Raw genomic sequence first — 57,671 nt, forward strand, 5'->3', positions numbered from 1 at the left:
GGAAAAGAAAGAAAACTCGATTTCCAAAGTAGCGGCGAGCGAAATGGAAACAGCCTAAACCGAAGAATTTATTCTTCGGGGTTATGGACCGCAATGAGTGAGTTTTAGGATAGCAGAATGGTTTTGGGAAAGCCAGCCAAAGAGAGTGAAAGCCTCGTACGCAAAATCCGAAGACAGCGAGCGGGATCCGAAGTACCACGAGACACGAGAAACCTTGTGGGAAGTCGGGGGGACCACCCCCCAAGGCTAAATACTACTTAGTGACCGATAGAGCATAGTACTGTGAAGGAAAGGTGAAAAGAACCCCGGGAGGGGAGTGAAAGAGAACCTGAAACCCTGTGTTTACAAGCTGTGGAACCTCTATTTACAGAGGAACCGCGTACTTTTTGTAGAACGGTCCGGCGAGTTACATTTACTGGCAAGGTTAAGGTCGTAAAGACTGAAGCCGAAGGGAAACCAAGTCTGAATAGGGCGTAATTATTCTTACGAATAATGCAAGTCAGTGAATGTAGACCCGAAACCGGGTGATCTACCCATGTCCAGGTTGAAGCTGCCGTAAAAGGTGGTGGAGGACCGAACACACATCCGTTGAAAAGGGTGGTGATGAGGTGTGGGTAGGGGAGAAATTCCAATCGAACCCGGAGATAGCTGGTTCTCCTCGAAATAGCTTTAGGGCTAGCCTTGATTTAGTCTGATGGAGGTAGAGCACTGAATATCCTAGGGGGCGTCAAAGCTTACCGAAGATTATCAAACTCCGAATGCCATACAGATGATGATCAGGAGTCAGACTACACGAGATAAGTTGGGTAGTCAAAAGGGAAAAAGCCCAGACCACCAGCTAAGGTCCCAAAGTGCGTGTTAAGTGGAAAAGGATGTGGGATTTCGAAAACAACTAGGATGTTGGCTTAGAAGCAGCCATACATTAAAAGAGTGCGTAATAGCTCACTAGTCGAGAGGTCCTGCGCCGAAAATGTCCGGGGCTAAAACACGACACCGAAGCTGTGGAATTGCATTCATGCAATTGGTAGAGGAGCATTCTTAACTGCGACGAAGCGTTACCGTAAGGAGACGTGGAGTGTTAAGAAGAGAGAATGCCGGAATGAGTAGCGAGATAGAAGTGAGAATCTTCTAGGCCGAATATCCAAGGTTTCCAGAGTAAAGCTGATCTGCTCTGGGTAAGTCGGGACCTAAGGCGAGGTCGAAAGACGTAGTCGATGGACAACAGGTTGAAATTCCTGTACCTTATATAAACAGAACTGTGGGGACGCAGAGAGAAAGCCAGAGCCGGGAATGGAAAAACCGGTGCAAGCGTGGTAGTAGTGTGGCAGGCAAATCCGTCACACAATACGAAGACGTGATGCGGACCGAAATTTAAAGTAGGGAAGCTGGTGAGCTAACTGCCAAGAAAAGCCGCTATTGTTTTATATAAGCCCGTACCGTAAACCGACACAGGTGGATGAGGAGAGAATCCTAAGGCCGACGGGAGAAGCATTGTTAAGGAACTCGGCAAAATAACCTCGTAACTTCGGGAGAAGAGGTGCCTGTAGAAATACAGGCCGCAGAGAATTGGCCCAAGCAACTGTTTAGCAAAAACACAGGTCTATGCAAAACCGAAAGGTGAAGTATATGGGCTGACGCCTGCCCGGTGCTGGAAGGTTAAGGGGAGATGTTAGGAGCAATCCGAAGCGTTGAACTTAAGCCCCAGTAAACGGCGGCCGTAACTATAACGGTCCTAAGGTAGCGAAATTCCTTGTCGGGTAAGTTCCGACCCGCACGAAAGGCGTAATGATTTGGGCACTGTCTCGACAATGCACCCGGTGAAATTGAAATACCAGTGAAGATGCTGGTTACCTGCGCCAGGACGGAAAGACCCCATGGAGCTTTACTCTAGCTTGATACTGGGATTCGGTATTGCATGCACAGGATAGGTGGGAGGCTTGGAAGCTACGACTCCGGTCGTGGTGGAGCCACTGTTGGGATACCACCCTTGCAGTATTGGATTTCTAACATGTGCCCGTGATCCGGGCAGTGGACAATGTCAGGTGGGGAGTTTGACTGGGGCGGTCGCCTCCGAAAGGGTATCGGAGGCGCTCAAAGGTCTTCTCAGAATGGTTGGAAACCATTCGCAGAGTGCAAAGGCATAAGAAGGCTTGACTGCGACACCGACGGGTGGAGCAGGTAGGAAACTAGGACTTAGTGATCCGGTGGTATAAAGTGGGATTGCCATCGCTCAACGGATAAAAGCTACCCTGGGGATAACAGGCTTATCACTCCCAAGAGTTCACATCGACGGAGTGGTTTGGCACCTCGATGTCGGCTCATCGCATCCTGGGGCTGTAGTAGGTCCCAAGGGTTGGGCTGTTCGCCCATTAAAGCGGTACGCGAGCTGGGTTCAGAACGTCGTGAGACAGTTCGGTCCCTATCCGGCGCGGGCGTAGGATATTTGAGAGGAGCTGACCTTAGTACGAGAGGACCGGGTTGGACTGACCTCTGGTGGATCGGTTGTACTACCAAGTGCATGGCCGAGTAGCCAAGTCGGGAAGGGATAAACGCTGAAGGCATCTAAGCGTGAAGCCCCCCTCAAGATAAGATATCCCATAGCGTAAGCTAGTAAGACCCCTTGAAGACGACAAGGTGGATAGGTTAGAGGTGGAAGTGCAGTAATGTATGGAGCTGACTAATACTAATAGGTCGAGGGCTTGACCATAAAGTGTTTGTTCATAAATACTAATTTCTATGAAATCAAGAGATTTCAGTTTGTTGGATAAGATATTATCAAATGTAGTTATTCCTCGATAGCTCAATGGTAGAGCACACGGCTGTTAACCGTGGGGTTGTTGGTTCGAGCCCAACTCGGGGAGTTTTCGTTATAAGACATGAAGCCACTAATATAAGTGAATAAATATTAATGCTAGTAGATGGGTTTTGATGCCTTGACGAATAAAAAATGAATTGTTATAATACAATAGTGATATAGATATGGCGACATAGCCAAGCGGTAAGGCATGGGTCTGCAACACCCTGATCACCAGTTCAAATCTGGTTGTCGCCTTAAATTAGAAGAGTCTCTAAACCTCGAAGATACTAAGGTTTAGAGATTTTTTGTTTCAAAGGCAGGAGTTTTTGAGTTCCTGCTCATTTTTTATACTGCTTTACTCTCGGTGTAATATTGCGCCTGTGCATTCCAAAGCTCGTAGTATTTACCGTTTTCATCTGCAATCAATGTGTTGTGGTTCCCTCGCTGAATCAATTCACCCTCGTGGAAAACTGCAATATCATCACAAAAGCGACAGGATGACAGGCGATGGCTGATGTAGATGGCTGTTTTCTCACCAACAATTTCATTAAATTTTGAATAAATATCAAACTCTGAAATTGGGTCAAGCGCTGCGGTTGGTTCGTCAAGTAAAATAAAAGGTGCATTCTTATATAAGGCTCGTGCCAATGCTATTTTTTGGGCTTCTCCGCCAGAAATTTCTACGCCTTTGTCATAATTATTATAGAGGTAGGTATCAAGTTTTTTCTCCATTTTTTTGTATCTTTCACTTATTCCCACTTCATGAAGTATATATTCTGCGCGTTTTTTATCTATAGCTGTTGAACAAGCAATATTTTCAGATAACTTGAAGGAATATAACTTAAAATCCTGAAAAACTACGCTGAAAAGATGCATGTATTCTTCATAGTTGTATTTCCTGATATCAATGCCGTTAAGTGTAATTTTTCCCTCTGTCGGGTCATACAAACGGCAAAGTAACTTTATCATTGTTGTTTTGCCACTGCCATTCATACCCACAATTGCAAGCCTTTGCCCGATATTCAGCTTCATTGAAAAGTTTTTCAGTGAATATTTATCACTGCCGGGGTATTTAAAGCTGACATTGTGAAACTCTATCAAATAATCGTTGTCATTCCGCTTTTCAACAGGAATGGTGCCTCTGTAAAGTACATTGGGGATCTCCATAAACTCTAATGTGCTTTGTAGTCTGTCTGTTTGGTCAATAAGGATTGATAAGGAGGAAGATAAACCGAAAAAGTTGTTAGCAGTGTTATAGATTGTACCGGCATAACGAACAATATCACCAACCGGAAACGCTCCTGCAGCAGCCCTGACAATCACAAATAAATATGCCGAAACAGTTAACACGCCGTTGGATATTGCACTTATAAATCCTGACTTGATTTGGTGTTTTGTAAAGGTCTTATAAAAATGAATTAATACATTATTATCTTTATCGATATAGTCTTTTAGAATCTCACTGGTTTTATAAATTCGTGCAGTTTTTAGGATATGATTGATTGGCATTGTCCAAAAGAAATATGCATAGTATGGGATATTAAAATTAGGGGAATTTAATAGCTCTGTAATCTTTTTCTGGATTACCTTTGAGTTTATTAAAGCCATAACCAAAGCGAAAATTAACAGCAGTAATAAAAAGATTGATGTAATATAGCCATTTCCAATCATAAGCAGAGGGATAAACATTATTACACCTATAATAAATCCAAATAAATTATCGAGTAATAATCTTAAATAATAGGACAAATTGTAAAAGCCACTGCCCCAATTATTATCTTTCCATATTTTGGAGTTAATATCATTTACTTTCGGGCTTTCGAGCAATTGATAGTCCATTTTTAGATATTTTTCAGCTTTGTCCATATATATTTTAGGTACAAAAACATCATTGTGAACAGATTGAATTTTACTTAAGTAATTTTCAATAAAGCTTGCTATGAAATTAAGAACAATTGCAGCAAGCGCATACACAATAAGTGGTTTAAACGAGACTTTGGTAATTAATCCGTTTAAAATATACGCTGTAGCAAACAAGGAAATATATGGTTTAAATGCATTAATGATTGCAATCGGAGGTAATAATATCAAAGTGAACTTATCCGTATTATACATAATTTTATAAACTTTCAATGCGCCTTTAATCCCACTGCTTTTTTCTTCACACTTCATATTGCCTCAACCTCCTCTTTGTAATAATGGCTTTGGACTTCAAACATATACGCATAATCGCCATTTTTACTAATCAATTGGTCATGCTCGCCGCTTTCGGTTATTTTACCATCCTTTAGCATTAGAATTCTATCACAAAACCTGGTACTTGCAAGTCTGTGAGAGATATAAATAGCAGTTTTGTTCTCTGTTAATTCATTAAATTTCTCATAAACTTCAGATTCGGCTATGGGGTCCAGGGCTGCTGTGGGTTCATCAAGAATGAGTATAGGCGCATTTTTATATAAAGCACGCGCGAGAAGCAATTTCTGCTGTTGACCACCAGATAAAATAATACCATCATCGTTAATCACTTTAAGCATACTTGTATTTAATTTTTTGCTATATTTTTCTATTTCATCCTTAAGTCCGGCAACTTCAAGGCATTGTAATATTTTTTCTTCAGTTTCTTTATCAGTTTTCTTAAAAGAAATGTTTTCTCCTACTGTTATAGGTAAAATACATATGTCTTGGAAAACAGCAGAAAACAATGAATACAGGTCAGTGCGTTTAAAGGCGTTAATGTTATAACCGTTTATCAATATTTCACCGTCACTTGCCTGGTAAAAGCCGCATAACAACTTAACAATCGTAGTTTTTCCTGCTCCGTTTATTCCCACAAGAGCAACTTTTTCATTTGCTTTTATATGAAAAGACAAAGCTTCAAGAATATTCGGGGTATCGTCTGTGTATCTGAAGCTTACATTTTTAAATTCGATATCTATAGAGCTTGAAATATTCGATATCGACAGGGGTTCTTTTGGATCAAGTTTATTTGTACATTCATGAAATGTACGTAAATCATTTAGCCGAACATTTTCTCTGTTTATTACATTTATATTATCTACTATAGTGCTAAGCCATCCGGAGAAACTGGCTATTGCAGCCATAAACAGTACGAAATCGGACACAGCGATCTCCCCGCTGATTACTTGCCAGATACAATAAACATAAGCGACGCCATCTCGTATAGCAGCAATTATGAGGTTTAATGTGTTGGCGGCAAAATACCGGTTTTGTATTTCTGTTTTTACACAAATCATTTTTTCTAAAAGCTCATCTCTGATATTTAAAAACATTTGTGAAAGGTTATATATCCGAATGTCTTTAGCTCCGGAAATATCTGACATGGCTGACTCAACATAATTAGATTTTTTATGTAAATCAGCGTCCGTCTCTCTCTTTTTCTCTGCAAAATGCTGAGCCGTTCGATTGATAAGATAACTTAGTGCAGTTAAAAAAATCAGTAAAGCCACAATTAGTATATTTAGTTTTGCAATAATTCCAAAAATAAACACAAAGGTTATAAAACCGGAAATTAATGAAACAACAGAATTAAGTATAACTGAGGTAGCAGAATCATCACCATTTCTAACGGCAGACTGAGCTTTTTGGTACAATGTCTGCCCCTCTTTTGTTTCCATAACGGAATAGTCACAATCAAGTGCCTTAAAAAAGAGCAGACGGTTATAGACATTTCTCATGCCATTCTGAAACGGGTATTTACCATATGCGGCTATACTATTAACACACTGCACGATAATATAACATATTGAAAAAGCTCCCAGAACCCAAAGAGTATGGTTTAGTGTTTGTTTTTCCAGAACCAGTTGTACCGCCAGCTTAGGCAGATATATGCCAAATAGCGGCAATATTCCATTGCATGCCATTTCAAGAAGAATGAAAACAAATACTATTTTGTAATGTTTGTACACCATTTTTAAAAGATAAATAATATTGTTAATTATGCTGTGTTTCTCAATATTCAATTCAATCGCCTCCTTGCTAATAAAATAACATTATTTAATCATGGATGATAAAATTTAGCACGAAAGGTCAAGTTTCAAGCACGAAAGGTAAATTCTACAAAACATTACAACGGCAGCATTACCTCGGTTGCAAATACACCATCTTCGTTTTGGCGATTTATATAACCGGAATACTTATCAGCGATTTTGTCTGTACGCATTAGTCCAAAGCCATGAGAGGCCGAATCCTTTGTGGAAATATAAGTTTTACCTGATTTTTTTATTTCTCCGCCAACAGAGTTTGTAACCGAAATGTAAAGCTGTTCTTTCAGTATACCTATATAAACACGAATAAACCTTTCAGTTTCATTGGGTTGTTTAAGGCAAGCCTCCATGGCATTGTCGAGCAGATTGCCAATAATCACACACAGGTCTACTTCAGATATATTAATATCACCTGGCACAGTTGCTTTTGTATTTACATTAATTTTTCTGGATACAGCAAGAGAAATTTTACTGTTAAGTATCGCATCGATCATTACATTACCTGTTTTAATCATAGTATCCACCGATGTCAGGTCACGATCTAACTTACCAAGATAATCCGAAAGCTCTCCGGTCTGCCCCAGTGCAAGATGTGCTTTCATCGTCTGGAGATGATTGTGGTAATCGTGCCGCCAGCCGCGCATTTGACCATAGATATTTTGTACTTCATCACAGTGTTTGGTAATTAAATCATTTTGAAAAGCAGCAATTCTGTTGTCAATCATACGACCAAAAAGAAAATTTAGAAGTCCCATTATTGCACCCCTTTGAAATATCTAATAAATGCCTGATTAACCTCATTGTATAACCTTCTTGACAGTGGTATGATTCTGCCGTTATCAAGAAATACATCTGTTTTGGATATGTGGCTTATATGGCTGATTCCGACAATATAGGAACGATGACATTGGATAAAGGTTTCATCCAATAGATTTTTAAACTCCGAGATAGAAAGTTTAACATCGTAGCTATTACTTTTTGTTGTCATTACCGTTGTATGTGCAAAACTTTCGCATATCATTATTTCGTTCATTGGTATACGGTAAGTTTGGCCATCAGAAATAAACACAATTGACTTCTGCTTATGATTTAAGTTTTTTTGTGCTTTCGCTAAAACATCAAATAGTTTTTTCTCATTTACAGGTTTTAAAAGATAGTGCAGTGCAGAAACCTCATAACCCTCAGCAATAAAATCAGGAAATCCCGTAATAAATATAATCTGCATTGATTCATTTTCACGACGTATCTGTTTTGCCAGTTCCACACCGTTCATTTTTTCCATTTCAATATCTAAAAGTAGAATGTCTACCGACTTGTCTTCCTCGTAAGAAAATAAAAAACTCTCGGCACTTACAAAGGTGCTTATATGTATTGCAGTCTCATTTTCTTTCGCCCAGCGGCAGACAAGCATATGTAAATATGCTAGTTCAGTTTGCTCATCGTCACAGATTGCAATAGTCAGCTTCATAGTTGTTATCCTCAATTGATCCCCAACGGTCAGAGGTGATTTCAGTCCATCTATTAAACCTCTCTTTAATGTTGGTTTTAACATATAATACCATTTATTAATTTATATTTCAATGAATCTGTTAGAAGTGATATGTATCAGGAAAGTTTTATAATAGAGAGTAATTAGATATTTCTTCGGCTGAACTTACTTGTTAGTTATATAATACATAAGTACAAGTACAAAAGTTATTCAGTAAATCAATACTGTAACAGTTCTAATTAGTTTAACATAATATGGTTTGAAATAACTTATTAGTGTATTACTTGAAAGGATGGTATAATGGTTCCTCCTTTTTTAAGCTATATTACATTCAATCGACTTGGCTTAACTGCAAGAAGTCTTAAATCGATTCTGGATACGCCTGAAGACTTTGAAATGCATATTATCGACAGTAATTCAAAGGATGATACATGGGAATATATTAAGTCAATAAATGACAGCAGAATCAAGTCAATAACCCGGCTGGTGATGAATTATGGACCTGTATTTGCCCTAAATCTGAATCTTTCAAAGAGAAAAGAGAATCAGTATTTTTTTTCTGTAGACAGTGACGTAGTTATAAAAACAAAAAATTGGATTACTCTTTTTATGGATGTTTTTAATACTTTTCCCGAAGTAGGATTATTGGGAGTTCAGAGAACCGCACCATATTTTCCGATATACCCACAGGTTATTCCGAAATCCAAAGACAATGTTACCTATCTGGAACTTAAAAATGGGTATGTAGATGTTCTCCTGGACTTTATACACGGATGTTGTATGGGTATGAGGCCCGAATTAATAAAGGAAATAGGATATTGGAGTGAGGAAACATGCTATGGTGATGCAGAACTTTCACCAAGAGTTGTAAATTACACCAATTTCAAAGCAGGTTTTATGAGTGATCAGAATATGATTTCACAGATTGTTATAGATATGGCCCAGGATATTACATGTGCTGAATGTTCAATAAAGGAACAATGCAAACTGGACAAAAAGAATACGACCTGTTTTAATATTCATAGGGATTCCTATAAAAATGCTCCTTTTGTTAAAGAATTCAAGTGGAAGTACCTGGAGTTCTTTAAAGAGCTTGAAGAAGGAAAAAGGACGGCTTATTGTGCATCCACAAGTGATAAAAAATCAATGGCTACGCATATATATAACAAAGAATGGGCAATTGAGAACTTAAATTATTATAAGAATAACAGTAATTGAATTGAGTATCTGCAGAATATTTAATAACTATATTTTAAATCATAATAATATCAGTTGAGTTTATTAATCGGTACTCAGAATAGTGTTTATGCCTAATGAAATGAATTTAAGAGAAATATAAAGTAAGAGAAGCCTATTTTTAATTCATATAATATTACTGTGGATATAATTTCTTCCTGAGAAAGATAGAAAAAATTAATCGCAAAATAATTAATAATTTGCATCGGTAATGTGAAGTAACATCCTTTATATTGAAGAAATTGGGAGAATATCATCAAATGATACTCTCCCCTAATTATTTGCAAAAGGATAGCGAATTTACATCTTAGCTAAGTTTTGTCCAACCACATAACCGTAGGTGAGGCATCTGCCGTGTGAATTTCCCGGAACATTAATCGGATAATCCACTGCATTGGCACTTCCGGCTGTATTACCTACTGCATAAAGGCCGGGGATTGGTTTGCCGTCTGAATCCAGACACTGCATATCTGCATTGGTTATAAGGCCGCCGACAATAGCAAGTAAAGCCGGTCCTACTTTGGTAGCATAGAAGGGCCCTTTCTTTATCGGTGTTAAGAAGATCTTTTCTTTGAAGAAATCGGTGTCCTCTCCTGCTTCACACATAGAGTTATATCTCTTAACTTCAGCAAGGAAGTTTTCTTTGTTAACGCCAATTTTATCCGCAAGTCCTTCGAGAGTATCTGCTTTGAAAGCCAGACCCTGATCAATGTATCCGTCAATGGTAGCCTGTTGAGCTTTCGTATCAAATTCTGCACCTACCGGCCGAAAGCTATCCCAGAACATTCCGCCGCCCTCAGGAAGCCCCCTTACCAAGTCATCAAGCCAATTTCCATCAAATACGGAATAGGCTACGTTGCCGCATTTTTGTGCCATAATATTAAGAGATTTTGCCTGAACCCAGGTAGCTTCGTTAAAGAAGCGTTTTCCATCGTTATTTACGAACATAAAGGGTCCATGGAACCATGCATAAGCCTGAGGGTGAATCATAGTAGGAAGTGGTCCATCCTGCATAACCGCACCAGCCCAGATACCCATTTTATGGCCGTCACCGGTATTAACGCCGGCAGGAGTATATTGTGATTCCACCGCTTTAAGAGCGATAGGAGCATAATAACTTAACATTTCAGAGTCAGCGGCAATATCACCGGTTGCAAGAACAACACCTTTAGAGGCATTATATCGCACATATCCATCCGCTGTTTTTACTACAGCACCTACAACCTTATCACCGTCTTTGATAAGCTGTTCGGCAGGTGCATTGAAAGCATATTCAACACCGGCTTTTACGGAGGCATTATATAAAAGTGCGACAGGTGCAAATTCACCCTCCTTAATACTGTCTCCCCCCATGATCATATGATAACCAGGTTCATCCGGCAGGGATTTACTTCTGGAATAACCGCCCCAAATCATTACTGCACTGTGATCTGCTTCTGCCTTATCTAATAACCAGTCCATTGCTTCGCCAGAGCGGTTAAAGAAAGTTGAAATAACAGATTCGTCTACACGGCTGCCGCAGGTACGAACCCATTCGGCCTTTGCTTTTGCTTTATCAATTTTCAGACCCTGTTTACGCATAAATTTAGAATCCAGTACACCGGCACCGCCACCGCGTCCATTCCATTTCGCAGTTTTTTCGACTACGATAACTTTGGCTCCCTGCTCTGCTGCAGAGCAGGCGGTTGCAACGCCGCCAAATCCGGCACCGATAACTAATACCTCTGTATCCACTGTTTTGATAATTTTGCTTTCCGGAATAGGTTCGGGTGCTGTTAAGAAGGAGGGCTGACCGGATGTTCCCTGATAAGCAGGAATTTCTGACTTGCCGGTATCTGCTTCTGTGGCACTGGAAGTAGCATCTGCTTTAGGTTCTTTGGTTTCGCTTTTAGGTGTACAAGCCTCCAATAAACCCATGGTAGCAATACCGACGGCTCCGACGGCTGCACCCTTTAGAAAATCTCTTCTAGTCATACCTTTTTTTACAGGTATTTCATTCATGTCATGTGTTTCTTCTCTTTTGTTTTTCATTTTAGGCCTCCATGATATGTTTTATAGATATATTTGATCTCCATTCAGTTAATGATCAAAATATATTTAATGTAAATGATAAAAAAATAATATTATGTAAATAATTAAAAGTGTAATATTAAACAAGCGATAATAGATAAGATATTTGCAAGAGATATGAAATAGGATATACGCAAGCGACATAGATAAATATTATTCAAACGATAAACAATAAAATATTATATACGCGCTAAAATATAATATTACGTAAATGATCAATATATTTGAGATCTATCCAATTATTCCTGATCTAACTTCTGCCGTTTCTTTTTTCTTCTTAAATATAAAAATTTGCACACGATGACACTTAGTTCGTATAGAAGCAGCATGGGAATTGCTACCATAATCTGTGATATGATATCCGGTGGTGTTAAAATAGCTGCTATTACAAATATAGCTACAATTACAGCTTTTCTGCTTTTTACTAACCATTGCGGCTTTAAAAATCCGAGATTTGATAATACCATGGATATGATTGGCATTTCGAATATCAATCCAAAAGTTAATAAGCTTGAGGTAATAAAACTCACATAATTAGCAAATGAAATCATAGGTTTTATGGTCTGCGTAGTATCTACCTTGAGAAAATATTGCAATAAAAATGGAACCATAATGAAATATGCGAATGCCGCACCGATTAAGAAAAAGGCAAATCCACTTAAAAAAGCGAAACACATAATAGCTTTTTCTTTTAAAAGGAGCCCCGGACATAAGAATTTCCATAATTCAAATAAAATGACCGGAGAGGTAATAACTATACCGGCAATCACAGATAGATTAATATACTGCATAAATAGTTCCGAGGGAGAGATGTAGATAAATGTATAACCTTTACCTAAGAGAACGAGCCTATCGACAAATTCCTGAGAGAAATAGAAACTTGCAATGGTAGAAATGAAAAAACAAACAGCTACCACAATCAGGCGTTTCCGGAATTCACTTAGATGTTCAACTAATGACATTTTAACTAATTCATCATCTGCGGAGTTTTTTTTATTAATCTGTATGATTTTGGATATTTTCACGACAACCCCTCCGCCTTTTTAACTTTATGTTTTATAAAAATTAAATAGTTATTGTATTTACTCTTCGTGTACATCTTCTTTGGTATCCTTAACTCCCTTTTTAAAGTTGCTGATTGTTTTACCAACTGATTTGCCAAGTTCGGGCAGCTTGGATGGCCCAAAAACTAAGAGAGCAATGCCTAAAATAAGTAAGATTTCTGTGGTCCCTAATTTTCCCATATAAAATTCTCCTTTCTATTCGTTATCATCTTGAGTTTGTGCTGCAGTTACAGTGGAAGTTTTCTGGGGGCTTTCCTTTGGATTATTGCTGCCATCTGCATCCATTTCTTCAAACTCACTGGTCATCTTGTCAACATATCCTTTTAGCTGCCCCAGAGTTTTTCCGGCAAACTTCCCTAGAACAGGAAGTCTGGAGGGGCCGAATACTATGAGAGCTACGGCAAATATAAGCAATAATTCATTTGTTCCGATTCTTGACATGATTATTCCTCCTTGTTATTGTGTTATAGATTACATATCCCAAATTTATATAAGGAAATGGGATTCAGTATTTAATATTGAATGACTGAGGTCAATGACCGCGGTCAATAAGAATTATAGATGTTTGTTAAGAATTTGTCAATAAAGATACAAAAAAATTTTCTTATAGTTTGGCAAGCTGTTATTGTGCACTCCTCTGCAAAAAGCGGCAGTTCCGTGAACAATAACAGACTTCGCGAAACACACAAAATGCAAAGGCATTATTATGGCGCTGCGATTCTCCGCTTTTCTGTGACAATACGATCACAAAAAACTCATCGGGTTTGTCACCTGTGGAGCAGTAACAACAGGTGACATAATAAATATCAGATATAGAAAGTACTGCGAATTATGGAACATAAGGGAAATTATATAAAAAGTGTATGGGATTATATAAAAGCTGTATAAAAAATAAGATTACAAAAGCAGAAGACATAATCAGTATCGAGAATAAAGCTACAAAAATAGAAGGTATAAACAGAATCGAGAAAAAATTGTAAAGGCAGAAGACAACACAAGAAGAAAGAACCTGTAATAGGGAGAATTGTGATACTTATAGAGAGATATATAAAATTAATAAGGATATTTTGCAAAACAATATAGTTACCGGCACTCTTCTGTAACCCGTCAACAATTTCTGCATTTGTTCTAAAGTACACACATATGTGAGGAAGATAAGATTGTATTATTCTCAGCAACTCCTGAAAGAATAAACGGATTGATTTTAATTTAAATTTTGTATAGAACGCAAATAGAAACGAACCGCTTTTAGTCCTTCGTCCATGATGCTATAGGAGCCATTAGCCATACACCAGTTCATCATCAGTCCGAAGATGTACATATTTAAATATTCAGACTGCATTGGAATGTCCAACTCGTTATGAAATTCGCCATTCTTAATTCCAAGTTCTAAAATTTCACGGATTCTGATTTGATGAAGATGTGCTTTCACCGTTTGCCCATTAAACTTTTCCTGAATAATTATGCTTAAAAACACTCTGGTGAAGTCTACACCCTGATTTTCGATTTCTTTTAGGTAGATACCGGAATATTCTAATAACTGTTCGCTGGCAGAAAGAGCATAATTCCAGGTTCGGTTTAAAAATAAGTTATCGTTAATATCGGATAATATTTTAACAGCAATTTCTTTTTTGGAAGTGAAATAGGTGTAAAAGGTACCTTTTGCGACGTTGCAGGCAGCACATATTTCATTGATGGACACATTGTCATAACCTTTATTAACAATCAGCTTAATAGATGTCTCTAAAAGTTTATTTTTGGTTTCTATGGATTGTAATTCTCTTTTATTTAGTGCTTTTTTCATGTAACTCAACCTCATCTTTGTCAACGTTTATGGTGTAACATTGTATACTAAGTGTATAACAATTTTGTTTTATATAGATATATATTATGGGAAGTATTATTTAAGCAGTTTGTGGGGTAAGCCTTTGTTTGAACCAGTGAGTACAGGATTTATTGTACCATGAGATGGAAATAGTTTTCAACTTCGAAATAAAAAATAATGCATTTTTGCGGTAATATTAAATATCTAATAAGAAAGGCTTTCTATGATATTGAATCAATCATAGAAAGCCTTTAAGGTTTTAATTTCTGTTATAATGGGTCTTAATTTGCTTTTTTAAATACATAGTAATATGGTTTCATACCTCTTATGGTATAATCCCCTGATTTCCATTCCCAGAACATATACTGGGAACCATCGATTTCTTTTATAACATATTTACCGGCCGTCTTATCACCATGATGAATAATATAGCCTTTGGTCCAGGTCAGCCAGTTAACCGGAGTCGTTTCATCCGATGTCTCTCCGACTGCAACCGGTTGTGTCATCTGACCGTCAGGAAGCAGATTAATACTCAGAAGATACGGGTCACCCTGCCAGGATGTTTGGTTAACATTGAAATCATCGATGTCTGCTATGAAATCAACGGTTTCCCATTTACCAACCGCTTCTTTATCATCCACAAAGGGATAATCAATTTTGTCTTCAATACGCTGTGAGGTTATATTTTCTTTGAAGTTTACTATTTCTTCTGTTGATCCGGCAGGTACTTTTTTAAATACATAGTACTTTGGTTTCATACCTCTTATGGTATAATCCCCTGATTTCCATTCCCAGAACATATACTGGGAACCATCAATATCTTTTATCACATATTTACCGGCTGTCTTATCACCATGATGAATAATATAGCCTTTGGTCCAGGTCAGCCAGTTAACCGGAGTTGTTTCATCCGATGTCTCTCCGACAACAACGGGTTGTGTCATCTGTCCGTCAGGAAGCAGATTAATGCTTAGAAGATACGGGCCACCCTGCCAGGATGTTTTGTTAACATTAAAATCATCGATATCTGCTACGAAATCAACGGTTTCCCATTTACCAACCGCATCTTTATCATCCACGAAGGGATAATCAATTTTGTCTTCAATACGCTGTGTTGAATTCTCTTCTGTTAAACTTGGCACTTCTTCCGTTGAGCTTGCCTTAGATTCGGTAGCTTCTGTGAGAAAAGCGAATCCGGCCAAAAGCAATACTGCAAGAGCAAATGCAGATAATCGGTAAGAATTTTTTTTGAATACCTTGATCATTTCGATCCTCCTTTTCATTTTTGAATTTTTATTTATAATGCCTGCCACTGCTGGCAGACATGGCGCCCATAATGACATTTCTGCAATCTTAATTATGGAAAAACCATAATCTTTAACTTCATCCTCCCTTAAAACAGAAAGAGCAAGGGAGTCACAACATAGTTCCCTGTCTTCTCTCATCCTGTGAAACCCGTACCAGATTAATGGATTAAACCAGTAAATGATACATAATAAACTTATGATATAATTAATAAAAATATCGTTTCGCTTCACATGAGCTAACTCATGTAAAAGTATATATTTTAGATCTGGTATATTATCTTTTTCTATAGAATAGTCAGGCAGCAGTATGATGGGTTTTATAAAATTTAATACACAGGGAGTTTTAATGATATTTGTTTTAACTAAACAAATATTTTGTGAAAGTTTCATAAGACCCTTACAATCATCTAATATAGCTATAACATCTGGGTCTTTTATGTGGTCATATTTCATGATGTGTTTATAAAATAAAGTGTTATTGATAAATATAACTGATCCAATAATTAGAAAACCGGATATCCATATAAAGGGAAGTATTTTTTTTACCGGTACCATGGATTTAACTGGTTTTAACTCGGTTTTCTTTAACGATACAGGACTTACATTAACATTTGGAATGACTTTATTACTCCCTTGAATCGTATTATGTTTACCATAAGCAATGTTATCTTCATTAGATTGATATGCGACTGGAATATTCATCATTGTATTTTCATAAGGCGGTACATAATTATATAAGCTTAGAATACTTGATGGTGAAACAGGCAGAATCAAGCGTAAAATTAATATAAACCAGATTGCATACTGAAATTTAACTCCAATTTTTTCTCTGATTATTTTCTTGCACAAAAGAATACAGGCTACAATAAAGCTTCCCATAAACGACAATTGAACTATTTTATAAAATAATGTATAAATAAGATCCATTATTACATCTTCCTTTCATTAAGGATAGACTTTAAATCTTCAAGGTCTTCTTTCGATAAATTTTCTTTCTCAATCAGGTTAAGAAGCATAGATTTTAAAGAACCACTGTAAACTCTTTGTAAAAATGAGTCGCTTTCTGCTTTTCTGCATTCGTCTTCATTTACCAAAGAGTAATATTTGTATTCCCTGCCATATTGTTCGAACCCGATAATGTTTTTATCGATTAATCTTCTTATTAACGTTTTAACCGTTTTAGGTTTCCACTTCTGACTATCTTTTAATTGTTCAATGATATCCAGGGCGGTGCAATTAGGATTTTTCCATATAATTTTCATTACTTCCCATTCAGAATCTGATATTTTTGCCGCAGTTTCCATAATAGTTATCCTCCTTATCGATTACAAATGTAATCCATGGAAATATATTACTGCTTGTGGATATATTTGTCAAGTAAAATTTCTTATAAAAATTATGTGGTAATAAACCAACAATAATTTGTAAACAATATCTCTATTGTAAAAATTACTTTTAGGTAAATTGTCAAACACACATAGTGTATCTATATGTCATGCAACTCATACAATATAAAGCTGAATCTTGCCAGAGGGCAACTGAAGTTTTGAAAATTGTATCAAATTGTATGGTATATTCAAAAAACTATTTCGTTTCGCACTTGCCTATAAAAAATTGCTTTAAAAAGGAGAAGTATATGGAGAAAAAAACAATGACAGAAAATAGTAACGATAGCAACGAAGTAAATAAGATTGAAAATAAGCTGGTGAAAGAAAACAAAAGTGAAAATGACATAGCAAATGAAATAGAAAAATTGGTGGAAAAGGGAAAATTAGCTCTGAAAGAAATGATTCTATTAAACCAGGAACAGGTAGATAACATTGTGAAAGAAATGGCCCTTGCAGGACTGTCTAATCATATGAGATTAGCCAAGATGGCAGTTGATGAAACAAAACGGGGTGTTTATGAAGATAAGATCGTCAAAAATCTTTTTGCCACAGAGTATATATACCATAGCATTAAGTATCAGAAAACAGTGGGAATTATTGATGAAAATGAAGAGGAGGATTATTTTGAGATTGCAGAACCGGTAGGAGTAATAGCCGGAATAACACCGGTAACCAATCCTACCGCCACAACCTTGTTTAAATGTATCATTGCTTTAAAAACAAGAAACCCCATTATTTTCGCTTTTCATCCCAGCTCCCAGCGGTGCAGTGTGGAATCGGCAAAGATTGTACGGGATGCTGCCGTTAAAGCCGGTGCACCAGTGGACTGTATCCAATGGATTGATAAGCCGTCAATTGATGGGACACAAGCTCTCATGAATAATGACGGAATATCCTTAATTTTAGCTACCGGCGGTTCCTCCATGGTTAAAGCAGCCTATAGTGCCGGAAAACCTGCATTAGGAGTAGGCCCGGGAAATGTGCCATGTTATATTGAAAAATCAGCGGATATAAAAAGAGCGGTTACTGATTTAATATTGTCAAAAACTTTTGATAACGGTATGATTTGCGCTTCCGAACAGGCAGTTATTATTGATAAAGATGTTTATGATGAAGTAGTTGAGTATATGACAAAGCTCGGTTGTTATTTTGTAAATAATGAGGATCAGCTTAAACTTGAAAAGCTTGCAATTGATGAGAAAAAATGTGCCATGAATCCGCAGATTGTGGGACAATCTGCCGTAACCATAGCGCAAATGGCCGGAATTAAAGTTCCTGGGGACACCAAAATCCTGGTAGCAAAAGTGGAGGGAGTAGGGAATGAATATCCGTTATCCAGGGAAAAACTCTGTCCGATTCTGGCATGTTATAAAGTGAATGATTCCAAAGAAGGGATAAAAAGAGCGGTTGAAATGATTAATTTTGGCGGTTCCGGTCATTCCGCTGTTATCCACTCGAAGGATGAAGAGGTTATAACTGAATTTGCAAAACAGGTAAATACAGGCCGTATCATCGTAAATCAACCCTCCAGTCATGGCGCCATAGGGGACTTATACAATACGAATATGCCCTCACTTACCCTGGGCTGCGGGTCCTTTGGCAGAAATAGTACAACTGCTAATGTTTCCGCAGTTAATCTGATCAATAAAAAACGTGTGGCAAGAAGAAGGTACAATATGCAATGGTTTAAAATCCCGGAAAAAATATATTTTCAACCAGGTTCCGTACAATATCTGTCTAAGATGCCGAATATCTCAAAAGCATTGATTGTCACGGACGAAGTCATGATGAAATTGGGGTATGTGGAGAAAGTACTATATCATTTAAGAAAACGGAACAGTGACCAATATGTGCATTCAGAAGTCTTTGACAGAGTACAGCCGGATCCTACTGTTGATACGGTCCTAGAGGGGTTTAAAATAGCCGAAACCTTTGGACCCGATGTTATTATAGCATTAGGCGGCGGTTCGGTAATAGATGCTGCAAAAGCCATCTGGTTATTTTATGAGCATCCGGATATTGAATTTGAAGACCTTCATATGAAGTTTATGGATATCCGAAAAAGGGTATTTAAATATCCTGCTCTTGGTAAGAAAGCCAAGCTGGTTGCAATACCGACAACCTCCGGAACCGGTTCTGAAGTCACCTCCTTTACGGTAATAACGGATCCGTCAAAGGATATGAAATATCCCCTTGCCGATTATGAGCTTACACCGGATGTTGCTATTATTGATCCTGAATTTGTTCAGTCAGTTCCGCCTCATGTAACAGCAGATACAGGTATCGATGTTTTAACCCATGCGATCGAAGCTTATGTATCTGTAATGGCATCGGATTATACGGATGCGCTTGCCATGAAAGCCATACAGCTTGTATTTGAATATTTACCTAAGGTATATAAAAACGGCGAGGATCAAACAGCCAGGGAGAAAATGCACAATGCGTCCTGTATTGCAGGAATGGCATTTACGAATGCATTTTTAGGAATCAACCATAGCCTTGCCCACAAATTAGGAGGTGAATTTCATATTCCGCACGGCAGAGCCAATGCTATTTTACTTCCTCATGTCATTCGGTACAATGCCTCAAAACCTACGAAATTTACTGCATTTCCAAAATACGAACATTATATAGCAGATGAGAAATATGCGGAAATAGCAAAGTATCTTAGATTGCCCTGTAATACCACAGAAGAGGGTATTTCCAGTCTGATATCAAATATAACGGAACTTTTAAAGAAGCTGGATATACCGTTAACCATAAAGGATTGTGGAATTTCAGAAGAAAAATACATGCAGGCTGTGGATAAACTTGCTGATAAAGCTTTCGAGGATCAATGTACGACAGCAAACCCCAGAATGCCGTTGGTATCAGAGTTAAAAGATCTGTACATTAAGGCATATAAAGGTGAGTAAGTATAAATGCTTATGAAATTGCATTTGATAATTATTAGAATAATAAGGATGTTGAAAAGGTTTCTAGAGTTCTTTGGTAGAATTGTAGTTTAATATGAGTTGGTGTATAACAAGCCATTTGGTTTATTTTACGAAGCAGGTATCAAATGAGTTATTATACACCAATCCATTAAATAAATGCATATACTTACATCATTGGTTTATATGCATACTCAGATTTCAGATATTAATAGATTCTTATTTATTAATATCGTTTCAGTGAGCTGTTATTATTGGTTTAAAGTTAAAAAAGATATTGTATAAACTTACATTCTCTTTGCCGCATCAAAAGCTAAAGCGGAACGTTCGCATTCGTCCGGCTGCATGGTTATTTGGAAGCACAACGGACTGCCTTTCATTTTCTCTGAGGCATAACTGAGACCGTTTGTCCTTTCGTCTAAAAGCGGATGGTCTATTTGTTTGGGGTCACCTAATAGGATAACTTTCGTACCTTTGCCGACTCTCGTTACGATACCCTTTACCTGTTTGGGGGTCAGGTTTTGCGCCTCATCAATAATTAAGTAGGTTTGTGTAATGGAACGGCCCCGTATAAAGTTCATGGCTTCTGTTGTAATTATTCCGCGGCCAAACAATTCATCAATCTTGCCTTTTAATTCATTTTCATTTTTATAACGTTCTTTTTCACTGCGGTCTACCAGAATTTCCAGATTATCAATGATAGGACGTAAATAGGGAGCAATTTTCTCCTGTTCACTTCCCGGTAAAAAGCCGATGTCCTCATCAAATTGGACATTTGGTCTGGTAATTAATATTTTACGGTACATTTTACTGTCGGCTTCTAAGGTTTTTTCTAAACCTACGGCCAGGGAATAGAATGTCTTTGCCGTACCTGCAGCGCCTTTTACGATTACGAGAGGAGCAGTATCCGCATCCTGCATTAAAGCCTCCTGTAAAAAACGCTGACCGACATTTTTGGGTTTTACACCAAAAGGTTCTGCTTTCAGACTTTTTAACGGAATGATAGCATTACCGTCATACCGGCCAAGAAGAGTTTTTTTGCTGCTGGTTTCTGAATGAATGATAAAAAACTGGTTAATTTCCGGTGAAACCGGAACTTTATCCTCTCCCTCCATCACATATATATTTTTAGGGGAGATTCCTTTTTTCTTAAAATCAGTCATGTATTTATCCGGAGCCAATACATCCATTCTTCCGGTATATTGTGCCTCAATCTGAGGGGATTGTTCGGTGGTGAAATCTTCAGCCGGAATTCCTAACATCTGGGATTTTAACCGGACTATAATATCTTTCGTTACAAGAATTACAGATTCACCTTTATCCATTAAACCCTTACATACTTTTAATATACGGTTATCATTGGATTCCGTATGGAATCCATGGGGAAGCTCCACTGAGACAAAATTTGCTTCGATTCGAATGATACCTCCGGATGGAATCGGAACACCTTCAAATAAACTTCCAACCTGGCGCAGCTGCTCCAAATAGCGTATCGCCTGCCTTGCATTAGCACCTCGTTCCCCCTCGTCATTTTTTAACTTATCCAGTTCCTCCAGTACTGCAATGGGAAGAACAACCTTATTCTCTTCAAAAGAATTCAGGGCATAAGGAGACTGAATTAAAACATTGGTATCAATAACATAAGTTTTTTCCATAGAAACCTCCTGTATTAGTTATTTTTGGAAACAAAATAATGCTTACTGCAGTTTTGCTGCAGCAAGCATTTCTTTTACGGACATATTGTCTGTCAGGTCATAAAAGTTTTCACATCTAAAAATATATACAAGCATAAAAATTGTAAGAATAAACTCAAAACCCAATAAATAAAGGGATGTAAACAGATATGGTTTTTCTGAAATTTCTCTTAGCAGATACATAAGCAAAACCTCCAGTGTTTGGTTGAATCAAGTGGGAGTGTTGTAGGCTTAATTCAATAATAAAGCAGTTATGTAAAGAAATTCATCATAATTATGTAAAGTTCATATTATGTTTTTTTAAAACTGATTTTTATAAAGTAATTTGAAAATTAGGATAGCAAAATTATTAATCACATTCACAGTATATCCTCTCTTAATTATATATGAAAATCTTTACTCATTTATAACCACAATGGGCTCATATTTACCACATACCATCTTCAGGCGGCATTTTACTGCGGTTAGCTGGCAACTTACCATAATGAACTTGCGAATAGATAATAAGTAACATACACTTTAATAGAAAATTTTATCTACCAAACGTTTTACAGCCAGGATTAAAAAAAGCAGCAACCAAAGGGAAGGAGACAATATGGATCCAATTATAAAAGTATCAAATTTAAAGAAATATTTTAATGAAATTAAAGCTGTGGATGGCATTAATTTTCAGGTAGAAAGAGGGCAGTTATATGGCTTTCTTGGAATAAACGGTGCCGGTAAGTCCACTACAATCAATATCTTATGCACCCTGTTAAACAAAACCGAAGGAGAAATTTCCTTATGCGGTTATGAGTTGGGTAAGGAAAATGAAAAGATAAGAAATAAAATCGGGGTAGTATTTCAGGATAATTCTTTAGATAACAGGCTGACAATTAAGGAAAATCTTATGATACGAGCCTCACTTTATTACAATAATTCCAAGGTAATACAAAAGAATTTGGAATTTGTCTGTGAAATATTAGAGATCGGAGACCTTCTTAGCCGGCAGTTTCGAAAATTATCCGGTGGACAAAAAAGACGTTGTGAAATTGCCAGAGCGCTTATGAATACACCTGAAATATTATTTTTAGATGAACCGACTACAGGATTAGATCCCCAGACCAGGCAGAATGTATGGGATAGTATCGAAGTTCTGAGAAAAGAGAAAGATATGACGGTGTTTCTCACAACCCATTATATGGAAGAAGCGGCAAAAGCACAATATATTGCTATTATGGAGGCCGGAGGGCTGGTTGCGCAGGGAACCCCACATGAATTAAAACAAAAGTATGCCCACGATCTGATAAGGATCTATCCGAAAGACAGAGAGAATATTTTACATTTATTAAAAGAGAAAGAATGTATTTTCGAGGAAAGAAGCAATCATATCCGGATTATTATAGAAGATACCTTATACGGATTAGAAGTATTAAATGATTTAAAAGACTATTTAGGTGCGTGTGAGATAGTTCAGGGTACAATGGATGACGTTTTTCTCAATGTCACCGGTAAAAGCTTGTAAACTTTAGTTTATTATTTAGATTTCATGTTATATATTATCTTAGTTTTTTAAAGGAGGACAAAAATGACTTTAATAAATTTAATAAAAAGAAATACACTAGTTTATTCCAGAAATAGAGCAAATGTGTTTTTTTCTTTATTATCTATGTTCATTATTATTGGTTTAATGGCTATATTTTTAGGAAATATGAATGCAGACAGCGTAGTAGATCTGCTGAATCAGTATGGCGGTATGCGTGATGCAGCCGCAGACAGGGATAATGCGGAACAGTTAGTTCTGTTATGGACTCTTGCAGGTATCATAGTGGTGAACTCTGTAACAATTACATTAACGATGGTTGGATTTATGGTAGAGGATGAGGATCAACAGAAATTGTCCAGTTTTTATGTAGCGCCGGTGAATAGGGCAATCTTTGTCTTAGGTTATATTCTGGCAGCAGTTATCATGGGTATTGTAATTTGCCTCTTTACACTGGGTGTGGGAGAATTTTATGTATGGCTTACCGGAGGAATCCTGTTGGGCATGGAACAATTTCTGCAGATTCTGTTCTATATAATATTAAATGTATTTATGTCAGCCAGTATGGTATTTTTTATTGCCAATTTTGTACACAGCACCAGTGCATTTTCCGGGCTGAGTACAATTATTGGTACCCTTGTTGGTTTTTTATCAGCCATATATCTTCCTATGGGAATGCTCCCGTCCAATATACAGAGAGTGTTAAAATGCCTTCCCCTCCTTCACGGCTGTTCCTTAATGAGGAGTGTATTTACCGAAACAGCATTGAAGACCACGTTTAAGAACTGCCCCAACCAACTTACGGATGGTTATAAGGAATATATGGGGATAACCATACATTGGGGGGAACATATCATTAGCAGTCAATTTCAGGTGTTTTTTTTGTTAATAAGTGGTATAATTTTAATTGTAATGTCTGCATTGATTCAAAGAAAACGAAATACAGTTGTTAGATAGGAGCCAGTCACCATGAAAATTATTATCGAAGATATCAATCCCGGGGAGGAAGAACAGATTATCATACGATGCAGAAATTTAGACGATACTGTTTTAAAATTGATATCGGAACTCAAAGCAGGGCAGAAAAAGCTTAACGGAATAAAAGATGGTATGATTACTATGATTGATGCAAAAAATGTTTATTATTTCGAAGGAGTCGATAATAAGGTGTTTATTTACTGTAAGCAAACGATATATGAATCAAAACTTAAATTATATGAGATAGAAGAGAACTACGAGAATTCTAACTTCTTTAGAGCTTCTAAATCGGTAATATTAAATATTACGAAAATAAAGAGTCTTAGCCCGGCCTTTTCAGGGAGATTCGAGGCATTGTTGTTTAATGGCGAAAAAGTGGTCATTTCAAGGCAATATGTACCCGAGCTTAAGAAAAGACTTGGATTATAAGGAGGCAGGAATATGTCAACCATAAAAAGTATGTTACAGGTTTTTATCAATGTTACTGCTGGTAATACCATAGGTGCAGCAGTTTATCTTGCAGTTTTTGATCGGGATTATCAGTTTAATTATACTTTTCTCTTGCAGTTCATTGGTATTGCAGCGATTTGCGCTCTGGGAGACCTTATATTCTACTCCAGAAAAGAATTAAGTAAAAAACAGATTAAATTCCGTTTGGTCCTGCATTATATATTTGTTAACATAATAGTAATTGGCGGTGCATTTATTTTCAGTTGGGTTGAACCGGGTGAAATGATAAATATTATATTCCTGTTCGGATTAGTGTCCGTTATTTATATATGCATTACAACGGCGATGTTTAAAAATGATAAAAAAACAGCGGAGGATCTAAATAAAAAATTAAAGAACATTCAAAACAAAGAAGAATAAAAAATAGGGGTGAGGGAATGGCGTTAAATAAGAAAATACTTGCAGCTGGGTTAATTTTAGTAATATTAACTTTATCAGGAAGTATATTTTTCGTTTATTATTGCAGACTTAGTGAACCGGTATTTTTACAGCATTATTATGAATGTCAGCTTCCGGCTGATGGTACTGATAATGGAGAAAATATGTTTGAACTTCATTATCTTGCCAACCGGTCAGATACAAAAGAAGTAACCGGCATCACTTTTAAGGAAGCTCCGGGGCTTAATTTTTATGCAACGGAAAATAATGAGAGGGGCGGAATGGTATTTTGGAAAAATAATACCTTTGAACAGAAAGGAATGGTATACGGACGGTATTCCTTACGAACGGTGTATGTAAATATGATTTATGACAGCAATACGGAGCAGTATGATAAGTCTCAGCTGTCACAGGGGACTTTTTTATTCTCTGATGGCAGACAGGTGAATGCTGATATCGGTAAAATTGTATTTTACAAACAAGATTATTCGAATCAATACCTGGATTCCTATTCCGGTTCCAGTTCTTCGGATGGCACTTCCTCTGTGTCATTTAATGTGAAAACGGATTTATCTTTGAAAAAAATAGACTCCTTGCTAAGGACAGAAGCAGATCATTTGTATCAGATTAAGGCAGATGGAATTGACAGCAAAGAGATTAACGGAATTCAATACAGCGCCGGAAGCACTTTAAATGTTACCAGTAAACTAAAAACACCGTTGGGTTATGGTGACCAGTTTTCTTTTTATAATATTAAGCCCTGTATCTTTTTTAAAACACCGGAAGGAAATATAGATACCGTAAGATTATATAATTTTGAATATAATACGATGAATCAGAATTTTACGTGGATACAGATCTTTAAATATTTAGAGGGAAAGGGGAAGTTATAGATGTCACAGGGGTATAAAACTATTTTCTGGGGAATTATTTTTATCAGTTTTCATATTAATCTTGGAAGTTTTCAGATTCTGCCTGGTTTCATCGGATGGGCCATGGTTGCAAGCGGAATCAGTCAACTGAGAACGGTTTATAACAGTGGCAGATTTAAAAAAGCCTCTGTTATTGCGCTTATAGCTGTACTTCATTCCATCATCGGTTTATTGATAACGTTTCGGTACCCATATGCAGATAACTCCTCCCCATTTATGATGTCGTGGATGATTCTCATAAGTATATTGGAGATAGTAATAGAATACCTTATTATACATGGTTCCGTAGAGTATTTATACCATGGGGATGATATAGAAACCGCAGACAATATTGTAAAATTATTTCGGGTTTATCTTATTATCTATTTTGTGAATACTATTTTAATATGTATAGCATTCACACTTTATAACAATTCCCTAACCGTTTTTGCGGCATTAATCGGGATAGTTTTAAGAGTCTGGTTTTTAGCATTAACCAGCAGACTTAAGAATTATCAACGGGACGAAGTATCGACAGATTATCGGGAAGAGTAAATAATTTTGAAAGTTTAAAATAGAAAGCAATAAGATATAGGCTGGGCGCATTGCCCAGCCTGTTTCTTCCTAAATTATAATTTCAAAAAAATTAATATTAAAATCTTCCTTTAGAAAAGTTTATCATTTTTGTATGAAATCTAACAGAATATTTAAAAAGCAATTATCACATATTAAATATGTAACCCACCATAACAAAATCTTAGGAGGTATTATGAAAAACAAATATAATGGTACGTCATCTAAAAATTCATATAACGATAGTTCTCGAAATGAAACAACAAGTAATGACAGCAGTTTAAAAGATTGTAAGGAGAACTTCCGTAATATTGGCAGCAGAAATGAAAAGAATTCAAGTAATGATTCTACCAAGGATATAGTAGATAAAAATAATTGTTAGTTATCATTATAAGTGAAGTATTTTAATATTCTAAGACTATCAATAATAGATAGTCTTATTTTATGTAAATTTATGAATATATCCAAACTTACATTTTTAATTTGGTGGTTATGGCTGTGCCCGTTAGGAATTGTAATGACTTAATCAATTACTCCGTCTCGTACTGTAATGATCCGGCTGCTGCTTTTGGCAGCTTCCGGCGAATGTGTTACCATGATGATTGTTTGTCCGCTTTCCCGGTTAATATCATGTAACAGGTGCATAATTTCTGCTCCGGTATTGCTGTCTAGATTACCTGTAGGCTCATCTGCAAATATAATTTCAGGGTTTCCGATCAATGCGCGGGCGATTGCTACGCGCTGCTGTTGTCCTCCTGACAATTCCCGGGGAGTATGCCTGCGCCTGTCAGATAAGCCCACCACTTCTAAGATGTGATTTAGCTGTTTCTTGTAATCCCTCATTCGCTTGCCATCTAAAAGTAATGGGAGCATAATATTCTCTTCTACATTCAGGTTAGGAATAAGATTATAAAACTGAAATACAAAGCCTATATTTTGACGTCGAATTCTGCTCATTTGTTCATCTTTGAAGCGGGATATATCTGTTCCATTCAAGTGAACAAAACCGCCCGTCGGAGCGTCCAAACCGCCAAGAATATAAAGCAGTGTGCTTTTTCCGGAGCCGGACGGCCCCATGATGGATACAAATTCACCCTGCATTACCTGCAAGGATACGTCTTTTAATACCTTTGTGATGGTATCGCCAAGCCGAAAGTCTTTCACGATATGTTTGCCCTCGACGGCAATATTAGCAACGAATGGTTTCATCTGTAAATCCTCCAATTTCTTTATTATTCAAATTTAATTTCTTCAACTAATTTCATCTTGCGGCTTTTGAAAATCGGAACGATGGAACCCAACAAAGTGATTAGTATGCCCATAACACCGGTCATGAGAAATGTCTTGATACTAAGCTGTGGCACCATCTGTATTTTGGGGCCAGCCACAAGAAAAATCGTTTGTATTTCCATATAGGAAACAAAGATAGCGATTACCGCACCAATCAGACCGGAGGAAAATCCCTCTATCAACGTCATTCTCATATTCTGGCGATTGCTCAATCCAACGGATTTATACATAGCAATTGCGCGGCGCTTATACATATAGTTAATCAAAAGATTATTGATAACGCCCACTGTTGCCAGAAGCAAAATGAAGTAGGTCATACTGTGCATAGGCTGTAAAAAGGCTCCCACGGTAGAAAGAGCGTCCGTGTTAAATTCCTCCACCGTCCGGCTCCAATTCGAGGTATCTCCGAACAGATCACGGATTTGCACCATGATTGCATCTGGGTCAGTGGCAGTATAGGCTAAAAAACCATAGGCTGTTTTGCCAAAATCGGAAACCGCATAGGTCGAGGGAATTACCGCTTCCACATCGGTTGCTCTCGACTTGAAACCGGCAACTACAACATAAGTGTTAGCTGCGGCTCCATTTGACAAGGTAAAAGTATCACCTACGGAAAATCCCGTCCGTTCCATACAGCTTTCGCTTAATATAATTGACCGTTTTGCGGCAAAAGCGGAAAATACTTGTTCCCGCATTCTACTTTCTGTGTAGTGAAGTGCAAACATGGAACTATACCATTCCAGATTGTCCGTTGCTTCAAGTCGTGAAAAAGTAATATCGTTCCCATGCACTTCGTTCTTATACACAAAAAGGGGCAGTACCTTTTTTATGCCGTCCATGCTTTCCACCCTCTCCACAAAGTCCGGCTCCATTTGTCCGTCAGCAAAACCTTGTAACTCTGCACCGTTGAATACGTCGCTGATATAGGTGGTTACAAAATTCCCAACAATGCTGATTGCTATGACAGCGGAAATACTGATAAAAAGCAATGTAATGTTCTGTGTTATGCTTTTGTTGTCCCTCATGTTCCTTGCGGCAAGTCTACCTTCATTTTTGAAAATCAGACCATACTAGTGTTCCAGTCCCATAAAAATCAGGTTTGTCATAAGAGGAATGACCAGTATCGTTGCGGCTATCAATCCTAACAAGGAAAAACCACCCGCCAGATATAACATTTTTCCCGAAACAACCTTTGGCAAAAATACGGAAATCAAAAACAGGATTATTCCAATCCCGACGATAAAGGACCTGGGGATGCGTTTTTCCTCTACAGTTCCTAGCACAACATCCTTGATTGGCAGGCGGCTTGCCCGGCGTACCGGGAGCCATGCACTCAGTAAAGAAACGGCAATAGCCACAGTAAATGAAATCATGATACTGAGCGGTGAAATAACAACGGGGATTTCAATTCCCTGTGATAGAGATTGCCCCATGCCATGTAAAATCAGTTTCAGCACAAACATTCCTACCGGAATACCAATCAGTCCACCCATACAGCCATATAGCAAACTTTCCAAAAGCAGAATGCGGGTAACCGCTTTTTGGGTCGCTCCAATGCTGCGAAACGTCCCGATTACCGGAAGTCGGTCTAGCGTGATTACCTTGTAGCTACTGTAAATGATAAAGATGCTTATTGTCAGAGAGAAAAAGCTAATTAGGAAAAACGGCATAGATTTTTGCCTTGCATCAGCTGTAATCTGTGCTTCGTTTACAATTTTAGACACTTTGTAGCTGCTGCTAGAAAGCTTCGCCTTCAGCTCACTTATTAAATCACCTGTGGATACGCCCTTGGCGGGTTTAACCAAAATTTCACTGTATCCATCCGTTTGTCCTAAAAGTTCAGTCAATGTAGAAAGAGGCAAAAGAGCTGTTGCGCCCCTTGTATGCCTCAAAAAGACAGTATCATAGGCGGCAATTTTTGCTACTTCAAAACTGACAGGGCTTCCACCTATTTGCAGGGTAATGGTATCACCTTTTTCAATTCCATATTTAGAAGTAAACCGATCCGGCAGAATAATTTTGTTATGGTCGAAGTCAGTGATTTCTCCGCCATCTAACAAACGCGGCTTATTGATTTGGTTAAGCTGCGAGAGGTCAGCAGCAATCAGGTCAACCGTTTCGTAATAGCCGTTTTCGTGATATAAGGAACTTTCCTCCAGCATACCGACACTTGTCCCAATAGAGGATAAATCAGGAATTGCACTTATATCAATTGTGTTCGTGTCATCTGTGACGGTAACGGAAATCGATGCGCTTCCCGCCATGCCCTGTGCCATTTTCCGCTGTGCGCTTTCATAGGAGACACCAATAGAAAAAGACACAAACAGCAATGTAGTGGATAGAAGTATCGACAGCAACATAACGACTGTTCTTGTTTTGCGTTCTTTTACATTCGTCAGAATGTATATCAATATGATTTTCAATCAAACACCTGCTTTCTATTGGAGATAAATCATTTAGTGACCTATTCCAATGCGTTTTCTATTGCTTTCAAAACGGTATCGCTTGTGAGGGTCGCCCCTGAAACAGCGTCAACGTCTAAAGATTGACTGGAACATACATTAGCGGCAATTTGTCTGGCCTTCTCCATATAAGAGGTTTTATGTTCCAGAACTTCAATGCTGGTTATTTCATGGTGTTTTACATCTACCCTGACAACAGCCAACAAAATTTTGTTTTGGCATATCCCGATATACTCTCCATCGGTAACCATATCCAAATCAACAGACCCAATTTCTAAGGTCTGAGGACGTAGCAGAAATGCCACAGCCACAAATGCAACAAGAAGCGTAATAGCCACAGTAGCCATGAATGGCAGCATCTTTTTCATTTTCTCACCTCCTGACATATAAAAAAGGTTGGCAGCTATCATAATCAAATGATAAACTGTCAACCTTAATCTATTTTTCAGACAACCTTAATTAACCTTAATTTACAGGGAATTGTATCTGAAAAGCCGTTCCAATACCCGGTATGCTGGATACGGAAATTGTGCCTCCGTGAAGCTCAACAATGCTTTTTGTAATGGCAAGTCCTAAACCTGTTCCTTCCGGCTTATGCTCCGTAGTGGTTCCCCGATAGTAACGCTGAAAGAGCGAGCCTGTTTCCTCTGCGGTCATTCCCTTTCCATTATCAGACACAACAATTTTAAGCATGGTATCAGCAACGGAAATTTGCAGGGTGAGTTCCGTATTTTCATTCCCGTGTAAAAACGCGTTGATGATTAAATTCTGAAAGGCTCTTATCAAAAGCGTTTGGTCGAAAGAAATTAGAACTGTTTCCTCAGAAGCATCAAAGTGAATGGTATGGCGCGCATATTCGGGATTGTTCAAAATATCAATTATCAATTCCTTTATGAAGCGGATAAAATTTTGCTCCTGTCGTTTCAAGGGAATCAAACCATTTTCTAATTGATAGGTTAGTTTCAAATCGTCAATCAGCGTTTCCATATAAGAAACATTTTTTAACATGATATGTGCATACCGCTTACATTGTTCCTCGGTTTTGGTGCTATGCTCCTGTAATATTTCAGCATAGCCTTTAATAGGTGACAAAGGCGTTTTCAGATCATGGGTGATGTTGGCAATCCATTCCTTGCGCATTTTTTCTGTCTGCTCCCGCAACCTGTCGCTTGCTTTAATCTCTGTGTCTAAGGTGTTTAAACTGTCATATATGTCCCTGAAAGCGCCGTGAGCTTGGATGGGAAGATAACTGCGTGTTGCAATCTCCCTGATAGAAGCGGATAGACGGCTCATTATCCGCGTTGTCTCAACAAAGAAAATACATCTCCACTGAACAAAGAAATAAGATAAAAATCATTTCGAAAACTAATGATAGAATTGCCAACTATTACTTGACACAAACTGAGGGAGGTGTTTTCTGTACTATTTAATTCCATTCGTGTTATAATAAGCGAAAGGAGTGTATCATATGGAACAGGAAATTGATGAAATGAATAAAATTATTCACGTTATTTGCACAGAAGAAGAAAAAAGAAAGATTCTGGAAGAGTCAGCTGCTTACTTATATGATTATAAATTTAATTTTATTATTAGAGAAGATACGGCAAATAACAAATGATAAATAATGGACAATATTAATATCATATAGGAACGGGGATGCAGTAAATTTATAGATCAATGGCCGTCCGGAAATCTGCGTACATATTAATTTAGAAGCATCCCCACATAAAACCACATAATACTTACATGCAATTATTTTTGGAATAGAGGTAATTATAGAGTATTCCATGCCTGATCTCATCCGTAATAATTTCTGTTAACATATTGACATGAATCCGTGGCTGCATTGCATAAAGTATTTGACGGTATTTTCTAACAGCATTCTGTTCTCCTAACAGAGCTTTTCTAAGGCCATCACAATATGACTTAGGAGGAACGAATTCTTCTTCTTTTACTTTAGGGAGCATGGTTCCTGTTATATCATAGTAAATCTGCCGAAACATCTTATAGTGATCCATTTCGTTTTTGCGTATTCCGGTAATAATTTCTTTGTCTTCATTGTCCTGTGCATTGTCAATTAGATAAGAATAGAATATCCTATCTTCATTTTCTCCGGATACTGCCTGTTGTATTAAGGAAAGTGCATTATCCAGATTATCAGGATATACATATATATTTTCCTCTTTTTTAGCATTTGATTTCATTTCCATTTGTTTCAGACGTTCATATATATTAGAATTATAATCGTTTGGAAAAATATAATTATTATAGTTCACCGTTCTATCTCCAATAAACGTTTTTATACCATTATATGTAGAATTAATTTATTTGGCACATATAAATTTCAAATGCAATGAATCATTGAAAAATCATAATTAATATAGGATTAGGTATGGCAAGGAGGTTGTTCCTTCTAGTAAAATGAAGATACTAAAATCAGTTGGAATACCGGTGTTTTTAGCGGATCTTCTTATTCGTGTTTTAATAATATGCCACATATATAAAATTGATATGGAAAAATTATTAGTACATAAATTAGAATATTAATAATGCAATAATTTTTATTTCTTATAAACAATATTTCAGGATAACGGAGAGTTATCTACTGTTCACTCCCCTGTAAAAAGCAGCAGTTCCGCGAACAATAACAGACTTCGCGATGTACATAAAACGAGGGGGCTGCGTTCCTACGCTGCAATTCTCCGGTTTTCTGTGGCTATACACTCATAAAAAACACGTCGCGTTGTTGCCCGTGAACAGTAACGTGTTTATTTCACTGTAACTTTTTTGTATATGCTCTTGAGAATAATCGCATATTCGAATATAATATTTTTTATATTTTTTATATTTTTATATTTTTGGAGTTAAAAAGGTTGAGAAGTTTGCCGGAATAACTCCAAACAAACCTAATGCCCATCGACAAGAACATAACATAAGGAAGTGACCGCCATGCTGCGCATTGCTATCTGTGACGACCAGCCGAAAGAGCTTCAAATCATTAACGAATACATAACAGAATACATAACAAAATACCTTGACAATCAATCAATAGAAACAGAGATGAAAGAATTCGATCACCCTGATAGTTTGCTTACCGCCATGGAAGCCGAGAGTTTTCATCTCTACGTATTGGATATTGTCATGCCTATGGTCAGCGGCATTGAGCTTGGCAAAGAAATTCGCCGCCTTGACCGTGAGGCGCAGATTATTTATACTACCACTGAGCCTCAATATGCTTTGCAGGCTTATGCTGCAAGCCCCATTAACTATTTAATTAAACCAATCGATAAACAGCAGTTATTCGATACACTTACTTTAGCTGTCTCGAAAATAGACTTATCCCAGGAACAGACGTTTACGGTCAAAACCGCCGAGAGTCTACGGGTACTCAAGCTGTCCGATCTTCTCTGTTGTGAATACCGCAATCATGCGGTCAGTTTTACTCTTGCAAACGGTGAAGAAGTTATCAGCCGTACTATCCGGGAAAGCTTTGGGGAATATTGTAGTTCTATTCTAAAGGATGTTCGTTTCTTACAATGCCACACCTCATACCTAATAAATATGCGGCGGGTGGAACGTTTTGCAAAGGATAGTTTCACTCTTCGCAGCGGAAAAGTTGTTCCTATTGCAGCCAAGCAATACCCGGTGGTTCGAGATCAATATATGAACTTTCTTATGGCAAAGGAGGTACACAGATGAGGGAATATATTCCGGATTTTATGCGGGCGGTTATATCTACCACTGCCAATGTCCTGCTGATGATTACGCTTCTTTAGCCTAAATACTCTAAAAAAGTGACTATATATACCATGCTTGGCATATTGCCGCTGATTTAGGTACGGCAGTTTATTGTTATCTTAGTGGTAATCTGACCATGCTGGCTAAAATAGATATGGTTCTGTTTGCCGTTTTTTGTTTTGCCGTGGCACTGGGTATTTACATTACATTTACCTATTACGTTCTCTTTTCAGAGGATATCGTCCTTACCTTGACCGAACAGGCAGCTCCATTGCTTTTATTGATTTTTGTGGGACTAGCAGCTTATAGTTCCATTTTTCTGTCACTCAAAAATCTTCAGCCGGAGTATCTGGTGAAAGAGGAAAATCAAAAAATGCAGGTGGAAAAAGAATATCTGCAGTTAGCCGCCGGCAATATGTCAGAACGGATTAAACTTATGGAGGAGGTATCGGCGCAGAACAGCCGTGCCGCCCATGACCGGCACCATTTCAACAATATTCTTTTAGAGCTTTTGGAGACAGGGGAAAATCAAAAGGTTGCCGCTCTGCTGAAAAAAAAATCAGTCGACACCAAAGATTAGTAAGGTTTATTGTGAAAATACACGGCATAGGAAGCAAAAGCGTCATGACCTTTGCAAAGAAATATGACGGCGAGCTAATCTACAAAATAGAAAATGGTGTTTTTCGGGTTCGGCTGCTGGTGTGAGAACGTCCTACTTTGGCATTAAAAAACCACTCATCCTGAGTGGTATAATTTTTATAGATCGCCGTAACCCTTGATTTTCCTGCACTTCTTTAAATGGAGCATAGGGGACTTGAACCCCTGACCCTCACACTGCCAGTGTGATGCGCTCCCAACTGCGCTAATGCCCCGAACAGATAAAATAACTAAATAAGTACACAGCATTTAGTCTGTATAGTTAAGAATAGTTACTAGAACATTATAAATGAGATATAAATAAATTTCAATAAAAATATTTATAAATTATTTAACTCAAATTACTTAAATATTGTTTAATGAATTCAAAAACCCTGGTATCTTAAAGTAAGAGCATCAGCTTCTAGACTGATGCTTTTAACATTTAGTACTGCTTATAGGCGGATATGCTTAAAGGCAGGATATAGATAATCGACCGGGCGGTTATCTGTTTTTTTCACTTCTTGCAAAGAAAAAGGTTCCGATTACCAGAAACACAATGGTAAGAGAAGAAATTACAATGATACTGATAAAAGGATTGAACAAAACCACATTAGTATAATCTTTAGTTCCTGAATAAACAACTGCCCGTGTAAGATCAAGACAATAGGTCATCGGCATTAAACGGGATAATACATATAAGATACCGCTTGAATGATTGATCGGAATGATTGCACCGGAAAGAAACATTTGCGGCATGGTTATAAGCATAACAGCCATATTGGCCATTTTATTGCTTTTTACAAGGCCAATGATGATCATGGCCATTGCACCGGCTGATAAACACATGAGCGGAGCTAACAGAAGTATCAATAAATATTGCCCTATTGACAGGGAAATTCCCATAGTTAATCCAACGAGTATTGTTCCGAACATTCCCAGAATTGCACCAAACGAAGAACCAAGAATCTTACCTATCACAATAGAGTAGCGGGATATTGGCGAAATCATCATTTCCTGGGTGAAATCGGTTACACGATCTTCTACTAAGGAGGAGACACCGGAAGCTGTAGTCATAAACAGCATATTAACAAGCATGCCAATTAGCATATATTGATTGTAATTAAAGCCAAGCCCTCCGGCCATGTTTTCCGATAGACTTCCCCCAAGCATACCCATCATAACCAATGGCATGGCAAGACTCATAATAAGCATACCCGGTGATTTGAAAAACAAAGTAATATCACGTGCAAGTATTGTGATTACTACATTTACTTCTCTTAAAAATTTTGGAACCGGCTTTTTTAATATCATTTCATTCATGCTATCGCTCCTCCTGTTCTTAATAAATACTCTACATAAGCGTCTTCCAGTGTTGGCTCTTCCATTTTAAGAAGAGTCAGTTTTGTCTCTAAGTTTGCTATTATTTCTTGTGCTGTCATATTCTGATAGGGTACAATTACATGATCCTCAACTCGAGGATCCATTCCCATTGCTGTTAATTCATTTATAAGAGCCAAACGATTGTCGGAATCTAAAATTACCTCTTGTTTTAGTAAATTTTGTTTCATTATAGCAGGAGTGCCGTTAAATGCTATGAGTCCCTGATTGATAATACAAACTCTATCCACATGTTCAGCTTCATCAATATAATGAGTGGTTAGAAAAACGGTAGTACCGTTCTCACGTCTGACATTATTAATATAGTCCCATAATCCCCGGCGGCTAACTGCGTCCAAACCTTGTGACGGTTCATCAAGAAATAGAATTCTAGGCGTATGAATCAGACTTCGTATAATCTCAAATTTACGCTGCATTCCACCTGAAAGTTTTTTAATTGGTTTAAACAACGCATCTTGTATACCAATGACTTCGGAAAGATCCATAACTTGCTTACGATATTCTTTTGGCATCATCTTAAAGGTTGGACGGTAACCGTACATGCCATATAAGCAGGCATGAAATCGAATATTTTCTTCTGCCGAGAGCTGTAGGTCCAGACTTGGCTGCTGAAATATTATACCGACGTTCTCACGTACCTTCTTAGCTTTTTGATCAATATCATAACCGGCGATTGCAACCCTCCCGGATGTTTTGGATAGTGTGGTGGTCAGAATTGAAATTGTGGTTGTTTTGCCTGCACCGTTAGGACCTAAAAAAGCGAAAAATTCTCCTTCTTTTACGTCAAAGCTGATACCTTTAACGGAGGGTGTTTTCGTTTTGTCGTATTGTTTTACTAAATTATCAACATAAATCATATTTTCCATATTTACCTCGCATTCCGCCGCCGCTGGCGGCATAAAATCAGATTAAAGGATGTCTGAAAGGCTCATTGTTTTGTCCTCTAGAAATTCTTTTTGGGTAATCATGTTTTTCTTACACTCTTTTCTCCTAAAAACATTAACCTCTGTCAATTAACAACCCTATCATAAAGCTGTTAATTAAACAGAGGTTAAATTCAAGGTAAACGGAAGGTAAACGGAACTCATTTATTTTGGCAGTCTGATCGTAAATGTGGTTCCGGCCCCAAGGTTGCTTTCCACTTCGATGGTTCCGTTATGAAGCTCTATAATTTTTTTCACAAGGGATAAACCAAGACCGTTTCCGCCTAAATTACGGTCCCTGGCTTTATCCACCTTATAGAATCGTTCAAAGATATGGAGTTTATCTTCAGCTGAAATTCCGATTCCGCTGTCAGCAATCCGACAGACCACCCAGGAATCGTCCCGGTTGATTGTAATGTTAAGTGAGCCGCCATTAGGTGTAAATTTTATGGAATTGTGAAGTAAATTAATCCATACCTGTGTCAATAAATGTTCATCTCCGTTTACGGTAACTGCATCTAATTCCACAGAGATGTCCAGGTTCTTATCAGACCACTGAGGCTCTAACATAAGAAGTGAGTTTTGCAGCTGTTTGTCTAATCTGAAATTCGTAAAGGTAAGGGGGGTGGCAGCCGCATCCAGGGAAGATAATTTAAGCAGATTATCGCTTAGCTTAGATAGGCGTTTGCTTTCAGCCTTTATTATGTCAATGTAATGTATTCGTTCTTCTTCGGTGATGCTTTTACTTCGAAGTAATTCTGCAAAGCCGGAGATAGAGGTAAGGGGGGATTGAATTTCATGAGAGACATTGGCAATAAAATCCTGCCGTAGATTCTCCATTGACCCAAGTTCATGAGCCATTTTATTAACAGTTTCCGCAAGTACGGAAAATGGGTCGTTTTTATTTACGTTCATAACTACGGAAAAATCGCCTTGTGTAATTCGTTTCATAGCATCAAGAATTTCATCAAACATGAAACTGCGTTTTCTGTAGTTATGCTTTTTGTGATGAAAAGCAGTAGTGATTCTTATACCGACAGCAAAAAGGTACATACCCAATAAACCGGTTATAATATAAGGCCATGGTTTTGCAGGAATTCCTGTATATTGAAAGAGGAAGTCTGCTAACAGAGAAGAAAGCCAAAAACAGATACCGAAAGCAAGCGTGGAAATAATAAATCCATAGGTGATACGGCTTTTAACAGTATGGGTATTATTGTTCATGCAGCACCTCTAATCGATAGCCTAATCCTCTTATGGTAGTTATCTTAAATTTATATATATCACTGGGAAATCGTTCCCTTAAGCGGTTAATATGAACATCCAGTGTCCGTTCGTTACCCTCAAAATCATATCCCCAGATATCCTCAATCAGCTGATCCCTGGTGAGGGTTTTTCCAGACATAGAACCAAGCTTAAATAAGAGCTCGAACTCTTTCATAGGAATGTCACTTTGCTCACCGCCGCAGGATATTCCATAGATGGATTTATCAAGGGTGAGCGTTCCGATGGATACAACAGAAGTAATTTTATAACGTTTTAACAAGGCTTTCACACGAACAATAAGTTCCATTCCCTCAAATGGTTTTGTTAAATAATCATCCGCGCCCAGTTCAAACCCTTTTACTTTTTGACTTATATCGCCTTTGGCTGTAAGCATTAATATTGGCAAATCCGGATAGTATTTCCTGGCAAGGCGGCAAAATTCATATCCGTCCATTTCTGGCATCATGATATCAAGAATACATAAATCTATTTTATATTCTTTCATTTGCTGCAAAGCGTTACGTCCATTATCGGCTTCGTAAATCATATAGCCTTCATTTCTTAGTAAGGTCCGCTCAAGTTCGCGAATATATGGGTCGTCATCTATAATCATTATACTGGTCATATAAAATCTCCTTCCTGAAATCGATTGTAGAGCATAAATGTAAACGCAAGTTAAACGAACAGAGCATCCAGAAACACAAATTTATTGTAATGCTTGTTTAACTTTATAGCAAGTATTTTTAGTAAAAGTGTCATCTTTACGCGGATAGGGGGGTATACCTTTTTTATTTTATAGCTTAATTCTATATTACTATTGAATTTATATATTTTACTTATATTTTATGGGATGTTATTATACATATTATACTAATTTTTATTGAAAGGAGCTTTATTTTTATGAATATTTGTAAAGTTTTTGTGCCTTTTGGTGCACTTGGTACAGGAATCACAGATGAGGCTTTTGCCAGAGGCATGGAACTGGGCCCAGACATTATATCTGCAGATGCGGGTACCACAGATTCCGGCCCATATTATTTGGGAACAGGAAGGGCGAAGTACGCAAAAGAAGCAGTAAAAAATGATATGAGAATGCTGATGATTGCCGCAAATAAGCAATCCATCCCCATTACCATAGGTACCTGCGGCACCTGCGGAGTGGATGCCTGTGTTGACGAGCTGGAGGAAATTTGCAAAGAAATCTGTACGGAAGAAGGTATCCCTGCTAAAATTGCAAAAATTTATACCCAACAATCCTCTCAGGTCCTAAAGGAAAAGTATAGGGCCGGAAAAATCAAGCCATTATCCGCTGCACCCGAAATAAATGAGACTCTATTCGAGGAATGTTCCAACATCGTTGCTTTATCAGGAGTCGAACCTTTCATTGAGGCATTAAAGGCCGGTGCCGACATCGTATTATGCGGCCGGGCCACCGATACAGCGGTAATAGCAGCTATGCCGATTATGAAAGGCTGTAATGAAGCAGCTGCATGGCATGCGGCCAAAACAGCCGAATGCGGCTGTATCTGCACTACCAACCCCGCAGGAGGCGGTGTCTTTCTTACGGTAGATGAATCAGGATTTTTAGTTGAGGCCACTGCACCTGATAGCAGCTGTTCCGTATATTCTGTATCAGCGCATCTTTTATATGAAAATTCCGATCCCTTTTATCTGGTCGAGCCCGGTGTTGGAGATTGACACAACACAGTCAGTCTATGCACAGCTTGATAACGGAAAGGTTTATGTTAAGAATACAAAGCTTATAAAAACTCCCTATACCATGAAGTTGGAAGGAGCCGCTCCTGCAGGATATCAGACCATATCACTTGTTGGCATTCGTGACGGAGATATCATGAAAAATCCGGAAGCATGGATTTTATCCATGAGAGAGTATACCGAAAAACTATTTGCAGAACCGCAAACTGAAAAAGCTTTGCATAGATTTAGAAAATCATCATTAAGACTTTATAAATTAAATAATTATGTCCAAATAGAGCATATCATAAAACCAATATTATGTATAATATATAGAAACTATAAAATTATATACTTTACCTATATCTGAAGTACTTATGGATCTTTCTTCTGCAAAAAAATTAATCCCAAACTTCAAAAGTAAGGGATTTATGGTAAAATATTAGTACGCGAGTACCAAATAAATCACTTAAAAAATATACTTCATTTCAAAGCGGATATCAATTAAAACTTCCGCTAAATAAGCGTGTTGCATAGTTCAGCAAATATGCAGCACGACAAGAAAAGTAACGGACTTTTAAGAAAAATAAAAACACGCTCCATGCCTTAGTTTATCAGCGTGTAGCGTGTTTATAGGTCTAGAATAGTTAAGCGGATAACGGGAAAAGCGTGATTCCGAAACTCATGGAATCACGCGGGTAGAATAAAAGATGCTCAGAAATGGGTTCGCATTTTTATCTTCCCGACTCACTTTTACAATTATATAACTTAAAAATGACCTATGTCTCATTAAAACTGAGTCACAGGTCATTTTAAGTTAAGCGGATAACGGGAATCGAACCCGCAACACAAGCTTGGGAAGCTAGCATTTTACCATTAAACTATATCCGCAGAATTGAATTTCAAAGATCAAGTGAAATACATCCTCTATTATAAAACTATTTTATTCCAATTTCAATTGGAAACAGAAAAAAATTTTATAATTAATTCTGAATATGTTTATTTAACCATAAATTTCATATTATTGAAGTTTGAGATTTATTTTTATTCAGAGAAAAGGAGCTGCGCACTAATTACTTAGTGCGACAGCCACTTAGGAATACTCTAAATTAATTTAAATAATAGCCAAACTATTATATCTATCCCCATATTGCTTTCATTTCGTCACAGTGCTCTAATAATTCCTCCAGTTTGCCGGCAGCTTCAATCCTGCCGTCTTTCATTACGATTATCTGGTCTGCCTGTTTTAAGGCACCTCTGCGGTTGGAGACTACAAGGCAGGTAGCGGGACGGCCGCTAAATAACCGGCTCCATAGTTTATTCTCGGTTTCCACGTCCAATGCGCTTGATATATCGTCAAAGACCAACAGCTCTGCTCTTCTGGCAAACATTCTTGCTACAGCAACTCTTTGAATCTGTCCGCCGGAGAGTTTTACCCCCTTTGGGCCGATTACCGTATCCAAACCATTATCCAATTCCTTGATATCTTTCTCCAGTACGGCTGCATGGAGGGAGTTATTAAGATCAACGGATTCCTCCTGTAAGCCAAACAGGATATTATTTTTTATACTGTCACTGACCAGGCCTGGAATCTGAGGGGTGTAGGCACAATGCGGGGTTATAAAAAATTCTGAGGGATTTGTTACAATTTTACCATTCCATTTGATACATCCATCTTCTGTAGGCAACAGGCCGAGCAAAACTTTCAGTAAAGTAGATTTACCGGAACCGATGCGCCCTGTAATTACAGTAAAGGAACCTTTTTTTAATTGAAAATGAATATCCTTTATACCGTTTCCGGAGGTTTTATATTTATAAGAAAGACCCTCTACGGAGATATTATTTAGATTATCAGCACGGTGTAATTCATTCATAGTTTCTCTATTTTCCGTTTGTTCCTTATGTCCTGATTTCAAATACAGGTTATTGTGTTCTACGGCTTTATTCAGGTCATCCTCCTGCATGATTTCAGCAATCCTAAGGAAGGAGACCTTTGCCTGCCGGTTATTAGCGATAAAACTGCCGAAGAAGCTGGTAAAGTCCGAAATAAAATTCAGGTAGTAAATAAACAGGGATAATTCACCTATTGTCATAGTACCGCTTTTCATGGAACCGGCTGCCAGAAGCAGGATGAATCCTGTTCCGATGCTTACGGTATTATAAAAGATAGAATGCAGGGATTGTGTCAGCAAGGTATCCTTTAACATCATTTTATGCCTTTGCCGGTTGAGTTTTTCCAGATATCGGACAACATTATCTTCTTCCCCCGCTACCTTAATAGCCTGGACCGCTGAAAACATTTCACCCATAGCCCCGGTAACCAGGCCGGTAGCCTCCCTGGAAGCTGTCCTGTATTTCTGCAGTTTTGACCTGAGTAGCTGGACAATTCCAACGACCGCAACTAAAGGGGTAAATACAAACAGTGTTATTTTAGCATTAATATTTACCATGATGGTGACAGCAACAATTACAAATACTACATTTCCTATAAAATCCAGGGTCCAGCTGATGGAATCTTCTATGGTTCCCGCATCGTCCCGAAAACAGTTTAAAGCTACGCCCTGAGAACAGGGAATGGAACGTGCGCCCGGCTTTGATAAAATACTTTCGAACATATTTCTTCTGAGTAATGCACTCATGATAAAGCGGTGTTTATTGTCAACCATAGCTCCCCAGCGAATATTAATCATTCTGCCTATCGTATAAACCAAAGTGAGAGCTATGATATTGAATAGATTTATTTTAAAATTCTCACCCGGTTTTAAAATATTAAAAAATTGTTTGAATAAAAGTCCTAATATAAGTGGTTCAACATGAATACAGGACCAGAGAATACAATTGAGGGTATATAACCCGGATTTATATGTCATCATTTTCCAGAATAAAGGAAAGAGAGCTGTTTTTTTGACTGATTCCGCCCCGCCTGAATCGTTCATTATATTTACGTCCATTATACTAATACCTCCTCTATACCATATCTTAATAATTCATTTAATTTTGAGTTTTTCTTTTGCAGCAGAAGTTCTCTTGTCCCGTATTCTAAGATACTGCCGCCATCTAAAATAAGGATATCATCTGCCCTTTCCACAGTTCCCAGTCTGTGGGCAATAATGATACAGGCCCGGCCCTCCATAAGTTTTGACAAGGCTTTATCTACCAGTTTTTCTGTGATAGGATCAAGTCTGGCAGAGGCTTCATCCAATATGACTAACTTAGGATTTTTCAAAAAGATACGGACTAAGGTTAGTAACTGTGCTTCACCGGATGACATCCCGCCCCCCGATTGAATCATAGTATCAAGGCCGTTGCTTAGATTTTCGTACCAGTCTTTTAAGCCCATTTCGTATATCGTTTTAATAATTAAAGAATCCTCTACGGCAGGATTAAAAAAGGTTATGTTATCTCTGACATTTGCATGGAATAGCTGCACCTCCTGGGTAACATAAGCTATATGTTCCCGCAGCTCTTTCAGACCAATACTCTTAAGGGGTCTGTTATTGAGATAAATAGATCCGGACAAAGGATCGTAAAATCTTATGATAAGTCTTGCCAGAGTAGTTTTACCGCATCCGGTATGCCCGAGTATGCCAAGGATTTTCCCGGCAGGGAGTTCAAAGGAGATATCTTTTAGCACCGGAACATTTTCCTCATATTCAAAAGAAACCTGATCTAATTTTAATGAAATATTATTTTCAAAATTTTTAGATTCCTTTATATTTTTGGCAGCAGCGGAGTGGTTCATGGAATTAACCGGGAATGTTTCTGATAAATCCCCGCTGATCTCCTCCTCTGTTTCAAGTTTTGATTTCATTTGAAATAATTCTTCCATACGGATAATACTGGCGGAAGCTTTTTGTATATCCAGTAACTGTTCTCTTAACTGCTCCAAAGGTTTTTCTAATAACTGGATATAATTAATCATCAGGTAAACCATACCTAAAGAAATCTTGCCTGCAAACCACAGATATCCGCCTAAGGCAAATATCATAATATTTCCCATGCCAAAGATACCCTCTAATGTTATCCAGATTTTATAACCGGAAAGAAAAGCTTTTAATTGTACCGGCAGCCAATTCCTTAAGAGACCATAAAACCGGCTCATGACGTAATTTCTGGCTCCATTTGTCTGAATATCCTCCGTACAGCCGATATGTTCCCCTAAAAAACCATAGAATTGTGCATTGATTTCCCGTTCCTTGCCAAAGTTATACGTGGCACCCCTCTGAGTTTTCCACATCACCCCAAAGGCTAACAGCAGAAAGAGAATGAATGCAATACCTACAACCGTGTTTTGAATCATCAGAATTACAATGATACCGGTCATCAAAAAGATATTATTCAGAAAGCTTACAAAAAGCTTGGAGAAGAAATTAAACAAAGCCGTAACGTCTCCATCAATCCTTTCAACGATTTCCCCCGACTGGTGCTCCTTAAAAAAGGTCATATCCAGTCCCAGGCAGTGTTTCACCAGGTCTAGGCGCAGGGCATTTGTTGCTCTCCACCCAATATTCTGGCTGAAATAAGTAGAGGCAACTGCCAATACCTGCTGCACTAAAGCCGATAATATAAATAAACCGGCTGTCAGAAATAACGTATCCATGGGTTTCTGTTTCTCGATTCCATCAATGAAAAAGCTTACAATCTGTGGGTTTATCAGCTGGATAATAATACTTCCTCCCATAATGATTGCCAGCATAAACAGCTGCAATTTGCTGTTCTTTAAATATTTTGTTAATAAATTGGTATAAATCTGTATTGATTTTTTCATAAAGTTCTCTCCTCATTTTATATGTAGTTACCTGGGGTATATCCATACACTAAAGTTATCGGTATATACCTTACAGTTAATATTTGGTTTGATTTAAAGCTGTATTCCCATAAATAAAAAAGTCACAGGTTTATTTTACCTGTGACTTTAATTTAGTGTATGCCGGCAAAAACTTACAAGAAGCAGAATTTGTTATTTGCATGGCGTATCAACCAAATGAATATTATATAAAAAAGCCGCAGGATAAGCATAACCTGCGGCGAACTAGTATCTATGTTAATTGGATGTTAATTAGATTACCTTATACGGATACATAGGCGGGTCATACTGTTGTTATTTTGTTGTTTTTTACTTACTATTAAAATAAACATAGTCTGACCTCCTTTTCAAATTTATATTACTGTATTAAGGTAACATTATTTTATGAAATATGCAAGCAAAAATTGGAATAAAAATAAATTTGATTAATATCATCCAAGATTAAGATAATTAATTCACTTACAGTACTGTCTTTTACATTCTTTGAAATTTATTTTTCCGTTCATTTACTCTTGACATTTGTGTTTATATACGATAAAATACGTTTGACATTACAGGTGACAAGACAGCAATATTGACAATAACAGCATCGCTCATATAAGCTGTTCTTATAATCAAAAATAAAAAGTCAGGGGGATTTTTATGAATCAGAAAAACAAATTACAATTAATGACCTTATCCGCATTACTTAGTGCAATCGGAATTCTTATTCCTATGTTTGCACCTAAAATAATATTAGGGCCGGCATCTTATACCTTAGCAAGCCATGTACCGATATTTATTGCTATGTTCATATCACCATATGTAGCAATCGCCGTTGCAATTATCAGTGGTTTGGGATTTTTAATATCCGGTTTTCCTATTGTTATTGTGCTTCGAGCTTTAAGTCATATTGTATTTGCAGCTATTGGAGCATTCATGTTAAAGAAAAACGGTAATCTGCTTAGTTCTCCGAAAAGTACTGTTTTATTTGGATTATTTGTATCACTAATTCATGCAGTAATGGAAGTAGGGGTAGTAACTTTCTTCTACTGGGGAAGCGGTATGACAAGTGCATATTACGAAAAAGGGTATCTGTTTGCCGTAATCGGTCTTGTAGGATTAGGCACTGTCATCCATAGTATGATTGATTTTACTATTGCATTATTTGTATGGAATCCGCTTCAGCAGATCGTATCCGTACCGGCCAGTGTAAGAAAAATCCGCAGCAAATAAGTAAAAACACCTTAGGACGTTTCATAAATACTAACGGCCCGAGGTGTTTTTGTCACTCAGTTTTCGACTTATTGTCTGGCTGCTTTCGCTATTTTCTTATCGGTTGACAAGTAGATAATGATTAATCCGATTGCAGTAGCAATGGTTCCCAGCATCAGCATATCGGATACACCTAAGGTATCCAGAATCTTTCCGCCTGTTATATTGGCGATGGAACCGGCGATACCAACGCATGCGACTCCAAGCATAGCCTGCCCTTTTACTTTATCATGGTCCTCCATAATGTCATTAACATAATACACGGAAGCAGGTGTAAATATGGCATAGGACAGCAGCTGGCATACCTGGGATACATTGACCATAAGAACATTTGGAGCAATCCAGGTTACGATTGCCTTAACTAAAAAGAAAAAGGCAGCTACGGTAACCAGCTTATTACATTTTACTTTTTTAATGAGGTATGTAAATCCCGCCATAGCAGGTAGTTCCAAAGTGGCTGCTATGGATAAGGAAGTACCCATATCAGTACTGTTGCCACCGACATGCTCTATTATATTAATCAGATATGTATTGATTAAGGTATGGGAATAATAAATCAACGCTGTACCGATTAAGAAATAAGTAAATTTCTTATATTTGATAAAAAAGGTAAAAATACCGGTTGGGGCATCAACCTGTGTTTCCAAATCCCCCTGTGTTAAAGAAATTTTAGAACCTGGGTTTAAATCGGTTGAGGCCGATTCCGGTATATCCACTTTAAACAATAAAGCGGATAAAATGGTAAAAGAATAACAGATTAAAAATATGGATAATAGTATTTCTGCTCCAAAACGGTTAACAAAATACCCTAATAAATAAGACATTACAGCAAAGGATACGGAACCGAGCCCCCTTGCTAACCCATAATTCATGGGAATACCTTTATCTAAATAATATAGGGCCAGGGAATTAAATAACGGGTTTATAGTAAATGAAATGGCATTGATCGTAATGTATAATATTGATATTAACAGAAAAGATTCCGGTAATATGTATAAAAGGAATGCCAGGATAAAAACAATAACCATAAGTATGATAACGATATGCCGTAAGGAGATCTTTTTGGTTTTATCTGCAAAAGCTCCGACCAAAGGCTGAATTATAATAGATAAAATGGCTGCCAATGCAAGTACAATACCAATCTGTACATTGTTAAAATTTTTGGAGTGCAGATAAACAGCTGCAAAGCTATAGATTGCACACTGACAGACCCAGTAGGTACTTTGTAAAAAGGCATAGCGTATCGTTAATTGTTTTGCTAAATTCTCCATGAGTTCTCCTAAGATGGCTAAATGTATTAAATATAATAAAATATTTCAAATAAATATTAAATATTTATAGATACGAAATACAGTTTAACTTTTTTTAAAAAATTTAGCAATATTATTTTTTAATAATATTTATACAGAATAATCACAGTTATTAATCATATTTTTTCTATTTGCAATAACTGTTCTTTTATCTTTAAACCGCCGGCATATCCTACAAGCTTACCGTTTGTTCCGATAACACGGTGGCAGGGGATAAAGATGGCGATAGGATTTCTGTTGTTAGCCATACCCACAGCACGGCAGGCTTTCGGATTCCCGGCCGCGGCTGCAACCTCTTTATAACTTAAAGTATTGCCGTAAGGTATGGTCTTAAGGACCTCCCATACTTTTTTCTGAAAATCCGTGCCTTCCGGAAGCAGATTTAACTCAAAAGAAGTACGTTGTCCTGATAAATATTCTCTCAGCTGTTTTGCGGCTTCTGCCAAAAGGGCAGTTTCTTTTATTTCTGAGTTAGCCGGGATCTTTTTATCTGTAAAGGTAAGATGTGTAATTCCTTCCCCGTTTTCGGTAATTCCTATTTTACCGATACTGGTCTCATAAAAATAAGTATTTTTCATATAATTCCTCCTGGGTCAATATTATTGGATAACCAGCGAACAACCCCATCGTCGGTATTGCTGCCAATTATATAGGTGGCAGCAGCTTTTAATTCCTCTTTTGCATTCTTTACTGCACAGGTTATATCGCATGCCTTAAATAAAGGCAGATCATTTAAATTATCCCCAAAGCCTATAATTGTTTCATAATGGTATTTTTCTCTTAAATATAAAACCGCATTATATTTGGTGGCATTTTTACTGAATATCTCCAGATACCACAATTCTTCCTCCGAGTAGATATCTTTATAATAAGCCATTGCAATTCCTGGACACCTTTTTAACTGCTCGTACGCAGGTTCCAGGTTTTCCTTTTTGTCAAGCAGGGCAAGATAAATAATATGGTCCGGATTCACAAGAGCAAAATCAGATACCTGTGTAAAAGGTTTTTGGTATTTTCTGACCCGTTCTTCATAAAAATCCCGCTGGGCTTTCTGAGCCAATCGTTCATAATAGGTTGTCTGGGTATTATGTTTAATTTCATATAGAAACCCGGTTAAATGATGTTGCTTCAGAGCATTTATAATATAGGAGAAACTTTCTCCGGGTAAATATTCTATATTAATATAAGTCTTAAGATTAAAATCATAAATAAGTACCCCGTTCATTAGAATCACCGGCAGATTTAAACGGATTCCTTTAAGAATATCATTAACAGTAGCCGCACTTCTGGCTGTAGCGATGGAAAACTTCATCCCTTTAGCTATCAGCTCATTTAAGACTGTCCGGGTGTATTCTGACAATTCCGCTTCTTTATTTAATAACGTGCCATCCAGATCTGAGATATATAATGTATTCATACGGGGACCTTTCTTTAGCAATCTTATCTAACAGAAGTATACTTGATTCGAGTTTGGTATTTACTTTTAGTATACTAAACAGTTTTTAGGACGTCAATGGAAATGAATATATTGGAAAAGTGTTACTATTTACTCCCAATGCCAAAAACAGCAGTGTTGTGAACAATAACATGCTAAGCAATGCACACAAATCGAGGAGGCAGCGTTCCTACGCTGCAATTCTCCGGTTTTATGTGACAATACACTCACATAAAACACGTAGCGTTTGTTACCTGTGAAAAGTAACGGAAAAGTTCTAATATAATAGAAAATAACATAGGGTCTGCTTGCTTTTTTTCCCATTAACATATAAAATAATATAAAATATAATAGGGTTGTTATATTCAGGGAGGTTTTTTGTGGAAAAGATTGTAATTGAAATGAAGCAATCAAAATCGATAAAACTAATGCTTATTGGATTTTTGTTATTATTACTTTCAATCTTTATATGGATATTAGGATTGAGAGAAAGGAAGATATTAGTATGGTTGACGGGGTTATTGTCAATGATGTTATCCTTTACCGGGTTTTTAATCTATTTAGGGAGGGTTTTGCAAAGGAAACCTTTATTAACCATCACATTTGACGGTATCATTGACAGTTCTTCCGTTAATTCTGTAGGTTATATACCCTTTCAGGATATTAAACGGTTTTGCATCGTTAACAATAATGGGCAAAAAGTAATCGGTGTTATACCGAAAGATGAAAAATTTTTTACGGATAAATTATCGCCAATAAAACAACGTTTGGCTAAAAATAATATAGATAACCAGACACCCCCTTTTACAATCAGGGTAGATAAAGCAAAGGATATGTCCTTAGAAGACATCTATACTTTACTTACCAAAAGATTGAGTGATTACAGTAGTCTTTATGATTAAAACAGTAACTTTTTTATTAAGCTTAACTTTTAAACGGCAGAAACTCTACATTTAACAGGAAAAACACAGAAAGGAATATTAAAGTTGAAACAATATATCTTATTCGATTTAGACGGAACCATAACAAATCCGAAAGAGGGAATTACCAAATCTATTCAGTATGCACTTCACCGTATGGGAATTGAAGTGGAGGATCTGGATTCTTTATGTAAACATATCGGACCTCCCTTAAAATACGGGTTTATGGAATACTGGGGGTTTGGTGAAGAGGAAGCAGAACATGGAGTTGATCTGTACCGGGAATACTATTCTGCTACCGGCATCTATGAAAATTATGAGTATGAGGGAATAAAGGAGTTATGCGAAAGCCTATCAAATTCCGGGAAAAAACTTATAATGGCTACTTCGAAACCGGAAAAATTCGCGAGAATCATTATGGAACATTTCCATCTGGATACCTATTTTTTTGATATCTGCGGTGCAAGTATGGATAATAAGCGCTGCGAAAAGGGAGATGTGATCCGTTATGCGCTGGATAAGAATCATATAACTGACTTAGAGCAGGTTGTTATGGTGGGAGACCGCCTACACGATATAAAGGGAGCCTGGGAAAATAATATCGATTCTATCGGTGTTTTGTATGGATTCGGAAGCCGGGAAGAATTAGTGAAAGCCGGTGCTGGTAAAATCGTAGAAACGGTTGAAGATTTAAAAATTTTGTTACTGGAAGATTAAAAGAAATATTTCCTGATTTAAGACCCGATAAAAGGGCAGATAGGAGCCGTATATGAAATTAATATCATGGAATGTAAATGGATTAAGAGCATGTTTAACCAAGGGTTTTGAAGATTTCTTTCATCAGACCGATGCGGATGTGTTTTGCATACAGGAAACAAAAATGCAGCGGGAACAGGCCGACTTAAATTTCCCGGGATACACTCAGTATTGGAACAGTGCAGTAAAGAAAGGTTACTCCGGAACGGCAGTATTTACTAAGGCCGAACCCTTATCCATAGCTTATGATCTCGGGCTTGATAAACATAATGAGGAGGGACGGTCCATTACCCTGGAGTTCGAGAATTTTTATCTGGTGACGGCTTATACGCCTAATGCACAAAGGGAATTGAAAAGAATCGATTACCGTATGGAATGGGAGGATGATTTCCGTAATTATCTGACTAAATTAGATGAGGTTAAACCGGTAATCCTTTGCGGCGATTTAAATGTTGCCCATAATGAAATTGATTTAAAAAATCCTAAATCCAATGTAGGAAACGCCGGATTCTCCGAGGAAGAACGAGGAAAGATGACGGAACTGTTAAACTGCGGATTTGTCGATTCTTTCCGTTACCTATATCCCGATATCACGGGAGCTTACACCTGGTGGTCCTATATGTTTCACGCAAGAGAGAAGAATACAGGGTGGCGCATAGACTATTTTATCGTATCGGATAAAATTAAATCGAAAATAAAAGATGCAGTCATTCATAAGGATATCCTAGGAAGCGACCATTGTCCGGTAGAACTGGATATTTTGCTGGAAAATTAATTAAATTAGATTAATAGGATTGCGAAATGCCAAAATTCGTATGAATTGTATGGAATATTAAGACAACTATATTGTTTCGCAATAACCTAAAATTAGATTAATCCGAAAAGGAGTTTTACCATGAAGATTTATGATATAACCCAGGAATTATTTACAAGTGTGGTATATCCGGGAGATGTGCCGCCTACTTTTATACGGAAATTAAATATGAAAGAGGGTGCATCCTGTAATGTAACGGTATTAAATATGTGCGCCCATAACGGTACTCATATTGATGCACCATATCATTTTTATGAGGGTGCAAGAAGCATTGAAGAACTGGATTTAACAAAATGCATCGGTAACTGCAGTGTGGTTCAATTTGATAAGCAGCCTGATGTGGAACAAATGAAGCAGGTACTTGAAAAGAGTGAAAAAAAATTATTATTAAAGGGTAATGTTGTTGTTACTATTGAACTTGCCAGATTAATGAATGAATATAACCTGGAACTAATCGGAATTGAGGGGCAAAGTGTAGGACCCGTGGAAGCACCGAGAGAAGTGCATCTTGAATTACTTGGCAAAGAAGTGGTAGTTTTAGAAGGCGCGAGATTAAATGAGGTGGAGGAGGGTAATTACTTTTTATCCGCAGCGCCGGTTAAGTTAGGCGGAAGTGACGGTGCTCCCTGCAGGGCGGTACTGATTGAATTATAAGGGATAGACTGGAGCAAAATTAATTATGGATACAATGAAGTATATCATTAAAACACTGGGAACTTTAGTTAATATACCCAGCCCGTCAGGTTATACAAAAGAAGTTATGGAATTTGTAAAAGATCAGGCAGAGGGATTTGGATTTCAGTGTGAAAGCAGTAAAAAAGGCGGATTAGTTATATCTGTTAACGGTATAAAGGATGAGACATTAGGATTGTCAGCACATGTGGATACGTTAGGTGCCATGGTTCGTTCTATATCAAGGGAGGGAATGCTCCGGTTTACTATGGTAGGCGGTTATACCATGCAGAGTATCGAGGGCTGTTATTGCAAGATACATACCAGGGACGGGAAAGTCTATACCGGCACCATATTGTCAAAAAGTCCTTCCGTACATAGTTATGATGATGCCAGAACTTTGGAACGAAATGAAAGAAATATGGAAATCCGAATCGATGAAGTAATAAAAAGCAAAGATGACGTTATAAAATTGGGTATTAACAGCGGTGATTATGTTAGCTTTGACGCTGATTTTGAATTTACAGACAAAGGTTTTATAAAATCCAGGCATTTAGATGATAAAGCCTCTGTAGCGGTTTTACTTGGACTGCTTAAGGACATATCAGAGGGAGGGTTAAAGCCAAAAAGAAATATGAAACTTCTAATCAGTAATTATGAGGAAGTAGGTTTTGGCGCCAGTTGGATACCGGAGGATATTACAGAGTTTATTGCAGTTGATATGGGAGCTATCGGTGATGATTTAAATGGTTCGGAATATACAGTATCTATCTGCGCCAAGGACTCTTCCGGTCCCTATGACTATGATTTAACTACCAGCCTGATTAATCTGGCTAAAGAAAATCGTATTGATTATGTGGTAGATGTATTTCCTCACTACGGTTCCGATGTATCGGCTGCCATCCGGGGTGGGTTTAATATAAAAGGAGCGTTAATCGGACAAGGAATTCATGCATCCCACGGAATGGAAAGAACTCATATTAATTCACTGAAAAATACATTAAAATTATTAAAGGCTTATATCTTATAAAAATTAAGGAGCTGTTACAAAATTTATAAAATTCCTCATTTGATATTGAATTATAATTTTTTGCAACAACTCCTTACATTTGTGTGTATTAATATTAAAGATACAGAGTCTAAAACTACTTGATGAAGTAGAACAGGAAGAGGAGTTTAAAATATACCGGTACACTATCTGCAATCTGGCAGATGAAATATTTGCTAAAAGCTTTCGCTGTAAATACGTTGACATCGGAAATGATGTGGCAAGTGTTTTCTAATGACAATAGAAGTTATTACTAATTTTATACCAATTACACACCCAATTAAAAATAAAATTATTATAGACAACTTTTTTTTTAATTTCCTGATGTTCTCCTAATTATTGTATTAAATTTATCGGATGTTACTGCAACAAATTACGAACACAGATGGAATAAGTTGTCTACATAAAAGTTTTAATACGTAACGGAAAAATACTTAATTTTTTATTCTGCAGTTTTTGGTGTAGATGTAACAGCCTTAATTTCATATCCGCCATCATTCTCAACATAAAATTCTACATAAATGCGATATTGGGTTCCAGTAGTACCATAATAGTATGTATCATAAATATAAGTACCGGTATCATAGAGATAGTCATCTGTTACTAAGACATCTACACTTTGCCAATATCCATTTTTCTTGGCTTGTATCTCCAGCGTTATTATTCCGAGTTTATCAACTATTCGTGTGGCACCTATCTTGTTTTCCAGTAAAAGCTTACCGTCACTTTCTGGAAAAATATTTACGCTGGTAGAACGGATATATTTACTGGCTTGGGGCGACAATATATCATCGGTAGCAGCATATATATCCATTGGGAAACATGTAAAACAGAGTATAACAGATAATAACATAATGATTGTTTTTTTACAGTTCTTATTCATTATTTTTAACCTCCATATGATTTATAATTTTTTTGATTTCATCTGCCGAAATGTCTCCGTTAACATTATAGATTGTATTAGAGTCATTCCAGATTGCTTGTATCTGGTTTTCGTTTTCTAATATATAATATTGTTCACCATCCTTTTTGTAAATTTCAACAAGCCTATCATCTTTTTCATATGAGATGTCAGAGCCCTGATTTTCAACATAAATAGTATAATCAAAAATAATAACACTATTATCCTTGATTTCATTATCATAATATAACAGTATATTGATACTATCTTTTCTATTGTATTTTTCTACATACTTAAAAGAAAAGCCGTCAGGCAGCCATCCGGGTAGCAAAGGTTTTGGATTGATATCTTTAAAAGCTTCTTTAATGTTTGTATCAATCACTCTGCTGGTAACATTATTTCCTGGTGCTTCCGATTTTGGCTGAGTAAATAAGTTAAAGTTATCTGCCCCCCAGTTAGATACGACGTCTATAATATTAAAACCAAAAGAATAGGCAAGCACATTTGAAAGGGAAAGCACTAATAAAATACTAGCCACTGTCATTGAGGCTATTTTCAAAAAGTGTTTTCTCTTTCCTGTTTTATACCCTTTTTTATATTGTGATTCAATATTTTGCCGTGTTATCATTATTTTCTCTTCTGAAATCTGCTCATTATCACCCTCAATTAAATTAATGGTATCCACGCATTCTTTTATTAAATCTGTATCCATACTAAATTCATCTTCTTCTGAAGCTTGATACAATAATTTATACAATCTATCTCTTGTGGCAATATCATTATCTTTTTCTAAATAGATTGATTTTATAATATCAGCATTTGATTTCTCATTACTAGTGTTTTTCTTGTTGGTCATGTCTGAGAACTCCTTTCGTATTTACCATCTAATAAGTATATAGCTATAATTAAGCAAAATCACATATATAAAAAAATTATTTACAATTTATCCAGATATGTATGAATAATGTTTTTTATTTTTTTATTTAAACGATAGATTCTAGTGGTTACTGCAGTAGTAGAAATATTGTATTTATTGGATAAATCAATTATTTGTAGATGTTTTTTGTAGTAAGCGTTATAAAGATCACGTTCCTGATTGCTCAAAGATTTTAATACGTCTAAAGCCAACTGTTCAACATTAATATCTTCTTCAAAAAGTTTTTCAATATTATTGTCTAAAACCGCCAAAGAAGTAAATGATTCTTCATCAAAAATTACTTCGTATTTTCTAATAACATGCTGTTTTCTTAAAAAAGAATTAATTTGATTTCTGGAAGTAGTATAAAGCCATCCTTCTATATTAGGATGAGTTTTTAATTTTGTTATTTGCTTTCTAGCTTCTAAAAAAGTATTCTGAGTACACTCTTCTGCAAAATCAGAATTATACCCATATAATAATTTTTTACAAAAGTTATATATTTTTGAATAATGTCGATTACATAATTCTTCAAAAAATTCGCTGTCACTATTGTTCTTTACCCCCATATTAACCTCCTTATCTAAACAAGTAGATGCAGTTTTATTATAGGATAATTTCTTAAAAATGTAAACATATTCCATATAATCTTTATTTTCAAGACAAAATCCTAAAAATTCTAAAATTATGAAACAATTCGATTAATTCCATGAGTCTATTACTAGACATGAACAATGAAATCATAAGTTGATAAAATAATTTCTAAGTTACATGTGATTTTAACAATGTCAAGCGATATACTATATGACAGAATAAATATCTATTTTGTTGATTATATTAAATAGTACACATGGCTTTTGCAGAGTGGGTATATGAAAGGAGAATAAATGTCGAAAATTAGTCCGCCAATATTTTTTGTTTTTTAAGATGCTTTATATTAAGAAATAATGATGTTATGGGAACAAAATATCAAAGAAAGTGACATAATAATGAAAAAAAGATCAAAAAATGTAAACTTGTTATTAGTAGGAATAGGAATAATTTTAGTTTTATCAATATCGGTATTAGTCAATCAAAGTAAGGCTGCTGAAAAATCAAATGTTAACGAGACAGAATCATTATCAAATTTGTTAACGACGTATAATATAACAGTTGCCGGTTCCAATTCAGAATTGACGCATTTTCAGTTATCAGGACTTCTTGATTTAATAGATAGTGAATATTCTGCTGTATTAGCAAAATATGATGAAAAGCTATCAAAAATGAAAGGAAATATAAAAATAACGCCGGAAGAAATTTTAGAACTGGATTATTATTCTATGACACCTGAGGAACAAGAAGCATTCCTTTTAAAGGCTAAAAATCAAAAGGTAAATATAAGTAGTAAGGATGGTGCTCTTTTAATATCTTATAATGTAAATGTAGATGATACAGTTGAAGCATCAGAATTATTAGAAAAGTAAACCTGTTGGTTGGTCTCTACCAACCAACATACATAACAGGAGGATAAGATAATGAAAAATATTTTAAAACTTACAGTTGTGTTAGTATTGGTTATTACTTTATTTATGCCGGTTACTGCTATGGCAGCGGATGTATTAAATGTTCAAGAAACAGAAGCATTTTCAAATTTGTTAACAACTCATAACATAACCGTTATCGGTTCAGATGCAGAAATGACAAAATTTCAAATAGCAGGACTTAGTGATATGCTAAAAAAAGATAATACTTCTGCTATAACAAAATATAACAATAAATTGTTAACAAAGGCAGACCGTATGAAAATAACACCGAAAGAAATTTTGGAACTACATTATTATTCTCTAACACCTGAGGAACAAAAAGAATTTCTTTCAAAAGTTACTAATCAAGTAGTGAATATAAATACAAGTAAAGATGGTATTATTTTAATATCTTATAATATAAATAAACTGTCGGTAAAAGCGACTAAAAAATATACCTCAGCTCATGAGGGCACAATAAAAATGCAAGATACCAATACTGGAGAATGGGGTAAAGCGGTAATTGAATTAACTGGATATTTTACCAAAACCACATCCGGAAAAAAATGGACAATCGTTAATGATGAGGATGATTACGATTTAGATGAAAATAGTGAATTACCAGTACAGATCTTATCAACTACAATTTATCCTGGTTATGGTTATGAGGGATCAGGAACCTATCATGGCAATGAAATAAACTGTCAAAGCTTTACACAAGTTGCTTGCGGATTTAACGATTCATCATTAAGTATATATGTTTATCCAAATAGTTCATATAATTATGCAACAATTGGTGATTAATCTCATATTAATTCACTGAAAAATACATTAAAATTATTAAAGGCTTATACTCTGTAACGTGTAAATATCTTGTACAGAATGTAAGTATGTAAATAAGGCTGAAAATGAAATGCTCCCTGTATCAGGGAGCATTCTTATGTTCGGAAAGTCTTGGCATGATTATAGTTTTGGATTAGTTGCCACAAATGTAGTAATCATTTCAAATATTTTGGTAATATCCAGTTTCCCATATCCCCAGTCCGGATTTGGGTACGTTAGAGTGGAATCTCTGTCAGCGCCCTGGATGAATAATTTTTTAATTGTGCTTGTATTTATTTTAGAATAATAACCTTTTGACAGACCCCACTCTAATATAATGGCTGCAATTCCTGCTGCATAAGCAGCCGCAATGCTGGTACCGGTACATAAAATGAATTGGTTATTTAATCCAGGTGCCAGCAGA

General features: G+C 36.9%; 53 protein-coding genes, 4 tRNA genes, 1 rRNA gene and 1 pseudogene (2 of these 59 running past the window's edge). 26 read left to right on the top strand and 33 right to left on the bottom strand.

Annotated features, from left to right (window positions below; genetic code table 11):
- The 3 genes from RBU59_RS15770 to RBU59_RS15780 all read left to right on the top strand — a co-directional run.
- A 23S ribosomal RNA gene (locus RBU59_RS15770) occupies positions 1-2,707 on the top strand (it extends 213 nt beyond the left edge of the window).
- Between the two features lie 82 nt (positions 2,708-2,789).
- Positions 2,790-2,861: transfer RNA gene (locus RBU59_RS15775), tRNA-Asn, on the top strand.
- 120 nt (positions 2,862-2,981) lie between these two features.
- A tRNA-Cys gene (locus tag RBU59_RS15780) sits at positions 2,982-3,052 on the top strand.
- A gap of 90 nt (positions 3,053-3,142) precedes the next feature.
- Here RBU59_RS15780 and RBU59_RS15785 read toward each other — a convergent pair.
- From RBU59_RS15785 to RBU59_RS15800, 4 genes are all read right to left on the bottom strand, one after another.
- Entirely contained in the window at positions 3,143-4,663 is a 1,521-nt protein-coding gene (locus tag RBU59_RS15785) for an ABC transporter ATP-binding protein (RefSeq protein ID WP_308143467.1), read from the bottom strand.
- 302 nt (positions 4,664-4,965) lie between these two features.
- Positions 4,966-6,777: an ABC transporter ATP-binding protein gene (locus RBU59_RS15790; RefSeq protein WP_308143468.1), complete on the bottom strand. Its 1,812-nt coding sequence runs from the start codon at positions 6,775-6,777 to the stop codon at positions 4,966-4,968.
- A gap of 104 nt (positions 6,778-6,881) precedes the next feature.
- On the bottom strand, positions 6,882-7,556 hold the full coding sequence (locus RBU59_RS15795) for a sensor histidine kinase (protein WP_308143469.1): 675 nt from the start codon (positions 7,554-7,556) through the stop codon (positions 6,882-6,884).
- Positions 7,556-8,353: a LytR/AlgR family response regulator transcription factor gene (locus RBU59_RS15800; protein WP_308143470.1), complete on the bottom strand. Its 798-nt coding sequence runs from the start codon at positions 8,351-8,353 to the stop codon at positions 7,556-7,558. The genes RBU59_RS15795 and RBU59_RS15800 overlap by 1 nt, the downstream gene beginning before the upstream one ends.
- A 237-nt stretch (positions 8,354-8,590) precedes the next feature.
- Between RBU59_RS15800 and RBU59_RS15805 the strand changes: the two genes are divergently transcribed.
- Positions 8,591-9,508: a glycosyltransferase gene (locus tag RBU59_RS15805; RefSeq protein ID WP_308143471.1), complete on the top strand. Its 918-nt coding sequence runs from the start codon at positions 8,591-8,593 to the stop codon at positions 9,506-9,508.
- A 318-nt stretch (positions 9,509-9,826) separates the two neighbouring features.
- On the opposite strand, the gene RBU59_RS15810 is transcribed toward RBU59_RS15805, so the two are convergent.
- The 7 genes from RBU59_RS15810 to RBU59_RS15840 form a co-directional block, all read right to left on the bottom strand.
- Positions 9,827-11,557: an FAD-binding protein gene (locus RBU59_RS15810; protein ID WP_308143472.1), complete on the bottom strand. Its 1,731-nt coding sequence runs from the start codon at positions 11,555-11,557 to the stop codon at positions 9,827-9,829.
- Between the two features lie 278 nt (positions 11,558-11,835).
- Positions 11,836-12,621 (bottom strand): twin-arginine translocase subunit TatC, encoded by a 786-nt coding sequence (gene tatC / locus RBU59_RS15815; protein ID WP_308143473.1) that lies wholly within the window; start codon positions 12,619-12,621, stop codon positions 11,836-11,838.
- Between the two features lie 57 nt (positions 12,622-12,678).
- Positions 12,679-12,840 (bottom strand): twin-arginine translocase TatA/TatE family subunit, encoded by a 162-nt coding sequence (gene tatA / locus RBU59_RS15820; protein WP_308143474.1) that lies wholly within the window; start codon positions 12,838-12,840, stop codon positions 12,679-12,681.
- A 15-nt stretch (positions 12,841-12,855) separates the two neighbouring features.
- A complete protein-coding gene (locus tag RBU59_RS15825) occupies positions 12,856-13,101 on the bottom strand; it encodes a Sec-independent protein translocase subunit TatA/TatB (RefSeq protein ID WP_308143475.1) in 246 nt (81 codons plus the stop codon).
- Between the two features lie 763 nt (positions 13,102-13,864).
- A complete protein-coding gene (locus RBU59_RS15830) occupies positions 13,865-14,464 on the bottom strand; it encodes a TetR/AcrR family transcriptional regulator (protein WP_308143476.1) in 600 nt (199 codons plus the stop codon).
- Between the two features lie 302 nt (positions 14,465-14,766).
- On the bottom strand, positions 14,767-16,719 hold the full coding sequence (locus RBU59_RS15835) for a M56 family metallopeptidase (RefSeq protein WP_308143477.1): 1,953 nt from the start codon (positions 16,717-16,719) through the stop codon (positions 14,767-14,769).
- A gap of 2 nt (positions 16,720-16,721) precedes the next feature.
- Positions 16,722-17,096 carry a BlaI/MecI/CopY family transcriptional regulator gene (locus RBU59_RS15840; protein ID WP_308143478.1) on the bottom strand — a complete coding sequence of 125 codons (375 nt, stop codon included), beginning with the start codon at positions 17,094-17,096 and terminating at the stop codon, positions 16,722-16,724.
- Between the two features lie 332 nt (positions 17,097-17,428).
- Here RBU59_RS15840 and adhE point away from each other — a divergent pair, with 332 nt between their 5' ends.
- Positions 17,429-20,095, top strand: coding sequence for a bifunctional acetaldehyde-CoA/alcohol dehydrogenase (gene adhE / locus RBU59_RS15845; RefSeq protein ID WP_308143479.1), 2,667 nt, complete (start codon positions 17,429-17,431; stop codon positions 20,093-20,095).
- A 305-nt stretch (positions 20,096-20,400) separates the two neighbouring features.
- Here adhE and RBU59_RS15850 read toward each other — a convergent pair whose 3' ends face one another.
- Together RBU59_RS15850 and RBU59_RS15855 are read right to left on the bottom strand one after the other, a co-directional pair.
- A complete protein-coding gene (locus RBU59_RS15850; RefSeq protein WP_308143480.1) occupies positions 20,401-21,768 on the bottom strand; it encodes a PhoH family protein in 1,368 nt (455 codons plus the stop codon).
- A gap of 42 nt (positions 21,769-21,810) precedes the next feature.
- A complete protein-coding gene (locus tag RBU59_RS15855) occupies positions 21,811-21,990 on the bottom strand; it encodes a hypothetical protein (RefSeq protein ID WP_308143481.1) in 180 nt (59 codons plus the stop codon).
- A 412-nt stretch (positions 21,991-22,402) separates the two neighbouring features.
- Here RBU59_RS15855 and RBU59_RS15860 point away from each other — a divergent pair, with 412 nt between their 5' ends.
- From RBU59_RS15860 to RBU59_RS15890, 7 genes are all read left to right on the top strand, one after another.
- Complete coding sequence (locus RBU59_RS15860; protein WP_308143482.1) at positions 22,403-23,311, top strand: ABC transporter ATP-binding protein; 909 nt, start codon at positions 22,403-22,405, stop codon at positions 23,309-23,311.
- A 63-nt stretch (positions 23,312-23,374) separates the two neighbouring features.
- Positions 23,375-24,286 carry an ABC transporter permease gene (locus RBU59_RS15865; protein WP_308143483.1) on the top strand — a complete coding sequence of 304 codons (912 nt, stop codon included), beginning with the start codon at positions 23,375-23,377 and terminating at the stop codon, positions 24,284-24,286.
- 12 nt (positions 24,287-24,298) lie between these two features.
- Positions 24,299-24,736, top strand: a complete 438-nt coding sequence (locus RBU59_RS15870; protein ID WP_308143484.1) for a LytTR family DNA-binding domain-containing protein — start codon at positions 24,299-24,301, stop codon at positions 24,734-24,736.
- Positions 24,737-24,748: 12 nt separating this feature from the next.
- Complete coding sequence (locus RBU59_RS15875) at positions 24,749-25,177, top strand: DUF3021 family protein (protein ID WP_308143485.1); 429 nt, start codon at positions 24,749-24,751, stop codon at positions 25,175-25,177.
- 17 nt (positions 25,178-25,194) lie between these two features.
- Positions 25,195-26,088 (top strand): hypothetical protein, encoded by an 894-nt coding sequence (locus RBU59_RS15880; protein ID WP_308143486.1) that lies wholly within the window; start codon positions 25,195-25,197, stop codon positions 26,086-26,088.
- Entirely contained in the window at positions 26,089-26,661 is a 573-nt protein-coding gene (locus RBU59_RS15885; RefSeq protein ID WP_308143487.1) for a hypothetical protein, read from the top strand.
- Positions 26,662-26,875: 214 nt separating this feature from the next.
- Positions 26,876-27,061 carry a hypothetical protein gene (locus RBU59_RS15890; RefSeq protein WP_308143488.1) on the top strand — a complete coding sequence of 62 codons (186 nt, stop codon included), beginning with the start codon at positions 26,876-26,878 and terminating at the stop codon, positions 27,059-27,061.
- A 140-nt stretch (positions 27,062-27,201) separates the two neighbouring features.
- Here RBU59_RS15890 and RBU59_RS15895 read toward each other — a convergent pair whose 3' ends face one another.
- The 4 genes and pseudogenes from RBU59_RS15895 to RBU59_RS15910 all read right to left on the bottom strand — a co-directional run bounded on the left by RBU59_RS15895 (position 27,202) and on the right by RBU59_RS15910 (position 31,724).
- Entirely contained in the window at positions 27,202-27,888 is a 687-nt protein-coding gene (locus tag RBU59_RS15895) for an ABC transporter ATP-binding protein (protein ID WP_308143489.1), read from the bottom strand.
- Between the two features lie 23 nt (positions 27,889-27,911).
- Positions 27,912-30,329, bottom strand: a pseudogene (locus tag RBU59_RS28800) (ABC transporter permease).
- A gap of 104 nt (positions 30,330-30,433) precedes the next feature.
- Positions 30,434-30,841, bottom strand: coding sequence for an FMN-binding protein (locus tag RBU59_RS15905; RefSeq protein WP_308148590.1), 408 nt, complete (start codon positions 30,839-30,841; stop codon positions 30,434-30,436).
- 55 nt (positions 30,842-30,896) lie between these two features.
- A complete protein-coding gene (locus RBU59_RS15910; protein ID WP_308143490.1) occupies positions 30,897-31,724 on the bottom strand; it encodes a sensor histidine kinase in 828 nt (275 codons plus the stop codon).
- A gap of 175 nt (positions 31,725-31,899) precedes the next feature.
- Between RBU59_RS15910 and RBU59_RS15915 the strand changes: the two genes are divergently transcribed.
- Positions 31,900-32,049 (top strand): hypothetical protein, encoded by a 150-nt coding sequence (locus RBU59_RS15915; RefSeq protein ID WP_308143491.1) that lies wholly within the window; start codon positions 31,900-31,902, stop codon positions 32,047-32,049.
- A gap of 124 nt (positions 32,050-32,173) precedes the next feature.
- Here RBU59_RS15915 and RBU59_RS15920 read toward each other — a convergent pair whose 3' ends face one another.
- Entirely contained in the window at positions 32,174-32,707 is a 534-nt protein-coding gene (locus RBU59_RS15920) for a ferritin-like domain-containing protein (protein WP_308143492.1), read from the bottom strand.
- 673 nt (positions 32,708-33,380) lie between these two features.
- On the opposite strand from RBU59_RS15920, the gene RBU59_RS15925 reads away from it, so the two are divergent.
- The 3 genes from RBU59_RS15925 to RBU59_RS28680 all read left to right on the top strand — a co-directional run bounded on the left by RBU59_RS15925 (position 33,381) and on the right by RBU59_RS28680 (position 34,874).
- Entirely contained in the window at positions 33,381-34,130 is a 750-nt protein-coding gene (locus RBU59_RS15925) for a LytR/AlgR family response regulator transcription factor (RefSeq protein ID WP_308143493.1), read from the top strand.
- A gap of 175 nt (positions 34,131-34,305) precedes the next feature.
- On the top strand, positions 34,306-34,749 hold the full coding sequence (locus tag RBU59_RS15930) for a hypothetical protein (protein WP_308143494.1): 444 nt from the start codon (positions 34,306-34,308) through the stop codon (positions 34,747-34,749).
- Positions 34,750-34,793: 44 nt separating this feature from the next.
- Positions 34,794-34,874: a hypothetical protein gene (locus RBU59_RS28680; protein WP_308148591.1), complete on the top strand. Its 81-nt coding sequence runs from the start codon at positions 34,794-34,796 to the stop codon at positions 34,872-34,874.
- 94 nt (positions 34,875-34,968) lie between these two features.
- On the opposite strand, the gene RBU59_RS15940 is transcribed toward RBU59_RS28680, so the two are convergent.
- The 5 genes from RBU59_RS15940 to RBU59_RS15960 form a co-directional block, all read right to left on the bottom strand.
- A tRNA-Ala gene (locus RBU59_RS15940) sits at positions 34,969-35,041 on the bottom strand.
- Positions 35,042-35,309: 268 nt separating this feature from the next.
- On the bottom strand, positions 35,310-36,128 hold the full coding sequence (locus RBU59_RS15945; RefSeq protein WP_308143495.1) for an ABC transporter permease: 819 nt from the start codon (positions 36,126-36,128) through the stop codon (positions 35,310-35,312).
- Positions 36,125-37,072 carry an ATP-binding cassette domain-containing protein gene (locus RBU59_RS15950; RefSeq protein WP_308143496.1) on the bottom strand — a complete coding sequence of 316 codons (948 nt, stop codon included), beginning with the start codon at positions 37,070-37,072 and terminating at the stop codon, positions 36,125-36,127. The genes RBU59_RS15945 and RBU59_RS15950 overlap by 4 nt, the downstream gene beginning before the upstream one ends.
- A 222-nt stretch (positions 37,073-37,294) precedes the next feature.
- Positions 37,295-38,353 carry a sensor histidine kinase gene (locus RBU59_RS15955; protein ID WP_308143497.1) on the bottom strand — a complete coding sequence of 353 codons (1,059 nt, stop codon included), beginning with the start codon at positions 38,351-38,353 and terminating at the stop codon, positions 37,295-37,297.
- The gene (locus RBU59_RS15960) at positions 38,343-39,020 is read right to left on the bottom strand and encodes a response regulator transcription factor (RefSeq protein WP_308143498.1); all 678 of its coding nucleotides are present in this window, start codon (positions 39,018-39,020) and stop codon (positions 38,343-38,345) included. The genes RBU59_RS15955 and RBU59_RS15960 overlap by 11 nt, the downstream gene beginning before the upstream one ends.
- Positions 39,021-39,295: 275 nt before the next feature.
- On the opposite strand from RBU59_RS15960, the gene RBU59_RS15965 reads away from it, so the two are divergent.
- The gene (locus RBU59_RS15965; RefSeq protein ID WP_308143499.1) at positions 39,296-40,093 is read left to right on the top strand and encodes an acyclic terpene utilization AtuA family protein; all 798 of its coding nucleotides are present in this window, start codon (positions 39,296-39,298) and stop codon (positions 40,091-40,093) included.
- Positions 40,083-40,460, top strand: coding sequence for a hypothetical protein (locus RBU59_RS15970; RefSeq protein ID WP_308143500.1), 378 nt, complete (start codon positions 40,083-40,085; stop codon positions 40,458-40,460). Before RBU59_RS15965 ends, RBU59_RS15970 begins: the two co-directional genes overlap by 11 nt.
- A 450-nt stretch (positions 40,461-40,910) precedes the next feature.
- Here RBU59_RS15970 and RBU59_RS15975 read toward each other — a convergent pair.
- From RBU59_RS15975 to RBU59_RS15985, 3 genes are all read right to left on the bottom strand, one after another.
- Positions 40,911-40,981, bottom strand: a tRNA-Gly gene (locus tag RBU59_RS15975).
- Positions 40,982-41,229: 248 nt separating this feature from the next.
- Positions 41,230-43,041 (bottom strand): ATP-binding cassette domain-containing protein, encoded by a 1,812-nt coding sequence (locus tag RBU59_RS15980; protein ID WP_308143501.1) that lies wholly within the window; start codon positions 43,039-43,041, stop codon positions 41,230-41,232.
- On the bottom strand, positions 43,041-44,858 hold the full coding sequence (locus tag RBU59_RS15985) for an ABC transporter ATP-binding protein (RefSeq protein WP_308143502.1): 1,818 nt from the start codon (positions 44,856-44,858) through the stop codon (positions 43,041-43,043). Before RBU59_RS15985 ends, RBU59_RS15980 begins: the two co-directional genes overlap by 1 nt.
- Before the next feature lie 681 nt (positions 44,859-45,539).
- Here RBU59_RS15985 and RBU59_RS15990 point away from each other — a divergent pair.
- Positions 45,540-46,112 carry a hypothetical protein gene (locus RBU59_RS15990; protein WP_308143503.1) on the top strand — a complete coding sequence of 191 codons (573 nt, stop codon included), beginning with the start codon at positions 45,540-45,542 and terminating at the stop codon, positions 46,110-46,112.
- A gap of 68 nt (positions 46,113-46,180) precedes the next feature.
- Here RBU59_RS15990 and RBU59_RS15995 read toward each other — a convergent pair whose 3' ends face one another.
- From RBU59_RS15995 to RBU59_RS16005, 3 genes are all read right to left on the bottom strand, one after another.
- Positions 46,181-47,422, bottom strand: coding sequence for an MFS transporter (locus RBU59_RS15995; protein WP_308143504.1), 1,242 nt, complete (start codon positions 47,420-47,422; stop codon positions 46,181-46,183).
- A 155-nt stretch (positions 47,423-47,577) separates the two neighbouring features.
- A complete protein-coding gene (locus RBU59_RS16000) occupies positions 47,578-48,039 on the bottom strand; it encodes a methylated-DNA--[protein]-cysteine S-methyltransferase (protein WP_308143505.1) in 462 nt (153 codons plus the stop codon).
- Positions 48,036-48,878, bottom strand: a complete 843-nt coding sequence (locus RBU59_RS16005) for an HAD family hydrolase (RefSeq protein WP_308143506.1) — start codon at positions 48,876-48,878, stop codon at positions 48,036-48,038. The genes RBU59_RS16000 and RBU59_RS16005 overlap by 4 nt, the downstream gene beginning before the upstream one ends.
- Before the next feature lie 398 nt (positions 48,879-49,276).
- On the opposite strand from RBU59_RS16005, the gene RBU59_RS16010 reads away from it, so the two are divergent.
- From RBU59_RS16010 to RBU59_RS16030, 5 genes are all read left to right on the top strand, one after another.
- Complete coding sequence (locus RBU59_RS16010; RefSeq protein WP_308143507.1) at positions 49,277-49,798, top strand: STM3941 family protein; 522 nt, start codon at positions 49,277-49,279, stop codon at positions 49,796-49,798.
- Between the two features lie 84 nt (positions 49,799-49,882).
- Positions 49,883-50,533, top strand: a complete 651-nt coding sequence (locus tag RBU59_RS16015) for an HAD family hydrolase (RefSeq protein WP_308143508.1) — start codon at positions 49,883-49,885, stop codon at positions 50,531-50,533.
- Positions 50,534-50,585: 52 nt separating this feature from the next.
- Positions 50,586-51,347, top strand: a complete 762-nt coding sequence (locus tag RBU59_RS16020; protein ID WP_308143509.1) for an exodeoxyribonuclease III — start codon at positions 50,586-50,588, stop codon at positions 51,345-51,347.
- 120 nt (positions 51,348-51,467) lie between these two features.
- Complete coding sequence (locus tag RBU59_RS16025) at positions 51,468-52,040, top strand: cyclase family protein (protein WP_308143510.1); 573 nt, start codon at positions 51,468-51,470, stop codon at positions 52,038-52,040.
- A 25-nt stretch (positions 52,041-52,065) separates the two neighbouring features.
- On the top strand, positions 52,066-53,088 hold the full coding sequence (locus RBU59_RS16030; protein ID WP_308143511.1) for a M42 family metallopeptidase: 1,023 nt from the start codon (positions 52,066-52,068) through the stop codon (positions 53,086-53,088).
- A gap of 460 nt (positions 53,089-53,548) precedes the next feature.
- On the opposite strand, the gene RBU59_RS16035 is transcribed toward RBU59_RS16030, so the two are convergent.
- From RBU59_RS16035 to RBU59_RS16045, 3 genes are all read right to left on the bottom strand, one after another.
- A complete protein-coding gene (locus RBU59_RS16035) occupies positions 53,549-53,989 on the bottom strand; it encodes a hypothetical protein (RefSeq protein ID WP_308143512.1) in 441 nt (146 codons plus the stop codon).
- Positions 53,982-54,863 (bottom strand): DUF4367 domain-containing protein, encoded by an 882-nt coding sequence (locus RBU59_RS16040; RefSeq protein WP_308143513.1) that lies wholly within the window; start codon positions 54,861-54,863, stop codon positions 53,982-53,984. The genes RBU59_RS16035 and RBU59_RS16040 overlap by 8 nt, the downstream gene beginning before the upstream one ends.
- Positions 54,864-54,943: 80 nt before the next feature.
- Entirely contained in the window at positions 54,944-55,492 is a 549-nt protein-coding gene (locus tag RBU59_RS16045) for an RNA polymerase sigma factor (RefSeq protein WP_308143514.1), read from the bottom strand.
- 420 nt (positions 55,493-55,912) lie between these two features.
- Between RBU59_RS16045 and RBU59_RS16050 the strand changes: the two genes are divergently transcribed.
- Together RBU59_RS16050 and RBU59_RS16055 are read left to right on the top strand one after the other, a co-directional pair.
- A complete protein-coding gene (locus tag RBU59_RS16050; protein WP_308143515.1) occupies positions 55,913-56,386 on the top strand; it encodes a hypothetical protein in 474 nt (157 codons plus the stop codon).
- 51 nt (positions 56,387-56,437) lie between these two features.
- Entirely contained in the window at positions 56,438-57,229 is a 792-nt protein-coding gene (locus tag RBU59_RS16055; RefSeq protein ID WP_308143516.1) for a hypothetical protein, read from the top strand.
- Between the two features lie 159 nt (positions 57,230-57,388).
- On the opposite strand, the gene RBU59_RS16060 is transcribed toward RBU59_RS16055, so the two are convergent.
- On the bottom strand, positions 57,389-57,671 hold the 3' end of the coding sequence (locus RBU59_RS16060) for a S8 family peptidase (protein WP_308143517.1). It continues 1,433 nt past the right edge of the window; the window shows 283 of its 1,716 coding nt (coding positions 1,434-1,716); the start codon falls outside the window, past its right edge — the gene reads right to left on this strand; the stop codon is at positions 57,389-57,391.

It is taken from the genome of Anaerocolumna sp. MB42-C2 (assembly GCF_030913705.1).
Lineage (GTDB): Bacteria > Bacillota > Clostridia > Lachnospirales > Lachnospiraceae > Anaerocolumna.

Coding starts and splice junctions, on each gene's coding strand:
- RBU59_RS15785 (WP_308143467.1), bottom strand. CDS start 4,663: ATGGACAAAGCTGAAAAATATCTAAAAATGGACTATCAATTGCTCGAA.
- RBU59_RS15795 (WP_308143469.1), bottom strand. CDS start 7,556: ATGGGACTTCTAAATTTTCTTTTTGGTCGTATGATTGACAACAGAATT.
- RBU59_RS15800 (WP_308143470.1), bottom strand. CDS start 8,353: ATGTTAAAACCAACATTAAAGAGAGGTTTAATAGATGGACTGAAATCA.
- RBU59_RS15805 (WP_308143471.1), top strand. CDS start 8,591: ATGGTTCCTCCTTTTTTAAGCTATATTACATTCAATCGACTTGGCTTA.
- RBU59_RS15810 (WP_308143472.1), bottom strand. CDS start 11,557: ATGAAAAACAAAAGAGAAGAAACACATGACATGAATGAAATACCTGTA.
- tatA (WP_308143474.1), bottom strand. CDS start 12,840: ATGGGAAAATTAGGGACCACAGAAATCTTACTTATTTTAGGCATTGCT.
- RBU59_RS15825 (WP_308143475.1), bottom strand. CDS start 13,101: ATGTCAAGAATCGGAACAAATGAATTATTGCTTATATTTGCCGTAGCT.
- RBU59_RS15830 (WP_308143476.1), bottom strand. CDS start 14,464: ATGAAAAAAGCACTAAATAAAAGAGAATTACAATCCATAGAAACCAAA.
- RBU59_RS15835 (WP_308143477.1), bottom strand. CDS start 16,719: ATGGATCTTATTTATACATTATTTTATAAAATAGTTCAATTGTCGTTT.
- RBU59_RS15840 (WP_308143478.1), bottom strand. CDS start 17,096: ATGGAAACTGCGGCAAAAATATCAGATTCTGAATGGGAAGTAATGAAA.
- adhE (WP_308143479.1), top strand. CDS start 17,429: ATGGAGAAAAAAACAATGACAGAAAATAGTAACGATAGCAACGAAGTA.
- RBU59_RS15850 (WP_308143480.1), bottom strand. CDS start 21,768: ATGGAAAAAACTTATGTTATTGATACCAATGTTTTAATTCAGTCTCCT.
- RBU59_RS15855 (WP_308143481.1), bottom strand. CDS start 21,990: ATGTATCTGCTAAGAGAAATTTCAGAAAAACCATATCTGTTTACATCC.
- RBU59_RS15860 (WP_308143482.1), top strand. CDS start 22,403: ATGGATCCAATTATAAAAGTATCAAATTTAAAGAAATATTTTAATGAA.
- RBU59_RS15865 (WP_308143483.1), top strand. CDS start 23,375: ATGACTTTAATAAATTTAATAAAAAGAAATACACTAGTTTATTCCAGA.
- RBU59_RS15870 (WP_308143484.1), top strand. CDS start 24,299: ATGAAAATTATTATCGAAGATATCAATCCCGGGGAGGAAGAACAGATT.
- RBU59_RS15875 (WP_308143485.1), top strand. CDS start 24,749: ATGTCAACCATAAAAAGTATGTTACAGGTTTTTATCAATGTTACTGCT.
- RBU59_RS15880 (WP_308143486.1), top strand. CDS start 25,195: ATGGCGTTAAATAAGAAAATACTTGCAGCTGGGTTAATTTTAGTAATA.
- RBU59_RS15885 (WP_308143487.1), top strand. CDS start 26,089: ATGTCACAGGGGTATAAAACTATTTTCTGGGGAATTATTTTTATCAGT.
- RBU59_RS15890 (WP_308143488.1), top strand. CDS start 26,876: ATGAAAAACAAATATAATGGTACGTCATCTAAAAATTCATATAACGAT.
- RBU59_RS15895 (WP_308143489.1), bottom strand. CDS start 27,888: ATGAAACCATTCGTTGCTAATATTGCCGTCGAGGGCAAACATATCGTG.
- RBU59_RS15905 (WP_308148590.1), bottom strand. CDS start 30,841: ATGATAGCTGCCAACCTTTTTTATATGTCAGGAGGTGAGAAAATGAAA.
- RBU59_RS15910 (WP_308143490.1), bottom strand. CDS start 31,724: ATGAGCCGTCTATCCGCTTCTATCAGGGAGATTGCAACACGCAGTTAT.
- RBU59_RS15915 (WP_308143491.1), top strand. CDS start 31,900: ATGGAACAGGAAATTGATGAAATGAATAAAATTATTCACGTTATTTGC.
- RBU59_RS15925 (WP_308143493.1), top strand. CDS start 33,381: ATGCTGCGCATTGCTATCTGTGACGACCAGCCGAAAGAGCTTCAAATC.
- RBU59_RS15930 (WP_308143494.1), top strand. CDS start 34,306: ATGCTGGCTAAAATAGATATGGTTCTGTTTGCCGTTTTTTGTTTTGCC.
- RBU59_RS28680 (WP_308148591.1), top strand. CDS start 34,794: ATGACCTTTGCAAAGAAATATGACGGCGAGCTAATCTACAAAATAGAA.
- RBU59_RS15945 (WP_308143495.1), bottom strand. CDS start 36,128: ATGAATGAAATGATATTAAAAAAGCCGGTTCCAAAATTTTTAAGAGAA.
- RBU59_RS15950 (WP_308143496.1), bottom strand. CDS start 37,072: ATGGAAAATATGATTTATGTTGATAATTTAGTAAAACAATACGACAAA.
- RBU59_RS15955 (WP_308143497.1), bottom strand. CDS start 38,353: ATGAACAATAATACCCATACTGTTAAAAGCCGTATCACCTATGGATTT.
- RBU59_RS15960 (WP_308143498.1), bottom strand. CDS start 39,020: ATGACCAGTATAATGATTATAGATGACGACCCATATATTCGCGAACTT.
- RBU59_RS15965 (WP_308143499.1), top strand. CDS start 39,296: ATGAATATTTGTAAAGTTTTTGTGCCTTTTGGTGCACTTGGTACAGGA.
- RBU59_RS15980 (WP_308143501.1), bottom strand. CDS start 43,041: ATGGACGTAAATATAATGAACGATTCAGGCGGGGCGGAATCAGTCAAA.
- RBU59_RS15985 (WP_308143502.1), bottom strand. CDS start 44,858: ATGAAAAAATCAATACAGATTTATACCAATTTATTAACAAAATATTTA.
- RBU59_RS15990 (WP_308143503.1), top strand. CDS start 45,540: ATGAATCAGAAAAACAAATTACAATTAATGACCTTATCCGCATTACTT.
- RBU59_RS15995 (WP_308143504.1), bottom strand. CDS start 47,422: ATGGAGAATTTAGCAAAACAATTAACGATACGCTATGCCTTTTTACAA.
- RBU59_RS16000 (WP_308143505.1), bottom strand. CDS start 48,039: ATGAAAAATACTTATTTTTATGAGACCAGTATCGGTAAAATAGGAATT.
- RBU59_RS16005 (WP_308143506.1), bottom strand. CDS start 48,878: ATGAATACATTATATATCTCAGATCTGGATGGCACGTTATTAAATAAA.
- RBU59_RS16020 (WP_308143509.1), top strand. CDS start 50,586: ATGAAATTAATATCATGGAATGTAAATGGATTAAGAGCATGTTTAACC.
- RBU59_RS16025 (WP_308143510.1), top strand. CDS start 51,468: ATGAAGATTTATGATATAACCCAGGAATTATTTACAAGTGTGGTATAT.
- RBU59_RS16030 (WP_308143511.1), top strand. CDS start 52,066: ATGGATACAATGAAGTATATCATTAAAACACTGGGAACTTTAGTTAAT.
- RBU59_RS16035 (WP_308143512.1), bottom strand. CDS start 53,989: ATGAATAAGAACTGTAAAAAAACAATCATTATGTTATTATCTGTTATA.
- RBU59_RS16040 (WP_308143513.1), bottom strand. CDS start 54,863: ATGACCAACAAGAAAAACACTAGTAATGAGAAATCAAATGCTGATATT.
- RBU59_RS16045 (WP_308143514.1), bottom strand. CDS start 55,492: ATGGGGGTAAAGAACAATAGTGACAGCGAATTTTTTGAAGAATTATGT.
- RBU59_RS16050 (WP_308143515.1), top strand. CDS start 55,913: ATGAAAAAAAGATCAAAAAATGTAAACTTGTTATTAGTAGGAATAGGA.
- RBU59_RS16055 (WP_308143516.1), top strand. CDS start 56,438: ATGAAAAATATTTTAAAACTTACAGTTGTGTTAGTATTGGTTATTACT.